This window comes from Salmonella sp. NW722, assembly GCF_051702785.1.
In the GTDB taxonomy this organism is placed as follows: Bacteria; Pseudomonadota; Gammaproteobacteria; order Enterobacterales; family Enterobacteriaceae; genus Salmonella; species Salmonella enterica.
This window is the reverse complement of sequence record NZ_JAMMIN010000010.1, coordinates 1-57,671: the sequence shown is the minus strand read 5'-3', so window position 1 is coordinate 57,671 and position 57,671 is coordinate 1. Positions and strand designations below refer to the sequence as shown.

Sequence of the window (57,671 nt, the reverse complement as noted above, 5' to 3'; positions counted from 1 at the left end):
GCCGCCATCCGGCAAGTTCAATTCTGCTCCGCTACCAGGATAGCCTGAGTATCCGGTTCCAGCGCTTTAAAGATATGCGCCTGGTCGCCGGGATAACAAATGTAATCGCCCTCCGCCAGCTCTTCCGGCGCCTCGGTTAAGCCGACGAGGGCTTTTCCCTGCGTAACAATAATATGTTCCACCGACCCCGGCGGATGCGGATGAGAGATCCGGTCGGCCCCCGGCTGCGTCAACAGCAGATAGATATCACGCCGCGCGCCGGGCGGACACGCCGCCAGTAATATCGCCTGATAATGCGCCTGCTCCGCCACCACTTTGGTGCCTTCTCCGCGGCGAATCACCTGCGTTTTTTGTACCTGCGGCTCCAGCAGCCTGGCAAAGGGAATGTCGAGCGCGACGCATAGCGACCATAACGTCTCCAGGCTGGGGTTGCCGTTTCCTGCTTCCAGTTGTGAAAGCGTAGATTTAGCGATGCCTGCGCGCCGCGCAATCTCCGCCAGCGACAGTCCGGTTCGCTGGCGTTCGCGTACCAGACTTCTGGCAATGACGCTAATAGGTTGTGTCATAAAGCATCCAACGTTCACTATAACGAACGAAATGTTCGTCTTGTAAAGCAAATCTGTTCCGTTCATTATAATGAAAATTCGTTCGATATGACTAAAGAAGATGAAACACTATTTTTCCTGTCTCAAGGGAGACACGATAAAAGCGATATTTTTAGTGTGCCTGGCCGTGGGCGTCGTCGGCATGTCTTATGGCTCACTGGCGATGGCCTACGGTTTCCCACTGTGGGTGCCGTTTGTCCTCTCTATTTTTGTGCTGGCGGGCGCGTCCGAATTTATGTTTATCGGCATTGTTGCCAGCGGCGGCAATCCGTTAGCGGCGGCGGCGGCAGGACTGCTGGTGAATGCGCGCCACGTGCCGTTTGGCGTAACGGTGCGCGATTTGGTTGGCACCCGCGCCGCCAGCTTTTTCGGCTGCCATATTATGAATGATGAGAGCGTGGTGTTCGGCCTGTCGCAAAAAACACCCGAACAACGTAAAGCCGCCTACTGGCTATGCGGTCTGGGCGTCGCCCTATTCTGGCCGATTGGCACACTGATTGGCGCTGGTGTCGGCAAACTGCTCCCGGCCCCAGAAACCATCGGTCTGGATGCCGTATTCCCGGCAATCTTACTGGCGCTGGTGATCCCGGCGTTTAAAAACCGCACCACATTGATTCGTGGTTGCAGCGGCGCCGCGCTGTCGCTTGCCGCCGTTCCCTTTGTGGCTGCCGGATTGCCGGTGTTGCTTTCGCTGCTTGGCCTACTGGCGAGGAAAAAATAATGGGCAATATGACGCTATTTATTATCGGTATTGCTCTTTTATCTGCGGGGACCTATTTGATGCGCCTCGGCGGCGCGAAACTTGGCAGCCGTCTGGCGCTGTCTGAGCGTTCACAGGCGCTGCTTTCGGATGCGGCAACGGTGCTGCTATTCTCCGTCGCGCTGGCGACCACCTTTTACGAAGGCGAACATTTTGCCGGAATGGCGCGCGTTCTTGGGGTTGGCTTCGCCGTATTTTTAGCCTGGCGTAAAATGCCGCTTATTGTGGTGATTATCGCTGCTGCGGTGGTGACCGCGTTATTACGAATGGCGGGTATTAATTAACGTCTTACAGAACAGTTGGACGTGACACCCTATAAGTGATGAAGGCTGGGCCGCCCTATGCTGAAGTGGCTCAGAATTTTCGCATCAGGCGGGATAAATGCTTTCCATATAAATGCCGATCCTCAATGACACTACCAGTACCTTCCAGCGTGACGTCAACATCTTGTGATAGCTTCAGATTACTGGTTTTTCTAATAGCTCTCTTTAGTTAATGTTTACGTCAGCTATTTTTACGGATATTGCCTGATGAAGAATACATAAACGAAAAAAGCGCCTGATCGGCGCTTTTTATTGGCGTTATAGCGTAATTTTATAGGCGCTTGCGCCAGCCTGCACGGAGTTAATGTGCCGTCACTCAACGCAGGCGGTTATAATCATCCACCATCTCGTTATAACTTCTCAACGACGCCGGATAAGAATCCGCAACCATCCATCCTGTTGCAGGGTCCTGCACCCGTTTCTTTTCAAAATCAGAATACTCAACATTGTCTCTGATGCGACGAATATATTTTTTAGCTTGTAGCTGATAATCAGCCGCAGAGCTGATGAAAGAAGAATTACGGCCATCAGTATTCACTTCTTTCAATTGCGTAATCATTGTTTCCAGTTCCGCGACTTTTTTCATCATCGCTTCGGCATCAAAGGTATCGGCAGAAATAACCTTGTTGATCTGCTTTGCCGAAATCATGACAGCCAGAGAATAATAGTTAAATGTTTTACCTTCCGCTTCTTCTATTCTCTTCAACTGTGTCAATTGCCGCCTGTCATTTATTTCCTGAATAGCCTCATGATATTTTTCCGAGACGGGTTTAAAATCCTCGATATTCTTCAGTAATGTCTGATGCAGCGCCTTACCTTTAGCAAAGGCATCATCTTTATAGTTTTCCTGGGTATAATATTTTTCCATTTCGTTAATGGTATTACCCAGCGCGGCGGCGCTATCAATATAGCTAACGGCAACGCCATCAATAGGCTCAAGTAATGGCGTTAAGGCGGCCACCTGTTTCATCTCTTTCTGGCAATTCGTTATGTAAGACTCCGTAATACCATAAATGCCATAAACCAGGCTCTCTTTCCCTGTCGGACCTTTTTTAAAGTCTTTCACCCAATCCGCGTAACGCGCCAGACTGCGCTGAACGGGCAATTGAAGTTTATTAAAACAATCGATATAGACATCCATTTTTTCACTATAAACTTCTTCAGCGTCAACCTCCGGCTGAGCTGGCGTTTCTGGCTTCGCCGCCGGGGGCTGAGTTGCCGTTTCTGGCTTCGCCGCCGGGGGCTGAGTTGCCGTTTCTGGCTTCGCTGCTGGTGGCTGCGCTGGACTTTCGCCAGATTGCGTTTCCGGCGTCTGAGAAGGCGCTGGCGTCGCAGGCTGACTGCTGGCGGCCGGCGTCGCCTCGGTTTTAACATTATTGTCATCACATCCTGTTGCGCCCAGGGTCATTAGCGCAATGATTATCGCTGAGGATAATAAATTCCTTTTCATTTAATTGCCTTTTGTATATTTACGTTGGGGTTCTCTTATTTTAACGAACACATTGATATTGATAATGTTAATTATAATGAAATATGCATTAAGTATTTTTCGTGTTGAATAAATCACATACCTATTTTCTTCATTAAAATGAATCTGTAAATTTCAATAATGTTATTTATAGGTTACTCTAATGAAAGAGAATTTGTTATCACCAATCTGGCCGGATCTCAAAAAATGCATAGAACTAAAACGGGTCTATTTACGGTAAGACTTGCCGAGACCCAACTCTCGCCCAGCGCCTACGGTGACGGATGTTGAATGTTGGGTTTCGCTTCGCGCCACCCAGTCTACAAAATCCGCAATATCAACATGTTGTAAAACGATCTCGCAAACCTTAAAGCTGCGCTCCATCAGGTACTGAGTTTGTCATCACAACAGACAGCGGGAGCATTTCCCGCTGTCTCAGATGATTGACAAGCCTTGCCTGAGTTTCGCCGGATGGCGGCGCTTGCGCCTTATCCGGCCTACAAACAACGCTAATTTCAACAAATTCCACTATTTCTGACAGTATTCGGCGGGAATATAGCCCCGCAGGTTACATCCCGTACCGTTCAGCAATGGCGCGGTGTTTCTCTTCATTTACGCCTGCGGCCTGCGCCAGCCGCCACCAGCATAGCGGATGCTCCCAGTCGGCGGTCAAACGCGTCAGCGTTTTATCGATATCCGCCTTCGTTACCGACTGCGGCGCGCTGATAACAAAGTAAAATCCTGGGAGGGGAGTCGCATCGTCGCCCTGATGGCTATCGGTTAAGGTGTAATCATCCGTGCTACTGCTCCAGTAATACCACCCCAGCTCCCTGATAGCCTCGCGAAAAGCGTTGTACTGCGCTTCCTCCGGCATGACGCCGTCGCAAAACCAGGATTCGCCGTACTCTGTTGGAATCACCGTTTTCAGGCTGGCATATAAAGGCATGAAGTTCTTCCGCTCTTCTTCGTCTTCCGGCGGCGTATTCAGTCGCTCGGCGTCAAAGACCACGATTTCACCGACATGCTGCGGGTAATCAGTACGATAAGTGGGTTCAACCACTCTTGCCGTCACCGGCCCAATGCGCTGGGCGAAATAGTATCGGTATTCGTAATCTTCGCGGAAACGCAGGTTTATTAGCCCCCAGTTTTCATCGATAAAACCTTCGCCTTCGGTGAGTTCAATCTCCAGCTCCGCCGCAAGCCTGCGCACGATATCCCATTTCTGCAAAATGCTGGCCGCCGCCATCATATCCCACTGGGTGTTGCGGGGATCTTCTTCGCGCCGTGTGAGCAGTGCCAGTAGCTGCTGTAAATATTCCAGTTGCCTGTCGTAGGCTTCCTGTTTTTGCGCCGCCCATGCGCACATCCGGTAAGCGCCAATCCACTCGCCGCCAATTTTAGTTTGCAGCAGTTTTTGCCCTGTCGCTTCCAGTTGCGCCCAGTCTTCCTGCGAGCCGAGAACCCGCGCACGGAACCACAGCGCCATATGCTCCTGCCCGGATGCGTCATACTGCCGGGCCAGTTGTTCAATCTCCTCCAGCTCGTCTTTCGCCAACAGCAGGTCCAGCAGATCAAAAGGAAGGCCGTTGTCCTCTTGCAGATGGTTTTCAACATAATGGCGCAAAAGCGCGATCGACTCGTCCCGCGCGTAACAGGCGTTCAGCGCATTGACCAGTCGGCCAAGTAACTCCGCATCCTCAGGTGACTGCATAAAGGCGCGGCGGAACTCTTCAACATCTTTTTCTGGATCGGCCTCTGCGTCTTCCGCCGTATTTTCAGTTTGTGGCATAGCGGGGCGCGCCGACAGTTCTGCTTCTTTGGCGGCAATTTTCTCGCTGAGTTCCAGATACTCCCGGTCAACGCCCAACAGGGCGCGCAGTTTTGGCATATGCCGCTGGGCAAGTTTAAACGCCTGCTTCGCGACCCAGACGGATTCACGATCCAGCGCCAGGTTAATCTGCATTTTCGCCAGATCCACCAGTTTACGGTGCGCCCCCACCTTAGAATAGTGTTCCAGCATGTGCTGGAAAATTCTCGCCAGCCGCCAGTGGTTACGTTCCGGATAACGGGGAAGCAACACAATCAAAATATCCAGCCACAGATCCCAGGAGTAAGGCGTAAGGTCCGACCAGGCGGGTAACGCTTCCCAGACCTCCTCATCCTGCCCGCCGCTCAGCGCCATGATGTACAGCTTTTTCAGCGGATAACCGATGCGATCGCGCCCCCAATAGTCATTTTCAGCGATCAAATGTTCAACCAGCTCACGCGCCTCTTCATAGCGTTGCAGCGCGATCAGGATATCGACTCGCGTCGAGAGCAATGCCTCAACGTATTCCTCTCCCGAATCCTTCACCGCCGCAATCTGTTTATCCAAATATGCTAACGCTTCTTCGTGCCGATGGGTGTCCATCAGGGCGCTGGCATATTCCGTGGACAAACACTGAAAACAGTTCCAGGTGGGGTCGATGCGCGCAATCGTCTCTTCGCAGACCGCCATTCGCTCTGCCGCCCAGCCAGGGCCATCTATGTTTTCATAGCAGGCGGATAAATCCTGGGTGACGCAGATGGATTGCGGACAATCTTTCGCTTCTTCCCGGTGCGCTTTTTCAAACAGGGCGACAACGTCAGGCAGGACCTTTTCGCCTTCGCTATAATTCGTCAGGCGGTGACGCATCTCCCAGTGCCCGATAAATATCTCCAGCCACGGATTTTTGGCGACCTGATTCAGGGCTTTCATTTCTGGCAACAGCGCATCACACTTTTCCAATTGTAAATTTAGCGCGCCTTCAGAAAAGTCATCAATTATCTGGGGAATATATCCCTGCCCGGCATCCCGCAACTCTTTACTGTAGTTGTTGTACCACTCCCATGTATCCATTCTTACATTCCTTGCTTAATTAATGAGGGGATAATCTGCGTGAAATCTTCCAGTGCCTGATGCAAATCCCATTGCTGTTCTTTATTCCCATTACTACATAAAATAACTTTCAGGGATTTTAATAACCGCAGCGCCGCCACCGGTTGCTGATGATTCTGCAATGCCGTAACTAATTGTTTGACGCAGGCGTTATTCAAATTGAGATATAAGCTGGAGGTTTTGGTTTGTTTAATCTGCGAAGTAAACTGGCGCGCCAGCATTAATGCGGCGGTACTCATTCGCTTGTCCGCATCGTCCTGTTCAAGGATTTGTTTTAATTCGGCTTCACGATCGAGGGTCACCACCAGCGGCAAAACATCCGGGTCAAAGCGGGAGATAATTAATTGCTCGCTGTCGCATAAATGCGCTTCCAGATAATCGACCTGTTCCGCCGGTAAATCGGCGAGCGTAAAGAGCTGCTCGTTGCCGCTTTGCGTGCCGACTTCAATAATCCGACAATGGTATAACAGCGCCCAGCGTCGTAAAAACGGGACCACAGCATAGCGATCGCCTCTGGCGACGGGCCGTTGCAGAATATGGAATAGCATCTCTTCAAAGCCGCCATCAGCGCCCAACAAAATATGGATGCTGTTATTAATGCGGAGTTCCTTCGCCAGCACCGCGCCTTTCGACGTGGGCACCTGCAACCGATCCTTCAGCAGATCAAAAAGACGATCATCACACAGCGCCGCGCCCAGCAGCGCTTCGTTATGACGCATTAAAACGCGTCGCCATATCTCCGGCTGGTTTTGCGCGAGATCCGACAAACCGGTAATCAGCGCTTCTTTCAATGCCTCCTGTACCGCAACCCAGGTTTCGTCCCGCTGCAAATCTTCCCGGCTTGCCGTCGGCGTGAGTTTCGACGATTCAATCACGCCGCCAATAAACCCCGCCCACGGCGGCAGGAGTTCACGCGCTTCGTCATCAAGCAGCATTCCGCGTAAAAAGAGGGATAGATTACGGTTGTCGCTGGTGCCGTAAGTCGCGCCGTCCTGAATCCACAGAATGCCCACGGCATCGCTGCCCCCCTGCGGAACCACCGGCAGGGTGCAGATAGGTTCGAAGGACGATTCGAACTGCGCCGCGAACGCGAGGTTTTTACGCTGGACCAACGCACGGTGCATCGTCACGCCTTCCGGCGTCGATTCGCGCCAGGGCGGCTGGAGTTTATTTACCGGTTCGGTCGCATCGCCGACAAAAACTGGCTCATGCAACAAAATGCAGTACCTTGAGAGTACGCGATTAAGCAGATTATTACTGGCAAGATGGCTGTATTCTTCTTTCAGCGTCAGGATCACCTGGGTTCCCGGCGCGACGGCGTCAGAAGGCGTAACGGTATAGCGCTGCCCATCAACAGAGTGATATTTCCAGCCTTGGTCCGGCGTTTGCCAGGACGTGGTCAGCACGGTGACATCTTTCGCCAGCACAAACGCCGACAAAAAGCCCAGCCCGAACATGCCGATTAACCCTGTGTCATCATCCTGCTGGCGCAGCATCCGGGTATAGCCCACCCCGACGGTCGCCAGAAAGCCATGAATTTCGCTTTCCGTCAGGCCCGCGCCGGTGTCAGATATCGTTATAGTCGATTTTGCCACATCCGCCACAACGCGGATGTGGTTATCCTGCGGGGCATCGGGCTGTTCGATTCGTCTGCGGACAATCGCATCGTGCCCGTTCTGCACCAGCTCCCTTATCGCAACAACGGGCGTTGAATAAAGATGCTTACTGAGAACTTCTATTAATCCATTTAAATTGACTTCAGTAGAAAAAGAACTGTCGGATAGCTGCAATGCACTCATTTTTCAACACTCATAATCCATCACCTGCTGTTGAAAAGTTTTATTTTTACAGTCGGTGCGTAATTTTCGGTTTAACACGCAATCATCGCATCCAGCTCATATTCATTATTGATACGATGATTGTTTCTTGGCTATACATTTCATCCTTCAAGCTGCCTCTGCGTTGGCTGCGCTCATTCACCCCAGTCACGTACTTATGTACGCTCCAGGGGATTCATTCCCTTGCTGCCTTGATGCAACTTGAATGATTTCGTGTATATGTAAAAATCGGACAAATAATTAATGTTACCGTCATGATGCTAAAGCATCATGACGAGGCGCAATGAGTATATACATAATCGGGAATAGTTACGATATTAACGATTGTATTAATAATGTAAAAATTATTGTAACTTATTCAACATAATTATATTTTCAAAAAAAATAAACAATATAAATCACATGAATATCATTAACAAATTTCAATAAAAAATAAAATCGTTCATTAACCAAGCCGTGCGGAAATGCTGACATTGTCACAATAACCAAATAATATTTAATATTTTTTAGTCGCTGGTACATTCCGTTCTATTTACGAGGTTAACGGACCATCAGACGTTTATCACGTTGCTTAAGTAATTCTTCCCAATAAAAACACTTTATCTGAAAGTTTAATCATTCAGTTCATTAAATTAAACCTTGTCACTAAATCATTATAACCTCTGATTACCTTATCAAAAGAACCCTCAGCCCATGCCGGATTCTCTTTATCGCTGTCGGTCAAAGGGATGTGATCTCGTTCACGACGAACTCGCGTTTTTACAGCCAGCACATATTTGTCTGCAGCCTCAAGAAACTGCTCGCGCTGAAAAGAACCACTTTTGGTGTCATTTTGTTTGGCTTTCAGTTGCGCAACATGCTCATTCAACGCCTGTACTTGCTTCATCGCGTCATCCACATTAAACCCGTCATTTTGCAAAAGCTGATTGGTTTTCTTACTAATTAACATCATTGACAGTGAATAGTAGTCAAACGACTTACCTTCTTTAGCTTCAATCTTCTTCAACTGTAACATCTGGCGTTGGTCATTCATTGTACGAATAGCATCTTCATAGGCCTCTGATGCCGGTTTGAATACCGATAATGTCTGCATAAACTGAGTATGCAGAGTTTTCGCTTTCGTGAAAGCATCATCCTTGTAGTCTTCCTGGGTATAGTAACTATCCATTTCACGTATTATTTTCTTCATGTCTATTGAAGAATTAATATAGTTTAGCGCCAGAGTATCGATGGGCTTTAGTTCAGGTTTCAATGATGAAACTTTTGTTATTTTTGCCAGACATCTATCTAAATCGACAGTAACATCTCCCATCCCTCTGATATACCGTTCTTTACCCGTTGGACCTTTATCCATGTCCACCCAATCGGCATAGCCTTTAACACTCGAAAGAATCATGGGATTAATATCATTATAGCATTCAACATAAACATTCATTTTTTGTGCCAATATTGCATCCGAATCATTCTGATTCACGGAGGTACTGGTGGCTGAAGAGTCTGTTGACGTACTCTTCTGGGATTTTTGGTCGTCGCATCCCGTTGTCCCTAACGCTATTAATGCAATGATTATCGCTGAGGATAATAAATTCCTTTTCATTTAATTGCCTTCTGTATATTTACGTTGAGGTTCTCTTATTTTAACGAACACATTGATATTGATGATGTTAATTATAATGAAATATGGATTAAGTATTTTTTGTGTTGAATAAATCACATACCTGTTTTTTTTCATTAAAATGAATCTGTAAATTTCAATGATATTATTTATAGGTTATTCTAATGAAAAAGGATTTGTTATCATCAATTATTATCGCTATGCTGATGACTGCCGGGCTAAGCGCTTGTGATGAAAAAAAAGCGGACGAACAACCTGTAGCTCAAAGTGCGGATTCATCAGCGAGCAATACACAATCCACATCAGCGGAAAGCGCAGATGCGAACGATGTTCTTAACCAAAAGCTGAATGTTTACATTGATTGTTATAATAATCTCCAGGCAGATATTTACCGTGCTGTAAATCGTTATGCTAACACATTCGACGATTTCCGCACCGGTCCTACCGGTAAGGAAGACGATCCCTCTCCGCTGGTTCCTGTGTATCCTGCATTTATCCAGGACTGCCGGAAAGACATCAAGGCGGCGGCTGAATTAAAGCCGGCGTTTGCCTCTCTGGATAGTGCTGCTCTGGCATTTATTAATGCGGCTGGGCCACTAGCTGAAACAATCAATAGTATGAATAAATACTATGATCAAGATAACTTCAAGGATGATGCCTTTGCTGGCGCTAAAGCGTTCCATAAAACGTTTATAAAACAGTTCGATGAGTTTGATCCCATTGCGAAAAAATATATCGCCGAGATTACCATTATGAGTGGGCAGCATGCGGCTAATGAAATTAAGGCGACCGAGAAGAAAGAAGGTAAATCCATTAAGTACTATACGCTTTTGACGATGCAGGAAGCCGAGACGCTTAATGACGCTGTAGCTGATGATTCTTTTGATGTGGCGGCAGTAAGCAAACAGCTCGCTGATTTTGAAGAGCATACTCAGAAGCTAAACGAGAAGATCAACGTTGATATAGATAAACATCGTAGCTTCCCTGGCTTTATTTCTGAGCTGGAAAAATTCCAGGGCAAGGTGAAAAAACGCATTCGGCGCGTGCGCGATAACGTGGCGTATACCTCGCATGAGCAGGACTACCTCAATAGCGGCAGCGGCGATATGGTAGATGGTTCTTATGAGGCTGTGGTTAAAGCTTATAACGAACTCATCGATACCTATAATGGCTATCATCTTGAGCGTGAGTTCTAAGCTTTTCACGCTGCAAATCGCGTGCATATAACCGCTAAACTGAGCAAATAAGTCGTTAGCGACTGTCGAAAGAGCGCCCCAGAGGCGCTTTTTTCGTTCGAAGTATTACCGGGTAGCAAGCGCCTCGTGAATGGCTGGAATAAGCTGCGGCCCAGCATAAAAACGATTAAAACCTGTATGGCCTCGCCACTATACGTGATTCCGTTATCAAGAGAGGCTGTAAAATTGAGAAAATATATATTTTACGCAAATGTAGAGGGTACTATTTTAGTCTGCGATTAACCGCTGCGGATGGGTATAAATCGTCGCCCGACCCGGCTTACAGAACCCCACCAGCGTAAGATTACACCGTTCAGCGACGTCAACCGCGAGCGTGGTGGCAGCAGAAACCGCAAACAAAATTTCCACACCGCACATCGCCGACTTCTGCACCATTTCGTAACTCGCACGACTGGAAACCAGCGCCGCGCCTTGCCGCCATTCCTCACCTTCCGTAGCGCGGCGGCCGAGCAGTTTATCCAGCGCAACGTGGCGTCCGACATCTTCATGGCCCCCCGCCAGTTCACCCGACGGCATGACCCACGCCGCAGCGTGCGTACAACCCGTCAGCTTACCCGTCGGTTGAAAATCATTCAGATGTTTTAACGCGCGATCAAGGTTACCGAGATTAAACGTTTGGCTAAACGGCAGCGGTTGCACCGGCTTACCGATGTCATTGAGCTGTTCCACGCCACACACGCCGCAACCGGTACGTCCGGCCAGCGCGCGACGACGCGCTTTCAGCCCCATAAATCGACGGCTGGAAAGATCAATCTGCACTTCAAGTCCGTTACAGGACGGTACAACGTCCATGCCATAGATTTCACGCGGGCTGTCAATGATCCCTTCCGACAGAGAAAACCCTATTGCGAAATGCGTCAGATCTTTCGGAGAGGCCATCATAACGACATGCGAAATGCCGTTATACACCAGTGCCACTGGCACTTCCTCGGCAACATCATCAAGTTGGGGGGACTGCAAATCCTCGCGTTTCCAGAGAGTCAACTGGCGTGAGGTTGTGAAATCAGTCACATTTAGGACTTCTTCAGACAGTATATTGTTCACTTTCTTTTAACCATATAAGAACACACACACCAACATTATGGTATTCTGTTACAACTCCTCCCGGATGGAGGAAAATTTATCCAATTCTGAACCTTTGCGGGCCCGTCCGCAAAGAAAAATAACAACCACTCCCTGAGCGTTTCAGATAGAGAAATGTGAAAGAGAAGTGACAATGTCGAAACAAGGAGCAAACCATGCAGGTCAGCAGAAGGCAGTTCTTTAAGATCTGCGCTGGCGGTATGGCAGGCACCACGGCGGCGGCACTGGGCTTCGCGCCCGGCGTAGCGCTAGCGGAAACACGGCAATATAAACTGCTGCGCACCCGCGAAACCCGTAACACCTGCACCTACTGTTCCGTTGGCTGCGGGCTGTTGATGTACAGCCTCGGCGACGGTGCGAAAAACGCCAAAGCATCTATTTTCCATATCGAAGGGGACCCGGATCATCCGGTAAGCCGTGGCGCGCTGTGCCCGAAAGGGGCCGGTCTGGTGGACTTTATCCACTCTGAAAGCCGCCTGAAATTCCCGCAATACCGCGCGCCGGGTTCAGATAAGTGGCAACAGATCAGTTGGGAAGAAGCGTTTGACCGCATCGCTAAACTGATGAAGGAAGATCGCGACGCCAACTATCAGGCGCAGAACGCCGAAGGCGTTACCGTTAACCGCTGGCTCACCACCGGGATGCTGTGCGCTTCCGCATCCAGTAACGAGACGGGTTATTTAACGCAAAAATTCTCCCGCGCGCTGGGTATGCTCGCGGTCGACAACCAGGCGCGTGTCTGACACGGACCAACGGTAGCAAGTCTTGCTCCAACATTTGGTCGCGGTGCGATGACCAACCACTGGGTCGACATCAAGAACGCCAACCTCGTCGTGGTGATGGGCGGTAACGCCGCAGAAGCTCACCCGGTCGGGTTCCGCTGGGCGATGGAAGCCAAAATTCACAACGGCGCGAAGCTGATTGTGATCGATCCGCGCTTTACGCGTACCGCGTCGGTGGCCGATTTCTATGCGCCAATACGCTCTGGTACTGACATTGCCTTCTTGTCAGGCGTGATGCTGTATCTGCTGACCAACGAAAAATACAACCGTGAATACACCGAGGCCTATACCAATGCCACCCTGATCGTGCGTGAAGATTTTGGCTTCGATGATGGTCTGTTCACCGGCTATGACGCAGACAAGCGGCAGTACGATAAAACCAGTTGGCACTATGAGCTGGACGAAAACGGTTTTGCCAAACGCGATACGACACTGCAACACCCGCGCTGTGTCTGGAATCTGTTGAAACAGCATGTCTCACGCTATACGCCGGACGTGGTAGAAAATATCTGCGGTACGCCGAAAGCGGACTTCCTGAAAGTGTGCGAGTACATTGCAGAAACCAGCGCAAAAGATAAAACCGCGTCGTTCCTGTACGCGCTGGGCTGGACGCAGCATTCCATCGGCGCGCAGAACATCCGTACTATGGCGATGATCCAGCTTCTGCTCGGTAACATGGGGATGGCGGGCGGCGGCGTTAACGCCCTGCGCGGTCACTCCAATATTCAGGGACTGACCGACTTAGGACTGCTGTCGCAAAGTCTGCCGGGCTACCTGACGCTGCCGAGCGAAAAACAGACCGACCTGCAAACCTATCTGGCTGCCAATACGCCGAAGCCATTGTTGAAGGATCAGGTCAACTACTGGGGCAACTATCCGAAATTCTTCGTCTCGATGATGAAGGCCTTCTTTGGTGATAAAGCGACAGCGGAAAATAGCTGGGGCTTTGACTGGCTACCGAAGTGGGACAAAGGGTACGATGTACTGCAGTACTTCGAGATGATGAAACAGGGCAAGGTCAACGGCTATATCTGCCAGGGCTTTAACCCGGTGGCCTCATTCCCGAACAAAAACAAAGTGGTCGCGTCGCTTTCCAAACTGAAGTACCTGGTGACTATCGATCCGCTCAACACCGAAACGTCCACCTTCTGGCAAAACCACGGTGAGTCGAACGACGTTGATCCCGCAAAAATCCAGACCGAAGTGTTCCGTCTGCCTTCCACCTGTTTTGCCGAGGAAAATGGTTCCATCGTTAACTCCGGTCGTTGGTTACAGTGGCACTGGAAGGGCGCGGACGCCCCGGGAATTGCCATGACCGACGGCGAAATCCTCGCCGGTATCTTCTTACGCCTGCGTAAGATGTACTCTGAACAGGGCGGCGCCAACCCGGAACAGGTGCTGAATATGACCTGGAACTACACCAAACCATACGAACCCGCCTCTGAAGAAGTGGCGATGGAAAGTAACGGTAAAGCGCTGGCCGATCTTATCGACCCGGCAACCGGCGCGGTGGTGGTGAAGAAAGGTCAACAGCTCAGTTCGTTCGCGCAACTGCGCGATGACGGTACGACGTCCAGCGGCTGCTGGATTTTCGCCGGTAGCTGGACGCCGGAAGGCAACATGATGGCGCGTCGTGATAACGCCGACCCGTCTGGTCTCGGCAACACGCTGGGCTGGGCATGGGCATGGCCGCTTAACCGCCGCATCCTCTATAACCGCGCCTCCGCCGATCCGCAGGGTAATCCCTGGGATCCGAAACGTCAGCTACTGAAATGGGAAGGCGGAAAATGGGCCGGATGGGATATTCCGGACTACAGCGCCGCCGCGCCCGGCAGCGACGTCGGACCGTTTATCATGCAGCCGGAAGGGATGGGGCGCCTGTTTGCTATCGATAAGATGGCGGAAGGGCCGTTCCCGGAACACTACGAGCCGTTTGAAACGCCGCTGGGCACTAACCCGCTGCACCCGAACGTTATCTCTAACCCTGCCGCCCGTATCTTTAAAGACGATGCCGACGCGCTGGGTAAAGCGGATAAGTTCCCGTATGTCGGAACCACTTACCGTCTGACCGAGCACTTCCACTACTGGACCAAGCACGCGTTGCTTAACGCTATCGCCCAGCCGGAACAGTTTGTGGAAATTGGCGAGAAGCTGGCGAATAAGCTCGGTATCGCGCATGGCGATACCGTGAAGGTCTCCTCGAACCGCGGCTATATCAAAGCCAAAGCGGTGGTGACCAAGCGTATTCGCACGCTGAAAGCGGACGGCAAGGATATCGATACCATCGGTATTCCTATTCACTGGGGCTACGAAGGCGTAGCGAAAAAAGGCTTTATCGCCAATACGTTAACGCCTTTCGTCGGCGATGCGAACACGCAAACGCCGGAGTTTAAATCCTTCCTTGTGAACGTGGAAAAGGTGTAACGGAGACGACCTATGGCTTATCAATCGCAAGACATCATTCGTCGTTCCGCCACTAACGGTTTCACCCCCGCGCCCCAGGCGCGGGACCACCAGGAAGAGGTGGCGAAACTCATCGACGTCACCACCTGTATCGGCTGTAAAGCGTGTCAGGTGGCGTGCTCCCAGTGGAACGACATCCGTGATGAAGTGGGCAATAACGTCGGGGTGTATGACAACCCGGCGGACTTAACCGCGAAATCCTGGACGGTGATGCGCTTCTCGGAAGTGGAACAGAACGACAAACTGGAGTGGCTGATCCGTAAGGATGGCTGTATGCACTGCGCCGATCCCGGCTGCCTGAAGGCCTGTCCGGCGGAAGGGGCGATCATTCAGTACGCTAACGGTATTGTCGACTTCCAGTCCGAGCAGTGTATCGGCTGCGGCTACTGTATCGCTGGCTGCCCGTTCAACGTCCCGCGCCTCAACCCGGAAGACAACCGCGTCTATAAATGTACGCTGTGCGTCGACCGCGTGACCGTGGGGCAAGAACCGGCCTGCGTGAAGACCTGTCCAACCGGCGCCATTCATTTTGGCTCGAAAGAGGATATGAAAACGCTGGCGGGCGAGCGGGTGGCCGAGCTGAAAACCCGTGGTTACGACAATGCAGGGCTGTACGATCCGGCCGGCGTAGGCGGTACGCATGTCATGTACGTGCTGCATCATGCCGACAAGCCGAATCTGTATCACGGTCTGCCGGAAAACCCGGAAATCAGCGAAACCGTTAAGTTCTGGAAAGGCGTCTGGAAACCGCTCGCCGCGTTCGGTTTTGCCGCGACCTTTGCCGCCAGCGTCTTCCACTATGTCGGCGTCGGCCCGAACCGCGCGGAAGAGGAAGATGACAACCTGCATGAAGAGAAAGACGAGGTGCGCAAATGAAACGACGTGACACCATCGTGCGCTATACGGCGCCGGAACGCATCAACCACTGGATCGTCGCCTTCTGCTTCGTGCTGGCGGCGGTGAGCGGGCTGGGCTTTTTATTCCCATCCTTCAACTGGTTGATGCATATCCTGGGCACCCCACAACTGGCGCGAATTCTGCACCCGTTTGTGGGCGTGGTTATGTTTGCCTCGTTCATCATCATGTTTTTCCGTTATTGGCACCACAATCTAATCAATCGGGATGATATCTTTTGGGCGAAGAATATTCGTAAGATCGTCGTCAACGAGGAAGTGGGTGACACCGGGCGTTATAACTTCGGTCAGAAATGCGTATTCTGGGCGGCGATTATCTTCCTGGTGCTGCTGCTGGTGAGCGGGGTAATTATCTGGCGTCCGTACTTTGCGCCTGCTTTCTCAATCCCGGTGATCCGATTCGCGTTAATGTTGCATTCTTTTGCCGCAGTAGCGTTAATTGTGGTTATCATGGTGCATATCTACGCCGCCCTTTGGGTGAAAGGCACCATTACCGCGATGGTGGAAGGCTGGGTAACCCGGTCGTGGGCGAAGAAACATCACCCGCGCTGGTACCGAGAAGTCCGCAAGACAACGGAAAAAGAAACTGAATGAGTATTCGCATAATCCCGCAAGATGAGCTGGGGTCGAGCGAGAAACGTACGGCGGATATGATTCCGCCGTTATTGTTCCCCCGACTCAAAAACGTCTACAACCGCCGCGCCGAACGTCTGCGCGAGCTGGCTGAAAATAACCCGCTGGGCGATTACCTGCGCTTTGCCGCGCTTATCGCGCACGCGCAGGAAGTGGTGCTGTACGACCATCCGCTGGAGATGGATCTGACCGCACGTATTAAAGAAGCGAACGACCAGGGCAAGCCGCCGCTGGATATCCACGTGTTGCCGCGTGATAAGCACTGGCAAAAACTGCTGCATTCGTTAATTGCCGAGCTAAAACCCGAGATGAGCGGCCCCGCGCTGGCGGTAATTGAGAACCTGGAGAAAGCCTCAGAGCAGGAGCTGGAGCAGATGGCCAGCGCGCTGTTTGCCTCGGATTTTGCCTCCGTCAGCAGCGATAAAGCCCCGTTTATCTGGGCCGCGCTCTCCCTTTACTGGGCGCAAATGGCCAGCTTGATTCCAGGCAAAGCCCGCGCGGAATACGGTGAAGCGCGCCAGTATTGCCCAGTGTGCGGTTCGATGCCGGTCTCCAGCATGGTGCAGATCGGCACCACGCAGGGGCTGCGTTATCTGCACTGTAACCTGTGCGAAACCGAATGGCATGTCGTGCGCGTAAAATGCAGTAACTGCGAACAGAGCCGCGACTTACACTACTGGTCACTGGAAAATGAGCAGGCTGCGGTGAAAGCCGAAAGTTGCGGCGATTGCGGGACTTACCTGAAGATTCTCTATCAGGAAAAAGACCCGAAAGTGGAAGCAGTGGCCGACGACCTCGCCTCGCTGGTGCTGGACGCGCGCATGGAACAGGAGGGCTTCGCCCGCAGTTCCATCAACCCGTTCCTGTTCCCGGGGGAAGGGGAATAAGTTCTCTGGTATACCGGCTAGCAATCTACGTTAGCCGGATCATTGCTCAATAACGCAATGCTTGTATAACGTTTCTCGGGTCGTTGGCAATGGCGCGAAGTAACGCTTTGGCTGGCCCTGTCGGTGAACGTCTTCCTTGCTCCCAGTTGCGCAGCGTATCCACGTTGACCGAAATCAGTTCTGCAAACTTAGATTGCGACAACCCAGATGCCTGCCGTATTTCTTTAATCTTCATTGCATCAATATGAAAGGTACGAGAAGGCTCACGGGTCCCTTCAATGATTTCATTCATTTGAGACATACTTTGAGTTAATCGCTCAAATAACACTTTATCCATCTACCACCTCTCATTCAGCATACGAAGCACCGCTTTTTCCTGCGGCGTGAGATCATCTTTAATGCCTTTTTGATAAATCAGAAGCAAGCGAATCTCATACCGTTGACTACGGTGAAAATAGATAATTCGCACGCCACTACGCTTTCCTTTGCCTCGCGATCCCCAGCGCATTTTTCTCAGGCCGCCCGTTTCCTGAATGACATCACCACAATCTGGATGCTGAGCCATAAAAACCTGAAGCTTATGGTATTCATCATCATCGAGCAGTTTTTTAACATCTTCAGTAAAGAGTTCCGTTTCTATAAATTGCATATTCCATACGCCATTGGCTTATAGTAGTGAAAATAATCTATACGTCAATGGCGTATAGCATCATCATTTCACAGTACAAAAATTAAAAACCCAGCGCCAACCGCATTCCATTTTTTGCGAACCTCTATCCAGAATCATTATCCCCTCGTTTCACCACTTTCCATCCCCAACGAACCAGGTTATAAACTGTACATACATACAGTCAAGGGAGCGTTATATGCCACTGGAAAAAGGAATTGCCGAACTGGTCGCTGGGTTTATCGCCGCGGGTCGCCCCTCTTCACGAGAGCAGAATATTGATGACCGGAGAGCGGGCTATATTGCCAGCACGACGCTGGCGGGTGAGAAAGAAATTCGGGTGAGTTCGGAAGATATCGTGCTGGAAGGGATGACATTTCGCGTCGTTTCGCCGCCAAACGCATCCGGTTCTCTACCCTGTATCCTCTACTATCACGGCGGCTGTTTTGTTAGCGGCGGCTTTCTGACTCATGACCCCCAGCTACGGCAACTGGCCTGGAAAAGCGGCTGTAAGGTGATTGCCATTCAGTATCGCCTTGCGCCAGAGCACACCTTCCCTGCGGCTCATGACGACGCTGAACGCGGGGCCAATATCGTCCATCAATACGCGGAGCAGTTAGGCATCGATCGTGAACGTATCACGCTTGCTGGCGATAGCGCAGGCGGGCATTTGGCATTGGTCAGCGCGCTACGCCTGAAATCCACCGCCCACTGGTCTCCGGCGAAGCTGCTGTTGATCTACCCGATGCTTGACGCTACCGCCAGTTTCCCCAGCTATGCCAGCAACGGGCAAGACTACATCATCACCCGCGACACACTACTATCAGGCTTCGAAATGTATCTCCACGGTACCGACCTCCGTCACCCGGAAGCCAGTCCGATATGGCGTGAAGATTTTGCCGGTTTACCGCCGGTGCATATCCTCACCGCAGAGTTCGACCCACTGCGTGATGAAGGCGAAGCGCTATATCACCGTCTGAACGACCAGGGCGTGGCGTGTACTTGCCAGCGCTATCTCGGCGTTATCCACGGGTTTTTCCAGCTCGGAGGCGTGAGCAAGACGGCGCGGGACGCAATACGCGACGTGGCCTGGCGCGCGGCCACTCGTGAATAAATAGCATCAGGAGCGCGGGCTCACACTACTCCTCCTCATTCCCGCCCTCTTCATACGGGCCGAACGGTTTCGCGGGTAGTACGATATAAATGCCTTCGAAAATTGCCCCGGCGGTCTCGCCGCCCAACAGTTCAACCTGCAACTGGACACGCGCTTTTTTACCCCGCGCCAGCCTGTCCAAATCACCGCTTAGCGACCCCAAATCAGCCACGGCGTTTGGCTTTCCGCTAATGGGTTTACTGTAGCGAATATGGGCGTCAGCAAGAATAATCGTCCCGCCAAGGTGGCGTTCACGGAGCATCAGCCAGATAAGTCCCCATCCGGTCAGCGTCGCCAGGGAGAACAGGCTGCCGGCAAACACCGTGTGATGCGGATTTTGATTACCGGTTTCCGGCATCGTGGTGATAAATTTTTGCCCGGTGTACTGCTGAATGCGCACCCCCATCTTTTCACTCAATGGAATGTGCTCATACCAGGCCTGCTGAAGCTGCCCGCACCAGTCGCCGCGATGCAGGATATCATCCAGCGATGCTACCGGTTTAATCATCAGAAAATGGCGGATTGGCGTGGTTGTGGGCGTAGTAATCTCCCCCTGATTGACAAATCCGAGTTTGGCAAAGAACTCAACCGCATCTTCGCGCGCGCTGCAGGTGACGCGCTTAACGCCTTCCTGGCGGGCGACAGACTCCAGGGTCATCGCCATTAATGTCCCCAGCCCTTTATCCTGTACCGAGGGATGTACAGCCATAAAACGGATAGACGCCTCGTTATCTGCATTGATATACAGGCGGCCCACTGCAACTAAGTTTCCTTCTTCGTCCACCACCATTTGATGGTGCGCCAACGCATCCCAGCCATCCCGTTCCGACCCTTTCGGCTGGTGCAGCGGTTTACGCAGCATCTCCCAGCGAAACTGGTAGTAACGTTCTAATTCTTCTTCTGTTTGCGGAACTCGAAGGTGATACATAGCCGTACTCTCTCTTGTTATCCGCGGCCACGCCGGAAGCTGACTCATACCTGGAGCCAGAATGTCACGGGACCGTCATTAACCAGCTCAACCTGCATATCGGCAGCGAAGCGTCCAGTTTGCGTGTTTATCGCCTGCTGGCGGCAGCGTTCGACAAAATATTCATAAAGCGCCTGCGCGCGATCCGGCGCAGCCCCGCCGGAAAAGCTTGGCCGCATACCGCGCTCGGTATCTGCCGCCAGCGTAAACTGCGACACCACCAGCACGCTGCCGCCAGCCTGTTGTACATTCAGATTCATCTTGCCGTCAGCATCGCTGAAGATACGGTATCCCAGCACGCGCTCGCACAGACGATTCGCTTTTTGTTCGTCATCTTCTTTTTCGACACCCAATAACACCAAAAGTCCTGGGCCGATTTCACCCGTCACCTCGTCCTCCACGGTGACGCTGGCACGGGTTACGCGTTGAATTAATGCAATCATGGTTGGTCAGCTTCTTCTTGTTCTGCGGCTTGTTTGAGTTTTCGGTATTCCCCGAGAGTGACAGTTATTTCTGCGCCAAGCAAGACTATACACCAGGTCCAGTATACCCAGACAAACAGGATAGGGATCACTGCCAGTACGCCATAAATGAGCTGATATGACGGGAACATGGTGATATAAAGCGCGAAACCTTTCTTTCCGGCCTCGAACAGCAACGCTGCGACAAACGCGCCGACAAGAGCGTCACGGTTCGGTACGCGAGTTGTTGGGACAATACTGTAAAGTAACCAGAATGAGATCCACGAAAGCAGCAGCGGAAGGATGCGCAATACATTGTCGATGACCGTATTCAGATCGCTGGCCCAGCGTAAAGAAAGCAGGTAGGAGCTGATCGCCAGGCTGGCGCCAGCGAGAAGCGGGCCGAGCGTGAGGATCATCCAGTACACCGCAAAAGAGTACACTTTTGGCCGTGTGCGTTTGCTGCGCCAGATAGTGTTTAAGGCGCTATCAATGGCGTACATCAACAGCAATGCCGTCACAATCAGTCCACAGGCGCCCACCGCCGTCATTTTGTTGGAGTTAGCGACAAACTGCTCAATATAGCGCTGAATCACGTCTCCGGTGGCTGGCATAAAGTTAGCAAAAATAAAATGGCGTAACTGAATGCTGACATCAGAAAACATTGGAAAAGCAGCGAAAAGGGCAAAAACGACGGCAATAAGCGGTACTAAGGAGAGTAATGAGACATAGGCGAGATTTCCCGCCAGAGTCGTCATATTATCCTCATCGATACGCTGCCATAATAGCTTGAGCCAGGCCCGAACAGGGCGCGTATGGCGTCCAGCTTTTTGGTGAACGGTTTTTAGCATAACAGCTTCGCGAAATAGTCAGGGATGGTGGCTTTATCCTTCACCAGAATGCTGGTGATCCCCAACTGGTTGGCCCCTTCTATATTATCGGCATTGTCGTCGAAAAAGACCGCATCGGCAGCGGAAAAACCTTCTTTCTGCAGGACGTGCTGATAAATACGCGCTTCCGGTTTACGCATTCCCAAATCCTGCGATAAATAGATATGGTCGGCGGCAGCGCGCACCTCCGGGTATTCCTCCGGCCAGAAGTGGGTATGCAGTCGGTTAGTATTGGATAGCACCACCACGCGATGCCCCTGCTCGCGCAGTTTATGCATGATAGCAATCACTTCGGGCCGTAATCCGACAAATACCGCCTGCCAGCCGTGCGCGAATTGTTCATAACTGAGCGATAACGCCATTTCATGACAGAAAGCTTCAGCAAACGCTTCGTCCGTTATCTCACCGCGTTCATGTTGGTGAAAAGTCTCGCCCATCGTAAATTTTTGCTTCAGCGAAGCCAGCGGTACTCGACTCAGATCGCTCCACACACCTAATACGCGGTTAAAGTCGATGTCGACAATCACATTACCTAAATCAAAGATGTAGAGCATGTCATTCTCCTTGCTAACCGGGGATGAATAACTGTAGCGGGAAAGGAGAAGTTTGACTATGTATCCCTTTATAAATCAATTAACAAAAAGACAATAGAAACGCAGACGATGCCCAATATCGCCTGCATCACAGCGCCGTTTTATTGGCCGGATAAAGCACTGACGCGACCATCCGGCGCAAGGACGCTTGTCACGCTGAAACGGCGTCGTCCAGCGAAGGACTCACCTGAACCACTTCGATTTGCTGGGATTGAAGTAAATTCTGTAATGCCGGACCGGGATACTCGTCCGTAAACAGAGCGGTAATCTGTGACACATTGCCGATCTCAACCGCCGCAGAAGCATGGTATTTCGTATGATCGGCGGCCAGCAAAATATGTCGCGAGTGGGCCATCATGGTTTTCACTACGCTGGCTTCGTTGACATCAAACTCCAGTAACGCGCCATCGCTCTCTATCGCGCCTACGCTGGTGACGAGATAGTCCGCCCTGAACCCCGCGACAAACGCCGCCGCGGATGGCCCGATAATGCCGCTATTATGCGGGCGCAGCGTGCCGCCAGGCACCATCACTTCAAAGCGAGGGTTATTATAAAGAATGTGCGCGACGCGCAGGCTATTGGTGATAATGCGCAGATGATTATGGTTGAGCAGCGCGCGCGCCACCTGCTCAACCGTCGTTCCAATCGTGATAAATATCGTGGAGCCATCCGGAATATAGTCAGCCACGGCTTCCGCAATGGCTTTTTTCTCTTGCGTCCAGGAGACCTCTCGCTGCTCAAAGGCGGTATTGACCACACTGGACGCTCTGCCAGCGCCGCCGTGATGACGCGTAATCAGCCCCTGCTCGCTTAATTTACGAATATCGCGGCGAACCGTCTGGGTAGAGACCTCCAACAAACTGGCTAACTCATCGATATTCATATAGCCGCGCTCATCAATAAGCATTAACAGCCGATCGTGTCGCGGATTACCGGTCAGTTCGGTAAGACTCATGAGCATTCCTCTAAAAGCTTCCTACTGCTCATATTATACAAAAAGTGACAAGAAAGATCGGGTTTGCTCACAATCAGGGATACCCGCCCGGCCACCTGGGCGCGTACACTTCAGCGCGGCAACGCCGCTGGCGAATCTGACAGCCTCTTCGATGGCGTATCCGCTTGCCAGGCCAAATGCCAGTGCGCCATGAAAAACATCGCCCGCGCCGGTAGTATCCACCACCTCCACGGTAAAACCCGGTTGGTGGCGTACCGCCGCTTTTTCCAACCAGTTGCAGCCTTCGCTGCCTCGCGTGACATAGACATGTCCATTTGTGAGCATTTGTGCTTTTTTTAGCGCATCAATGGCTTCGCTCATCCCCGTCAGGCGTGCCAGCCCTGGCTCGGAGAAGGCGGCGTGGTCGCTTAACGCCACCAGCTCGCTAATATCCTGCGGCGTAATATCGCCATCAAGAACAGTCATGACGCCAGCCTGACGCGCCAGCGTAAACGCCTGTTTTGCGCCGTCATGCCAGCGCACATCCGCCAACACCACATCCCACTGCGAAAAATCGATGTCGTTAAGCCAGTCGGCGTCAGGTAGTAAATCCGGGCTGGGATAATTAACGATAATCCGCTCTCCTTTGGCATCCACCATAATCGCTGACTGCGACGACATGGCCTGCGTGTAGCGGCGGGTATAACGGGTATTTACCCCCAGGGATTCCAGTTCCGCCAGCAGGCTGTTTCCGGTGTCGTCATCGCCCACACGGCCAATAAAGTCCACCTGCGCGCCCAATTTCGCCGCAGCCACGGCAGCGGTCGCCGCAGGCCCGCCGCCCACTTCCGTATAGCGCTTCGCCACATATTTACCCCCTTCTGTCGGTAATCCTTCCACGTAATAGATGCGATCCATCACGGTAATACCTACACAAGCAATACGAACCATGGTCATTCCTCAAGCATTTTCGATGTGCTCATTTTAATTTCACGAAATGTTTAAAAAGTGACGGCTGTCAATTTTTTGACTATAAATTACAAATACGATCACAAACAGACAGAAAAAGGCTCATTAATGACAAAAAATGACACCACCGTGTTCAGGAGAACGATATGGCAGTTATAGCATTTATCGGGTTGGGACAGATGGGCTCCCCTATGGCGAGCAATCTGCTAAAGCAGGGCCATCAACTCAGCGTCTTCGATGTTAATCACGATGCCGTACAGCGTCTGGTAGACAAAGGCGCGCAACCTGCAAGCAGCCCGGCTCAGGCAACCATCGGCGCTGAATTTGTTATCACCATGCTCCCGAACGGCGATCTGGTTCGTTCCGTTTTGTTTGGCGAGCAAGGCGTTTGTGAAACCCTTTCCCGTGAAGCGCTGGTCATTGATATGTCCACTATTCATCCGTTGCAAACCGATAAGCTGATTGCCGACATGCAGAGCAAAGGGTTCAGCATGATGGATGTGCCGGTAGGCCGGACATCCGACAACGCGATTACCGGCACATTGTTGCTGCTGGCAGGCGGTACGGCGGAGCAAGTAGAGCGTGCTACCCCTGTTCTGATGGCGATGGGTAATGAGCTGGTCAACACCGGCGGCCCGGGAATGGGTATTCGCGTAAAACTGATCAACAACTACATGAGTATTGCGCTAAATGCGCTCTCCGCCGAAGCCGCCGTGCTGTGTGAAGCGCTGGGGCTTTCCTTCGACGTGGCTTTAAAAGTGATGAGCGGCACTGCCGCAGGCAAAGGGCATTTCACCACCACCTGGCCGAATAAAGTGATGAAAGGAGATCTGTCTCCCGCCTTCATGATCGATCTGGCGCACAAAGATCTTGGCATCGCGTTGGATGTCGCCAATCAACTGCACGTACCGATGCCGCTCGGCGCCGCCTCCCGTGAAGTTTATAACCTGGCGCGGGCCGCAGGCCGCGGTCGGGAAGACTGGAGCGCCATCCTGGAACAGGTGCGCATCAGCGCCGGGCTGACCGCCAACGTAAAAAAGTAACGACTGTATAAAGGAAAATTGAATGAACAACTACACCATCAAAGACATTACGCGAGCGTCCGGCGGGTTTGCCATGCTGGCTGTCGATCAGCGCGAGGCGATGCGTTTAATGTTTGCTGCTGCTGGTGCGAAAACACCCGTTGCCGATAGCGTGCTGACGGATTTCAAAGTGAATGCGGCGAAAATTCTTTCCCCGTATGCCTCTGCCGTTCTGCTGGATCAGCAGTTCTGTTATCGCCAGGCCGTAGAACAAAACGCGGTCGCTAAAAGCTGCGCCATGATCGTCGCGGCGGATGATTTCATCCCGGGCAACGGTATTCCCGTTGATAACGTGGTCATTGATAAAAAAATTAATGCGCAGGCGGTAAAACGGGATGGCGCGAAAGCCTTAAAACTGTTGGTGCTGTGGCGCAGCGATGAAGACGCGCAGCAGCGTCTGGATATGGTCAAAGAATTCAATGAATTATGTCACTCCAATGGTTTGCTGAGCATTATCGAACCGGTTGTTCGTCCGCCGCGCTGCGGCGACAAGTTCGATCGCGAGCAGGCGATTATCGATGCGGCCAAAGAGCTGGGCGACAGCGGCGCCGATCTTTACAAAGTTGAAATGCCGCTCTACGGCAAAGGCGCGCGTTCCGATCTTCTTACCGCCTCACAACGCCTGAATGGGCATATCAATATGCCGTGGGTCATCCTCTCTTCCGGTGTGGACGAAAAACTGTTCCCTCGCGCGGTCAGGGTCGCCATGGAAGCTGGCGCATCCGGGTTCCTGGCGGGACGCGCGGTCTGGTCATCAGTGATTGGTTTACCGGATACCGAGCTGATGCTACGTGATGTTTCCGCGCCTAAGTTGCAACGTCTGGGCGAGATCGTCGATGAAATGATGGCGAAACGTCGTTAATACGAGGATGAAAGAATGAAATGGTTTAACACGTTGAGCCACAACCGCTGGCTGGAGCAGGAAACCGACCGCATCTTTAATTTCGGTAAAAACGCCGTGGTGCCGACAGGCTTCGGCTGGCTGGGAAATAAAGGGCAAATTAAAGAAGAGATGGGCACCCATCTTTGGATCACGGCGCGTATGTTGCACGTTTATTCCGTGGCGGCGTCGATGGGCCGACCGGGCGCTTATGATCTGGTCGATCATGGCATCAAAGCCATGAACGGCGCGCTGCGCGATAAAAAATACGGCGGCTGGTATGCCTGCGTTAACGATCAGGGCGTGGTAGATGCCTCTAAACAGGGTTATCAACACTTCTTCGCCTTGCTGGGCGCGGCCAGCGCCGTCACGACCGGGCACCCTGAAGCCAGGAAATTGCTGGATTACACCATAGAAGTGATTGAGAAATACTTCTGGAGTGAAGAAGAGCAGATGTGCCTGGAGTCCTGGGATGAAGCCTTCAGCAAAACCGAAGACTACCGTGGCGGCAACGCCAATATGCACGCCGTCGAAGCGTTCCTGATTGTTTATGACGTTACCCATGACAAAAAATGGCTGGATCGCGCGCTGCGTATCGCGTCGGTAATTATTCATGATGTGGCGCGCAACGGTGATTACCGCGTCAATGAACACTTCGATTCACAGTGGAACCCTATCCGCGACTACAACAAAGATAATCCTGCCCACCGTTTTCGCGCCTACGGCGGTACGCCAGGTCACTGGATTGAGTGGGGCCGTCTGATGCTCCATCTCCATGCTGCGCTGGAGGCCCGCTTCGAAACGCCGCCCGCCTGGCTGCTGGAAGACGCGAAAGGTCTGTTCCATGCCACTATCCGCGACGCCTGGGCGCCAGATGGCGCAGACGGCTTTGTCTACTCAGTCGACTGGGACGGTAAACCTATCGTACGTGAACGCGTGCGCTGGCCGATTGTGGAAGCGATGGGTACGGCCTACGCCCTCTACACCCTGACGGGCGATAGCCAGTATGAAGAGTGGTATCAGAAATGGTGGGACTACTGCATTAAGTACCTGATGGACTATGAAAATGGTTCCTGGTGGCAAGAGCTGGACGCCGATAACAAAGTGACCACCAAAGTGTGGGACGGTAAGCAAGATATTTACCATCTGCTGCACTGTCTGGTCATTCCTCGTCTGCCATTGGCGCCGGGCCTGGCTCCAGCGGTCGCGGCGGGTCTCCTGGATATCAACGCGAAATAGGTCATGAGGATGGCAGCCATGCACAGCGGTGGAAAAACTATTCAGCTTAATGCGGGCCATTACCAGGCGAAAATCGTCACGGTTGGCGCAGGTCTGGCGGAACTGACCCATCATGGACGCCATGTGGTCATCCCGCATAAACCGGAAGAAATACCCATGGCGCATCTGGGGAAAGTATTGATTCCCTGGCCCAATCGCGTGACAAATGGCTGCTACTCCTATAACGGTAAGGTTTTCCAGCTTGCCGTTAACGACCCGGTTTCGCAGACCGCCATTCACGGTCTGTTAGCCTGGCGAGACTGGCAGATTAATTATCAGTCGGCGACGGAAGCGTCGCTAACGATTTTTCTGCCGCCCTCTTACGGCTATCCCTTTGCGTTGATATCGGAAGTGATTTATCGGTTAGATGCCGCCAGTGGGCTGCACGTATTTATTCGTACGCAAAACATTGGCGATGAATCAGCCCCTTATGGCGCGGGCGCACATCCTTATTTGACTTGTAATCTGCAAAGCATCGATAGCTGTGTATTAACACTGCCTGCAAGCGAGGAATTGCCCGCAGGCAGGGATTTTTCCGCATCATGCCTGCTCGGCGAAACGCGCCTTGATCATGCGGTTAAGACCGAGACTACCCCAGCTGAGTGGGAGGTCAGACTTACCAGCCCAACGCAGAACATGTCTACATTTTTACGCAGCAATCAACCCTGGCTACAGATCTATACCGGCGAAAAACTCAGCCGAAAAGGTCTCGCGGTAGAGCCTATGAGCTGCCCGCCCGATGCATTTAATTCCGGGATCGCACTGATTCATCTTGCCCCAAAAGCGATCCATCAACTGCATTTTTCCATCGGCTGCGACTAGCCCAAATGGATTACCGAATTACCCTACATTCACGGAGATTACAATGAATTCTCTACCACAACGGTCAACCGATTTTGAACTGACAACATCACAGGATGGTTTTGCGCTTAGCTGGCAACAGCGCCTGATTTTACGTCACAGCACCGAAAATCCCTGTCTGTGGATTGGCGCGGGCGTTGCCGACATTGACATGTTTCGCGGCAACTTTAGCATCAAAGACAAACTTAACGAAAAGATTGCATTAACGGAGGCCACCGTCAGCGAGCTACCTGACGGCTGGCTGGTACAATTCAGCCGTGGCGCAACAATTAGCGCCACCCTTCGCATCTCCACCGATGAGGCGGGACGCCTGAAGCTGGATCTGCAAAACGACGACCTGCACCATAACCGTATCTGGTTACGCCTCGCAGCTAATCCAGACGACCATATCTACGGCTGCGGCGAACAGTTCTCTTATTTCGATTTGCGCGGCAAGCCGTTCCCGCTGTGGACCAGCGAACAGGGCGTTGGCCGTAATAAAACCAGCTATGTCACCTGGCAGGCAGACTGTAAAGAGAACGCCGGCGGCGACTATTACTGGACCTTCTTCCCGCAACCGACCTTTGTCAGCACGCAGAAGTATTACTGCCACGTCGATAATAGCTGCTATATGAATTTCGACTTCAGCGCGCCGGAGTATCACGAACTGGCGCTGTGGGAAGATAAAACTACGCTGCGTTTTGAGTGTGCCGATACCTACATCGCCCTGCTGGAAAAACTGACTGCGCTGTTAGGCCGCCAGCCGGAGCTGCCGGACTGGGTTTACAACGGCGTCACGCTAGGCATTCAGGGCGGTACGGAAGTTTGCCAGCAAAAACTGGATACCATGCGCAACGCAGGCGTAAAAGTGAACGGTATTTGGGCGCAGGACTGGTCCGGTATCCGCATGACCTCCTTTGGCAAGCGCGTGATGTGGAACTGGAAGTGGAATAGCGACAACTATCCACAGCTGGATAGCCGGATCAAACAGTGGAAAGAAGAAGGCGTACAGTTCCTCTCTTATATCAACCCATACGTCGCCAGTGATAAAGACCTCTGCGCTGAGGCGGCGAAACACGGCTATCTGGCGAAAGACGCCACGGGCGGCGACTATCTGGTCGAGTTTGGCGAATTCTATGGCGGCGTGGTCGATCTGACCAATCCTGAAGCTTACGACTGGTTCAAAGACGTCATCAAAAAGAACATGATCGCGCTCGGCTGCAGCGGCTGGATGGCGGATTTCGGCGAATATCTGCCGACCGACACGTATCTGCACAACGGCGTCAGCGCCGAGATCATGCATAACGCCTGGCCTGCGCTCTGGGCGAAATGTAACTACGAAGCGCTACAGGAGACCGGCAAGCTCGGCGAGATCCTGTTCTTTATGCGTGCGGGTTACACCGGCAGTCAGAAATATTCCACCATGATGTGGGCAGGCGACCAGAACGTTGACTGGAGCCTTGATGATGGTCTGGCCTCTGTAGTGCCTGCGGCATTGTCGCTGGCGATGACCGGCCATGGTCTGCATCACAGCGATATCGGCGGCTACACCACCCTGTTTGACATGAAACGCAGCAAAGAGTTGCTGCTGCGCTGGTGCGATTTCAGCGCCTTTACGCCAATGATGCGCACCCATGAAGGCAACCGCCCCGGCGATAACTGGCAGTTTGACGGCGACGCGGAAACTATTGCCCACTTTGCCCGCATGACCACCGTCTTTACCACGCTGAAACCGTATCTCAAGCAGGCGGTGGCGCAAAACGCGGCTACCGGTCTGCCGGTCATGCGTCCGCTATTCCTGCACTATGAGAACGATGCCGCAACCTACACCCTGAAATATCAATATCTGCTCGGTCAGGATCTGCTGGTCGCGCCGGTTCACGAGCAGGGGCGTTGCGACTGGACGCTGTACCTGCCGGAAGATCACTGGGTGAATATCTGGAACGGCGAAGCTCACCACGGCGGTGAAATTACCGTGGATGCGCCCATTGGCAAACCGCCGGTCTTCTATCGCGCGAAGAGCGAGTGGGCTTCACTTTTTGCTTCTTTACGGAATATCTAATACGGCTCGCCCGCAGGGAAACCTGCGGGCAGATGGAGAAGAATAATGAGTCAAACATCATCGAATCCGGCAACCCTACGCTTGCCGTTTAAAGAAAAACTTGCCTATGGACTGGGGGATTTAGGTTCCAATATCCTGTTAGATATCGGGACCCTCTATTTACTCAAATTTTATACCGATGTGCTGGGTTTACCAGGGACTTACGGCGGGATCATTTTCCTGATCGCCAAATTTTTTACCGCATTTACCGATATGGGTACCGGCATTATGCTCGACTCGCGGCGTAAAATTGGTCCGAAGGGCAAATTCCGCCCGTTCGTGCTTTACGCGGCATTTCCGGTAACGCTACTGGCGATTGCTAACTTTGTCGGCACACCGTTTGAGGTGACGGGAAAAACCGTCGTCGCAACGATGCTGTTTATGCTGTACGGGCTGGTTTTCAGCATGATGAACTGCTCGTATGGCGCGATGGTGCCCGCGATTACCAAGAACCCGGATGAACGCGCCTCGCTTGCCGCCTGGCGTCAGGGCGGCGCCACTCTCGGCCTGCTGCTGTGTACCGTTGGCTTTGTGCCGGTCATGAACCTGATCGAAGGCAATGCCCAACTCAGCTATATTTTCGCCGCCACGCTATTTTCATTGTTTGGCCTGCTATTTATGTGGCTGTGCTACGCCGGCGTTAAAGAGCGCTACGTCGAAGTGAAACCTGTCGATAACGCGCAAAAGCCCGGATTATTGCAGTCGTTCCGCGCCATCGCCGGTAACCGTCCGCTGTTTATTCTGTGTATCGCCAACCTTTGTACTCTCGGCGCCTTCAACGTCAAACTGGCGATTCAGGTTTATTACACACAGTACGTTCTTAACGACCCGATCCTCCTCTCCTGGATGGGCTTCTTTAGCATGGGCTGTATTTTTATCGGCGTCTTTTTGATGCCCGGCGCAGTCAGGCGTTTTGGCAAGAAGAAAGTCTATATCGGCGGGCTGTTAATATGGGTGGCGGGCGATCTGCTCAACTACTTCTTTGGCGGCGGCTCGGTCAGTTTTGTCGCCTTCTCCTGCCTGGCGTTCTTCGGTTCCGCCTTCGTCAACAGCCTGAACTGGGCGCTGGTTTCCGACACGGTGGAGTACGGTGAATGGCGCACCGGCGTCCGCTCGGAAGGGACGGTTTACACCGGCTTCACGTTCTTCCGTAAGGTCTCCCAAGCGCTGGCAGGGTTCTTCCCCGGCTGGATGCTGACGCAAATCGGTTATATCCCGAATGTGGTGCAATCGGCAGGCACCGTCGAAGGCCTACGCCAGTTGATCTTTATTTATCCTTGCGTGCTGGCGGTCATCACCATTATTGCGATGGGCTGTTTCTACAACCTCAACGAGAAGATGTACGTGCGAATTGTGGAAGAGATTGAGGCCCGGAAACATACGGTTTAACAACAATAAAATATAACGCCCTGCGGGGCGTTTTGAGAGGCGATTATGTCTAATCATGATCCGCTAACGCTAAAGTTGAGCCTGCGGGAAAAATGCGCCTATGGCGTGGGCGATTTCGGCTCAAATCTGATGCTGTGTATCGGTACGCTGTATCTACTGAAGTTTTATACCGATGAACTCGGGATGCCTGCATATTACGGTGGAATTATCTTTCTGGTGGCGAAATTCTTCACCGCTTTTACCGATATGCTCACCGGCGTATTGCTGGATTCACGCCGTAATATTGGCGCAAAAGGAAAGTTTCGGCCTTTTATTCTGTATGCGTCATTTCCAGTCGCTCTGGTTGCTACTGCGCAATTCTTTGCCACTCACTTTACTTTACCCGTTAAAACAGCCTTCGCGACGGTGCTGTTTATGTTGTTCGGTCTGTTCTACAGCCTGATGAACTGCTCATACGGCGCGATGGTACCCGCTATTACCAAAAATCCGCATGAGCGCGCCCAGCTCGCCGCATGGCGACAAGGCGGCGCTACCATTGGCCTTCTTCTTTGTACCGTAGGTTTTATGCCCATTCAGGCGCTGTTTACCCGTTCCCCTTCGCTGGGTTATCTGATTGCAGCAGTCATTTTTTCGGTCTGCGGGCTGTTCAGCATGTGGTGGTGCTTTAGCGGGGTGAAAGAACGGTATATCGAAACCGTACCTGACACGCATAAACCCAGCATATTGAAGTCCTTCTGCGCGATTTTTCGTAATCCGCCGCTGCTGGTGCTCTGCGTCGCCAATTTGTGCACGCTGGCCGCCTTTAATATTAAGCTGGCCATTCAGGTTTATTACACTCAGTACGTGCTGAACGATATTCATTTGTTGTCATGGATGGGTTTTTTCAGCATGGGCTGTATCCTGATTGGTGTTTTATTAGTACCTGCTGCGGTAAAACGCTTCGGGAAAAAACAGGTTTATCTTGGTGGTCTGATATTGTGGGCCGTTGGCGATATCCTGAATTTTATCTGGGGTGGAACGTCATTCCTGTTTGTTATTTTCTCTTGTATCGCCTTCTTCGGTACCGCTTTCGTCAACAGCCTGAACTGGGCGCTGGTTCCGGATACGGTTGACTATGGTGAATGGAAAACGGGTATTCGCGCTGAAGGCTCGGTGTATACGGGTTATACCTTTTCCCGAAAAATTTCCGCTGCGCTTGCTGGCTTTTTGCCAGGTATTATGCTGACGCAAATCGGTTATATCCCCAACATAGCTCAAAGTGACACCACGTTGCTTGGTTTGCGTCAGCTCATTTTTTTATGGCCTTGCGGTCTTGCCATTATCGCAGCACTAACGATGGGCTTTTTTTATAAGCTCAATGAACAACGTTTCGCTTTTATTATCGAGGAAATTGCCCAACGAAAGAAAACAGGTAATCAAATTGTCGCGACTAATAATAAACAAAGTATTTCTACTGTAAATAATTAAACGACGCTTGCCGCTTTATCCATCCCGATGGATGGCGGCTTCCCTATATTTGAAAAATGGATTTATTATGAAATCTCTGAATACTCTAGTGATATTAACTTCAGTAATATCCACCTCTGTTTTTGCTGGCGCTTATGTAGAAAACCGTGAGGCCTATAACCTGGCGTCTGACCAAATGGAGTTTATGCTGCGCGTCGGCTATAACTCCGATATGGGGGCCGGAATTATGTTGACCAATACCTATACGCTACAGCGTGATGATGAATTAAAGCACGGTTATAATGAGATTGAGGGCTGGTATCCGTTATTTAAACCTACAGATAAATTAACCATCCAGCCTGGGGGGTTAATAAACGACAAAAGCATTGGTTCCGGCGGCGCCGTCTATCTGGATGTTAACTATAAATTTACCCCGTGGTTTAATCTTACGGTACGTAACCGATATAATCACAATAATTATAGTTCAACCGATTTTAATGGCGAACTGGATAATAATGACAGCTATGAAATCGGTAACTATTGGAATTTTATCATTACCGATAAATTTTCTTATACCTTTGAACCACACTATTTTTATAACGTTAATGATTTTAATAGTAGTAATGGTACGAAGCATCATTGGGAAATCACTAATACCTTCCGTTATCGTATCAATGAACACTGGTTGCCCTACTTTGAATTACGCTGGTTAGATCGTAACGTGGGCCCCTACCATAGAGAGCAAAACCAGATTCGTATCGGGGCGAAGTATTTCTTCTGATATTATCGCCTCTATTTTCCGAATCTGCATCACAGCGGGTAGTTGTTCTGCCCGCTCATTCATCCTGAATCAGACTCCCGATATCCCGCCCCTAAGCGCCATGATAATATTCGCAAAGCGTTTTACCATATTCATGCTTATAGAGAAGGGAAACAAATGAATAAGCGATTTAATATTGATTGGGACAATGAATTAACCCAGGAACAGCTCATTAATTTGATTTTAACCGATGAAGATCTGCCAAAGCTTCGCTCACTGACCATTGGTAACTGGGGTGATTGTTGGGAAGACGAAACCTGCCAGCCTATTATTGATATGATTGTGGAGAACGCCCCCCGCTTTGCTCACCTGGAATCACTGTTTATCGGTGATATGGAGAGCGAAGACTGCGAGATCTCCTGGATTAAACAAGGTGACTATTCCAGGCTCTATGCGGCGTTACCCAATCTGAAAGAACTGATTATTAAAGGCGCGTCGGATCTGCGACTGGGCGCTATACATCATGAGAAACTGGAGCACCTGGAAATCATTTCCGGCGGCATCCCTTCTAACGTACTTGCCGAACTACAAAATGCGCAGCTCCCTGCATTAAAAACGCTGAAGCTCTTCCTGGGCGTAGAGGAATACGGTTTTGACGGTTCGCTGGATGACGTGATGGCGCTGGCATCGAAAGATCTTTTCCCTCAGCTCACCCATCTGGGGTTGATGAACAGCGAAGAGCAGGATGATATCGCCCGCCGGGTGCTGGAAAGTAATATCCTGCCGCAGCTTGAAGTGCTGGAACTCTCATGCGGTACCTTAACGGACAACGGCGCAGAGGCGCTGCTGGAGCATAAAGACCGAATTGCGCATCTGGAAACACTCGATCTCCACCACCACTATTTGACGCCGGAGATGCAGGAAAAGCTAAAAGCCACACTGCCGATAAACCTGAATCTTTCAGAAGCTCTGGAGCCTGATGATTACGATGGCGATATTTATATGAATGCGATGTACACCGAGTGATTGTGTTGGGGAATGTGCACATTCCCCTACTCAACGATAAAGGGATTTATTGTGATTACGCTCATTGGCCCCCGTCAGAGCAAGCGCACGCATTATTTTATGCAGGCTGCCGCCGTACTTGGGGAACCCGTCACGGCGCTGACTCATCCGCAAGCGCTGGACGCTTCGCTGACCTCTGGCATCGTTAAAATCGACCCGCCAGTACACAGTGAAACAGACATCCGCAAAATAAACGCGATCGGTCTGGACTATATCCATTTTTTGCAGAACATGGCGGCGCGTCCTGGCGTCACCTGGCTTAACCATCCGGCGGGCCTCATTCACCTGTTGGATAAAAAACGCTGCAAGCGGCGCTTACTGGAACACGGCATCCCCACGCCGCCGTTGGTAGCGGAAGACGTAAAAAGTTTTGCACAGCTCACCGCCATCATGGAGGAAAAAAGGGTCGCCAGCGTGTTCATTAAGCCCTCGCTGGGTTCTGGCGCGGCGGGCGTTATCGCTTTGCGCCGCCACCCCGATGGCATAAAGCAGGTGCTTTACAGCGCGATTGCCATATCAGGGCAACAGCTATTTAACAGCAAAAAAATCCAACAGTATCGTCAGAAAGAAGATATCCAGCTCATTATTGATGGCGTTCTTCAGCAGGAAAACCTCGTCGAACAGTGGCTGCCCAAAGCCAGCGTAAAGCATAAAACCTATGATTTACGCATCGTCTGCCTGGATGGCGAAATTATCTGGCGAGTGGTCAGAACCTCCTCGCAGCCCATTACTAACTTACATCTGCAAAACCAGGCTTACTGCTTCGAAAGTCTGGAGTTATCTGCCGCAAAAGTGACTGAGATCGATACGCTCTGTCAAAATGCCATGCGACTTTTCCCTGGCATTCGCTTAGCGGGTATTGATGTTTTACTTACCACCAGCCTGACGCCGTATATTATTGAAATTAATGGCCAGGGTGATTTGATTTATCAGGATGCGCAGCAGAATAATCTAATTTATCAGGCGCAAATCCGGGCCATGAGGAAGCAAAATGTATAATTCAATGGATGAAGTCCCCGTCTCGCTGCACGCGTCGATTGACACAGGCGATGGCGAATTCGATATGAATGCGCTAATTAGTAATAACGCTCATATTCTTTTTATTGTGCTGGACTCGTTACGCTACGACATTGCGCTTCAGGAACAAACCGCCGGAAATACGCCCAACCTTAATCATTATGGACAATGGACGAAATGCGAAGCGGCCGGTAATTTTACCTGGCCTTCGCATCACGCCATGTTTTCAGGTTTTATGCCAAAACCTATTGATGATACCGTTAATCAGACCATGCTGTTTTTCCCAAAAGATATCGGACTTGGTCGTAAAGGGCCGAAAAATGCATTTGCCTTTGATGACGCAACATGGATAAAAAGTCTGGAAAATAAAGGCTACCAGACCATCTGTATTGGCGGCGTCTCTTTCTTTAATAACCGCTCCGGCATGGGAAAAGTGTTCCCGTCGATGTTTAAAGAGAGTTACTGGCATCCACGCTTTGCCTGTACGGTTAAAGAAAGTATGGATAACCAGATCCATTATATCCAGAAAATCATGGCCGAACGTGCTGGCAGCCAACCGGTCATGATGTATATCAATATCGACACGATTCATTACCCTAACCATTTTTACGTGGAGGGCGCGGCCCCTGGCGATACCGTTGAGACTCATGCCGCCGCGCTACGCTATATCGACGCCCGCATCGACGGATTACTAAACATTTTCCGCCAAACCGGCGGCGAAACGTTCGTTATTGTCTGTTCCGATCACGGTACCTGCTATGGCGAAGACGGGAAATATTTCCATAGTTTTAATCATCCGATCGTTAATACCGTTCCCTATATGCATTTCTTGCTGAGCTGTAATCATTAATATGAATAACAATGATATTTATCGTCAGTATATGTACAGTTATCCGCATAAGACGGCTTATCGGGAGCTGGAGAACGTCAGCTTTAGCGAAGTAAAACCGCGCATTTACGAGCACGACACACATCTGTATGTTCATATGCCCTTTTGTCAAAGTCGCTGCGGGTTCTGTAATTTATTTACCTGCACAGGCGCAGATAATACGTTCATTGATAGCTATATCGATGCGATTATTACCCAGGGCCGACAAATGGCGCTGGCGCCCGCCCACTGGGCAAGCTTTACCGTAGGCGGCGGCACACCTCTGCTATTAAATATTGCGCAATTAGAGAAGTTATTTTTTTCCGTCTTTGATGTGCTCAATGTTGACTGGAATATTTATAAAACGATTGAAACTTCCCCTACGGATACCACGGCAGAAAAAGTAGCGCTATTAAACGCCTTTTCCGTTAATCGCGTCAGTATTGGCGTACAAAGTTTTCATGATAGCGAGTTACATACGCTGCATCGCCGCCACAATGCCGCCAGCGCGCACCAGGCGCTGGAATGGCTAAAGGCGGGTCATTTTCCATCACTCAATATTGATATTATTTATGGCATTCCCGGCCAGACTCACGCAAGCCTGACGGAATCGTTACATCAGGCGCTCGTTTATCAACCGGAAGAGCTGTTCCTTTATCCGCTTTATAATATGCCTCGCCAGGAAAATATGCATAGCTACTACGTTTTAGCCCGCGATCTTTTACGCAACGCGGGCTACACCCAAACGTCCATGCGCCGTTTCGTCCTTAATCCAGCGCCATCCGCCGCGGCGGAAAGCTGCGGATTTGAAAACTCACTGGCGCTCGGCGCGGGCGGCAGAAGTTATCTTGGCAATCTGCATTACTGTTCACCGTGGTCGTCGAACCTGCAAACATCACGAAAAATCATTCAGGCGTTTATCGACAGCCCGGATAAAACCGTCATTAATCACGGTTATCTGCTTCCCCCTGATGAAATGAAACGCCGCTTTATCATTAAAAATCTATTTTTCTGGCAGGGACTTTCTCTTAGCGATTATCAGCAATATTTTGCCAGCGATGCGCTAAGGGATTTCCCCGACCTTGAACGCTTCATACGGCAGGGTTACTGCTATCAGAATGGCAGTCGCCTCCGGCTAACGGAGACCGGTATGGCATTATCCGATTGCCTTGCTCCTGTGTTCGTTTCGCCTGAGGTGATGCTACGGGAGAATCGGCAGAGATGAGCGCCCCCGCCCTGCGCGATATTCACACGCTGTTTTATCGCGGCTATCTTAAATCGTGTAATTATCATTGCGGCTATTGCCCGTTCCATAAACACGCCCGCAACGATAAAAAACGCGACGAAGCCGCGCTATGGCGCATGGTTGACCATTTGCCTCTTTTAGGTACGCCGTTGAATGTGATGATTACGCCTTATGGCGAGGCGCTACGCTTGCGTTATTACATGGCGGCGTTGGCAGAAATTAGCCGCTATCCTCATGTTCAGGCGGTCGGCATACAAACTAACGCCTCTTTTTCGTTAATGTCATTGCTGGAATCATTTCGTGCCGGCGGCGGAGATATCTCAAAGCTTCGGTTATGGTGTTCTTTTCATCCCTCACAAATTACCGCTGAGCGCTTTCTCCAGCAGTGTTTAGCGCTCTCTGCCGCCGGAATAACCTGGTGCGCGGGGGCTGTCGCCAGTATGAAAGATATCGCCCAGTTTCGTTGGCTACGCCAGCAGTTGCCTGACCAGAATTATTTTTGGTTTAACGCCAACGAGTGTGCCAATACCCGGCATACCGTGGAGGAAACCATCGCCTTCAGCGAACTCGATCCGCTGTATGTGGTTGAAACGCAGCAGTGGCTAGCGCAGCTGGATATCTGTACCGCAGGAAGAAAAAGTATTTTTATGAATGCAGAAGGCGATCTTTTTGCTTGTCATATCAGCAAAATTAAAATGGGTAATTTATATCAGCAACGGCTTAATTCTCCCGCCTGCCAGGCAAAACAATGCCACTGTTTTCTCGCTTATCAGCACCGTCTCGATATTCCATTGCTGAATCACCTGGATGCCTCACGCTGTTTTAGGATCGGACGCTCATGCGATATCGTTTAATCGCTTTTGATCTTGATGGAACGCTGCTAAACCGTAATAAGCAAATTCTGCCAGAGTCGCTAACCGCTATCCGTCAGATTCAGGACATGGGCTGCCGAATAATGCTTGTCACCGGTCGCTCTCATCGTGAAGCCTATGCGTATTATCAAACGCTGGCGCTCACCGAACCGATGATCTGTTGTAACGGAAGCTATATTTATCAACCGGCTCAACAGCAGATCCTTGATCCGCTGCCGCTGACGCACTTACAAACGGAAAAAATACTGGCGCGGGTATATCCGCTTAAACCGACAATTCGTGCTGATGATAAAATAATCTTTCAGGCTGATGAGCTAAGCAGTAGGGAGAATATTTGGCAAATCAGCATCGTTCATCGGCACATAAAACAACTACAAAATATTGCTGAGTTTATACAGCATGAATTACAGCTAAGCTGTACCTGGTCCTGGCATCATCAACTGGATATTCTCCAGAAGGGGTGTAGCAAAGGGCAAAGCCTCGCCAGATATGCACAGCAACAGCATATCGCAATGCGCGAAGTGATGGCGTTTGGCGATAATGATAACGATGCGGAAATGCTACGTTTAGCCGGATTGGGCGTCGCGATGGGGAATGCCAGCGCCCGGGCAAAGGTTTATGCGGACAGCGTCATTGGTCGGCATAATACGCCAGCGATTGCTGATTTTTTGGCAACCTTATCCCTTTCTCAACGTGAATAAAAAAACCCCGCCGAGCTTTCATTTCGACAGGGTTTTTATCCGTAAGAACGTTAATTACTCTTCTTTCTGACCACGGTTCGCACGGCGGCGATCGTTTTCCGTCAGGTGACGTTTACGGATACGGATAGAGGTTGGGGTGACTTCTACCAGTTCGTCGTCATCAATGAACTCCAGCGCTTGCTCAAGGCTCATTTTAATTGGCGGAACCAGAATCACCGCTTCATCCGTACCAGACGCACGCATGTTGGTCAGTTTCTTACCGGTCAGGCAGTTTACCGTCAGGTCGTTGGAGCGACTGTGAATACCAATAATCTGGCCTTCATAAACTTCCGCGCCGTGACCCAGGAACAGCTTACCGCGATCCTGCAAACCGAACAGCGCAAACGCCACCGCTTTACCCTGACCGTTGGAGATCAGTACGCCGTTCTGACGCTGGCCCACTTCACCCGGACGAATATCGTCGTAATGGCTGAAGGTGGAGTACAGCAGACCCGTACCGGAAGTCATGGTCATGAATTCTGAACGGAAACCAATCAGCCCACGGCTTGGGATCACGTAGTCGAGACGTACGCGGCCTTTACCGTCCGGATTCATGTTTTTCAGGTCGCCTTTACGCTCGCCCAGCGCCTGCATGACAGACCCCTGGTGCTGCTCTTCGACGTCCAGCGTCACGTTTTCGTACGGCTCTTGTTTACGACCGTCGATTTCACGGAAGATAACTTTCGGACGGGAAACCGCCAGTTCGAAACCTTCACGACGCATATTTTCAATCAGCACGGACAGGTGCAGTTCGCCACGACCGGATACACGGAACGCATCCGCATCTTCAGTTTCTTCAACGCGCAGCGCCACGTTATGCACCAGCTCTTTGTTCAGACGGTCAAGAATCTGACGAGAAGTCACAAACTTACCTTCTTTACCGCAGAACGGCGAGGTGTTAACGCAGAAGAACATAGACACGGTCGGCTCATCAACGGACAGCGCCGGCAGCGCTTCAACGTTCTGCGGGTCGCAGATGGTGTCGGAGATGTTCAGCTCGCCCAGACCGGTGATCGCAATGATATCGCCCGCTTCGGCGATATCGCTGTCGATACGCTCCAGACCCAGATGCGTCAGCACTTTACCTACTTTCGCGTTACGGGTTTTCCCTTCACTATCGATGATAGTGACCTGCTGGTTCGGCTTCACTTTGCCGCGTTTGATACGGCCGATGCCGATAACGCCAACGTAGTTGTTGTAGTCCAGCTGGGAGATCTGCATCTGCAACGGACCATCGAGGTCAACGTCCGGCGCCGGAACATGATCAATGATCGCCTGATACAGCGGGGTCATGTCTTCCGCCATATCTTCGTGGTCCAGACCCGCGATACCGTTCAGCGCCGAAGCGTAGATGATCGGGAAGTCCAGCTGTTCGTCGGTCGCGTCGAGGTTAACAAACAGGTCGAATACCTGGTCAACAACCCAGTCAGGGCGCGCGCCAGGACGGTCAACTTTGTTGATAACCACAATGGGTTTCAGGCCATGAGCAAAGGCTTTTTTGGTCACGAAGCGCGTTTGCGGCATCGGGCCGTCAAATGCGTCAACCACCAGCAGCACAGAGTCAACCATGGACATGACGCGCTCTACTTCACCACCGAAGTCAGCGTGCCCGGGAGTATCAACGATGTTGATACGGTAATCATTCCATTTAATAGCGGTGTTTTTAGCGAGGATAGTAATACCACGCTCTTTCTCCAAATCGTTGGAGTCCATCACTCGCTCTTGAGTTTCGGCACGCGCGTCGAACGTACCGGATTGCTGGAGCAGCTTATCAACCAGGGTAGTTTTACCATGGTCAACGTGCGCGATGATGGCGATGTTACGCAAATTTTCGATCACAACTTTGCCTCAGGCATTAGAAATAGCGCGTTATTGTACACGGATTAATCGCACTACAAAACAGGATCACAAACATCCTCCGCAAACAAGTATTGCAGAGTCTCTTTGTGATCGCTTTCACGGAGCGTTAAAAGGGTGGCTTGCGTTCTATTGCACCAATGTGGTGCTTAATGTTCACATTAAAGCACTATTTTGGTGCAACATAGTCACCGTGGTGCAGCCCTTTTGCACGATGGTGCGCATGATAACGCCTTTTGGGGGCAATGTGAAAGTTGGCACAGATTTCGCTTTATATTTTTACGGCGACACGGCCAGCAGAATTGAAGATCTCGTTACCACGACGACCGACCATGACCAATCCGGGAGAGTACAAGTATGTCCGCTGAACACGTTTTGACGATGCTGAACGAGCACGAAGTGAAGTTTGTCGATCTGCGCTTCACCGATACCAAAGGCAAAGAACAGCACGTCACGATTCCTGCTCATCAGGTAAATGCCGAATTCTTTGAAGAAGGCAAAATGTTTGACGGCTCCTCTATCGGCGGCTGGAAAGGCATTAACGAATCCGACATGGTGCTGATGCCAGACGCATCCACCGCAGTGATTGACCCGTTCTTCGCGGACTCTACCCTGATTATCCGTTGCGACATCCTGGAGCCTGGCACTCTGCAAGGTTATGACCGTGACCCACGTTCCATCGCAAAACGTGCGGAAGACTACCTGCGCGCGACCGGTATCGCCGATACCGTCCTGTTTGGGCCGGAACCTGAATTCTTCCTGTTCGACGACATCCGCTTCGGCGCATCTATCTCCGGCTCACATGTTGCGATTGACGATATTGAAGGCGCCTGGAACTCCTCTACCAAGTACGAAGGCGGCAACAAAGGCCATCGTCCGGGCGTGAAAGGCGGTTATTTCCCGGTTCCGCCAGTCGACTCCGCGCAGGATATCCGTTCTGAAATGTGTCTGGTCATGGAGCAGATGGGCTTGGTCGTTGAAGCGCACCACCACGAAGTAGCGACCGCAGGTCAGAACGAAGTGGCGACCCGCTTTAACACCATGACCAAAAAAGCCGACGAAATTCAGATTTACAAATATGTCGTGCATAACGTGGCTCACCGCTTCGGTAAGACCGCGACCTTTATGCCAAAACCGATGTTCGGCGATAACGGTTCCGGTATGCACTGCCACATGTCGCTGGCGAAGAACGGCACCAACCTGTTCTCTGGCGACAAATATGCCGGTCTGTCTGAGCAGGCGCTGTACTACATCGGCGGCGTCATCAAACACGCCAAAGCCATCAACGCCCTGGCGAACCCGACCACCAACTCCTACAAGCGTCTGGTCCCGGGTTACGAAGCGCCGGTGATGCTGGCCTACTCCGCCCGTAACCGTTCCGCCTCCATCCGTATTCCGGTGGTGGCGTCTCCGAAAGCGCGCCGTATCGAAGTGCGTTTCCCGGACCCGGCGGCTAACCCGTATCTGTGCTTTGCCGCCCTGCTGATGGCCGGTCTGGACGGGATTAAGAATAAGATTCACCCGGGCGAAGCCATGGACAAAAACCTGTATGACCTGCCGCCGGAAGAAGCGAAAGAGATCCCACAGGTAGCGGGTTCTCTGGAAGAAGCGCTGAACGCGCTGGACCTGGACCGCGAGTTCCTGAAAGCAGGCGGCGTGTTCACTGATGAAGCGATCGATGCGTATATTGCGCTGCGTCGCGAAGAAGATGACCGCGTGCGTATGACCCCGCACCCGGTAGAGTTTGAGCTGTACTACAGCGTTTAATCGTATATTAAAAATCCGACGAATTTCGCGTTGCTGCAAGGCGGCAACTGAGCACATCCCCAGGAGCATAGATAGCGATGAGACTGGGGTAAGCGAAGGCAGCCAACGCAGCAGCAGCGTGAAAGGCGTCAGGAGTTTTTGAGTTGCCGTGGAAACTTTCAGCCCATCCCAGGATGGGCTTTTTTCTCCACCAACAATCTGATCTCACGCGCTTTTTAGTGGTAAAAAGCTATAATGCACTAAAATGGTGCAACCTTTTCCAGGAGACTGCTGAATGGCAAGCGGCATACAGCCCGATGCTGGGCAGATCCTCAATTCGTTAATCAACAGCGTGCTGGTGGTCGACGACGCGCTGGCAATCCATTACGCCAATCCTGCCGCGCAGCAGTTGCTCGCGCAAAGCTCACGCAAACTGTTCGGGACGCCGTTACCTGAACTGTTGAGCTATTTTTCGTTAAACATTGACCTGATGCGCGAAAGTTTAGCGGCAGGACAAGGTTTTACCGATAACGAAGTAACGCTGGTGATTGATAGTCGCTCGCATATTCTCTCTTTGACCGCCCAACGTCTGCCCGACGATTTTATACTGCTCGAAATGGCGCCGATGGATAACCAGCGTCGTCTGAGTCAGGAGCAGTTGCAGCACGCGCAGCAAATCGCCGCCCGCGATCTGGTGCGCGGTCTGGCGCACGAAATCAAAAATCCGCTCGGCGGCCTGCGCGGCGCGGCGCAGCTACTCAGCAAGGCGCTGCCCGACCCGGCGCTAACGGAATATACCAAAGTCATCATTGAACAGGCCGACAGGCTACGCAACCTTGTCGATCGTTTGCTGGGGCCGCAGCACCCGGGAATGCACATTACCGAGAGCATACATAAAGTCGCGGAGCGCGTGGTGGCGCTGGTGTCGATGGAACTGCCGGATAATGTCCGGCTTATCCGCGATTATGACCCCAGTCTGCCAGAACTGCCGCACGACCCGGAACAAATTGAGCAAGTACTGCTGAATATTGTCCGCAATGCCTTGCAGGCGCTGGGGCCGGATGGCGGCGAAATTACGCTGCGTACCCGTACCGCCTTCCAGTTAACGCTGCATGGCGAACGCTATCGCCTGGCGGCGCGTATAGACGTTGAAGACAATGGGCCGGGCATTCCTCCCCATTTACAGGATACGCTGTTCTACCCGATGGTCAGCGGTCGCGAAGGCGGCACCGGGCTTGGGTTATCTATCGCCCGCAATCTTATCGATCAACACGCCGGCAAAATTGAATTTACCAGTTGGCCGGGGCATACCGAGTTTTCGGTTTACCTGCCGATTCGGAAATAGAGGTGTTTATGCAACGAGGAATAGTCTGGGTCGTCGATGATGATAGTTCCATCCGTTGGGTGCTTGAACGTGCTCTCGCCGGGGCAGGGTTGACCTGTACCACTTTTGAGAATGGTAATGAAGTACTGGCTGCGCTGGCCAGTAAAACGCCGGACGTCTTGCTGTCGGATATCCGAATGCCGGGAATGGACGGGCTGGCGCTATTAAAGCAGATTAAACAGCGTCACCCGATGCTTCCGGTCATCATTATGACCGCGCATTCCGATTTAGATGCCGCCGTGAGCGCCTATCAGCAGGGGGCGTTTGATTATCTGCCTAAACCGTTTGATATTGATGAAGCCGTCGCTCTGGTCGAGCGCGCGATTAGCCACTATCAGGAGCAGCAGCAGCCGCGTAATATCGAGGTTAACGGCCCGACAACAGACATGATAGGCGAAGCGCCCGCCATGCAGGATGTGTTTCGCATTATTGGTCGGCTGTCGCGTTCTTCGATTAGCGTGCTGATTAACGGCGAATCAGGAACCGGTAAAGAACTGGTCGCCCATGCGCTACATCGCCATAGCCCACGCGCCAAAGCGCCGTTTATCGCGCTCAATATGGCGGCCATCCCGAAAGATTTGATTGAATCCGAACTGTTTGGCCATGAGAAAGGCGCTTTTACCGGGGCGAATACCATCCGGCAGGGCCGTTTCGAGCAGGCTGACGGCGGCACGCTGTTTCTGGACGAAATTGGCGATATGCCGCTGGATGTCCAGACTCGTCTGTTACGCGTGCTGGCTGACGGACAGTTCTACCGTGTGGGCGGGTACGCGCCGGTAAAAGTGGATGTACGCATTATCGCCGCCACCCACCAGAACCTCGAACGACGCGTTCAGGAAGGGAAATTCCGCGAAGACCTGTTCCACCGCCTGAACGTGATTCGTATCCATCTTCCGCCGTTGCGTGAACGCCGTGAGGATATTCCGCGCCTGGCGCGCCATTTTTTGCAGGTCGCCGCCCGTGAATTAGGCGTGGAAGCCAAATTATTACATCCAGAAACCGAAACGGCGTTAACACGCCTGGCATGGCCTGGTAACGTGCGTCAGTTAGAAAATACCTGCCGCTGGCTCACCGTCATGGCCGCCGGACAGGAGGTATTGATCCAGGATTTACCAAGCGAACTGTTTGAAGCCTCGGCGCCGGATAGCCCGTCCCACCTGCCGCCGGATAGCTGGGCTACATTACTGGCGCAATGGGCGGACCGCGCCTTGCGATCCGGTCATCAAAACCTGCTTTCTGAAGCGCAGCCAGAACTGGAAAGAACGCTACTGACCACGGCGTTACGCCATACGCAGGGTCATAAACAGGAAGCCGCCAGGCTGCTCGGTTGGGGGCGAAACACCCTAACGCGGAAGTTGAAAGAGCTGGGAATGGAGTAAACATTACCCGCGAGTGTAAAGATTAATAATTGAGCGCAAAACGCTGCTATTTTGCGCTTTACTGTTCCGATGAGTTCAGTATGATCATGCCCGGCAAACGGGGGGATTCATTATGTTAGAATCTATTATTAATCTGGTATCGAGTGGAGCGGTCGACAGCCACACGCCACAAACTGCGCTAGCCGCCGTGTTGTGTGCCGCGCTGGTAGGACTGTTCAGCTGACAATGTGCCGGATGGCGCTAATGCTTATCCGGCCTACAGGTTGTCGCAACGTGTAGGCCCGGTAAGCGCAGCGCCACCGGGCAACCCGGCTAAATGACGCGTGAGAACTGCTGCATCCGCGCTTTCTGGCGCAGATACGCGTCAAAGCACATGCAGATATTGCGGATCAGCAAACGACCTTTCGCCGTCACCTGAATTCCCTTCTCGCTAATATCCACCAGCCCATCTTTCGCCAGCGGCGACAGTAACTGCAAATCTTCGGCAAAATACTCAGCGAAATGCAAACCCCACTGCTGTTCGACAGCGTTAAAATCCAGGCGGAAGTTACAAATCAGCGCCTTGATAACATCGCGACGAATGCAATCATCACGGGTCAGCGTAATACCACGCCATAGCGCATTGCCCCGCTCATCCACTTGCTGGTAATAACGCTTCAGCTCTTTCTGGTTCTGCATGTAGCCATCGCCAATCATGCTGATAGCAGAAACCCCCATCCCCAGCAGATCGGTATCGCCCTGGGTCGTATAGCCCTGAAAATTACGGTGCAGCACGCCTTCGCGCTGCGCGACGGCCAGTTCGTCGTCCGGACGGGCAAAATGGTCCATCCCGATAAACTGATAACCGGCCTGAGTAAGCGATACGATCGTCTCCTGCAAAATATCCAGTTTCTGCTGCGCGCTGGGTAAATCGGCATCTTTAATTTTACGCTGGGCGGCAAAAAGCGTTGGCAGATGCGCATAGTTAAAGACGCTCAAACGATCGGGGTTCAGCTCCGTCACACGCTTCAGCGTGAAAGCGAAGCTTTCCGGCGTCTGTTTCGGTAGACCGTAGATCAAATCGATATTGGTCGAGGTAAAGCCGATATCGCGGGCGTGATTAAGCAACGCAAAGATGAATTCTTCATCCTGCTCGCGGTTAACCAGGCGCTGCACCTCTTTATTAAAGTCCTGCACCCCCATACTCAGGCGGTTAAAACCTTCCGCACGTAAATGATCGAGCACATCCAGCTCAATTTCACGGGGATCGACTTCGATCGAGATTTCCGCGTCGGTATTAAAGTGGAAATTTTCACGCAACAGCGTCATTAAGCGGCTGATTTGCGCTTTATTCAGGTAAGTAGGCGTACCGCCGCCCCAGTGAAGCTGGCTGACATGACGGTCTGCAAACAGCGGCGCGCGATGACGAATTTCCTGCTCAAGCGCGTCAAGATACTGGTCAGCTTTATGCTGTTGGCGGGTGACAATCTTGTTGCAGCCGCAGAAATAACACAACTTGTGACAAAACGGGATATGCACATACAGCGAGAGCGGACGTTCAGGATAACGCGCCACAGCCTGCAAGAATGCGGCGTCCTCGAAGTCTTCAGAAAACTCCAGCGCGGTTGGGTACGAGGTATATCGTGGCCCGGAATAGTTATATTTCTGGATCAGGGCCAGATCCCAGTCTATTTGCTGTTCAGACATGCTCACTCCTTCCGATGGCGTCTCTGGCGGGTACGGCGTACCGGCTTCACGCCATGACGGGCGGCAAGCCGGCTGCGCAGCCATTTCTGTCGCCGCGACAATCGCTGTAGTTTAACGAATAACCACACCAGATAACATATAACCGGAAGGGTTATAAGCAGGACGGGCAAGCCCACGGTGTAAACCCGTTAGTTGCCGCCTCTTAGCAGGCGCATCATATCTTCCTGCTTCTCGTCCTCTTCGTCGTCTTCTTCGTCGTCATCGTAAGACAGACCAAGCTTCTGCATCAGTTCATCAATACGATCCAGTTTGGCATCTACCCAGGCTTGATCTTCCGCACTCAGGGTTTCGCCCGCTTCCAGACGTTCTAACAGCGCATCCAGGCGCTCATCCGTTTCCAGTAAATCCAACTCCGCCTGCGGTGAAAGCATAGGTTTCTCACTTTTCGGTTTATGCTGTTGGGTCACTTTTTCAGTCACGCCCAATGGAACAGGTGTTTTACTGCCAATACGTGGATCTTTTGGTTGATTCTGATTGCCGCCGCCCGAAGCGGAATTGCCGCCCGCCGCGCGACTTCCCGGCGCATGACCGCGATGTTTTTTCAGGCGTTTACGGTCGCGCGCCTCCTGGTTTAACTCTTCACGCGTTTTACGACGCTGTTTGCCAAAGGCTTTACTGCGCGGTGCAGAGGTTGGTTTTTTCATGATGTCAGATCTTTAAGCCGTTTTATTCAGTATAGAATTGAGGCGGAATCTAGCAGAAAGCAAGCAAAGAAAAAAGGCGACAGAGTAATCTGCCGCCTTTTTTCTTGACTCACGACCCTTAACGGGTTCCACCATCCCTGTTGGCTATCAACACGCCCTGTTTTTCCCTTAGCCTGGAACATTCCATGTTGTTTCCATTTCCTTTTACTAACGTCTCCGGACGTTTGTCTTCCTGACAATCCTGTGTCTTCGCCTCCTGGCGCTCCTGACCCTCATCCTGAGTCGTTGATCCTGTTAGCGTCCTCGCTATGTGCATTACTTTACTCTTTTGGGGTAAACTCACAAGATACCGACACGGCAAATCCCTTTTTTTCAGACAATTACCTTTCTATAAATTCATGATTTAACTATATTAACTGGCGTTGAGCCTGACAACGACTCTGTCATGTCGCATAAGTGCAATGGTCAATGTCTCACAAAGCGTATGGCTTTTACTTACAGCACCGCCGCGCCGAAAAATCCGTCTTTTGCTGGCGTTCAGGTATAATCGCCACAATGCTTTGACTGACGGAGACGACCGCTTTGACTAACCTGAATTATCAACAGACGCATTTTGTGATGAGTGCGCCTGATATTCGCCATTTACCTTCCGATTGCGGAATTGAAGTGGCTTTTGCTGGCCGTTCCAATGCAGGCAAATCCAGCGCCCTGAACACGTTGACCAACCAAAAAAGCCTGGCGCGCACCTCTAAAACGCCGGGCCGTACCCAATTGATTAACCTGTTTGAAGTCGTAGATGGCAAACGGTTGGTCGACCTGCCGGGCTATGGCTATGCGGAAGTCCCGGAAGAGATGAAACGCAAGTGGCAACGCGCGCTGGGGGAATATCTGGAGAAACGTCAAAGCCTACAGGGATTAGTCGTTTTAATGGATATCCGCCATCCGTTGAAAGACCTCGACCAACAGATGATCCAGTGGGCTGTAGAGAGCAATATCCAGGTTCTGGTTCTGCTGACCAAAGCGGACAAACTGGCCAGCGGCGCGCGCAAGGCGCAGTTGAATATGGTACGTGAAGCCGTGCTGGCTTTTAATGGCGATGTGCAGGTAGAAGCGTTTTCCTCGCTGAAAAAGCAGGGCGTGGATAAGTTACGTCAGAAGCTGGATAGCTGGTTTAGTGAACTGGCACCGGTCGAAGAGATTCAGGACGGGGAATAATCACCCGCTATGCCGGATGGCGCCGCTGCGCGTCTTATCCGGCCTACGGTGTGAGCGAAACTTTTCTTGCGCACAATAAAAAACGCCCCAGTCATAAACTGACTGGGGCGGCTAAAATATTCAGCCAAATCCGATTACGTGAAGTAAAAGGTCTGAAAGATAGAACATCTTACCTCTGTACCCTACGTGAATAACTTTACTCTTTTTTGAGCAACACAGAAAGACCTTTTCGTAATTTTTTTTCATTCTTTACATAGGGAATTCTAATACCCATCACAAAACCCCCGTGCTTATGTTGCTTAATTACGAAAAAAGCGCGTTATTCCTTAAATGCTTAGTGCGCTTGATCCCAATTTTCTCCGCTACCGACTTCCACCAGCAACGGCACATCAATACGCGTGCAGTTTTCCATCAACTGATGGATACGTTTTGCTACCGCATCTAAGTCGTCTTTATGCACCTCGAACACTAATTCATCGTGTACCTGCATAATCATCCGCACGCGTGGCTGCTCGGCCTGTAGCCAGGCATCGACGGCAATCATGGCGCGCTTGATGATATCGGCAGCCGTTCCTTGCATGGGAGCATTGATCGCCGCGCGTTCCGCCCCCGCGCGCCGCGCCGCGTTGCTGGATTTAATATCCGGCAGGTAAAGGCGGCGTCCCTCCAGCGTTTCCACATAGCCTTGTTCTTTTGCCTGAGCGCGGGTGCGCTCCATATATTCCAGCACGCCAGGGTAGCGTTCGAAGTAGAGATCCATATACTTCTGCGCCTCTTTACGCGGAATATTAAGCTGGCGAGAAAGACCGAAGGCGCTCATCCCGTAAATCAGGCCAAAGTTAATGGCTTTCGCACTTCGGCGCTGTTCCCCGGTCACGCTATCCAGCGGCAAGCCAAAGACTTCCGCCGCCGTTGCGCGGTGAATATCCTTCCCTTCGGCGAACGCCGTGAGCAGTCCTTTATCACGGGAAAGATGCGCCATAATACGCAGCTCAATCTGTGAATAGTCCGCAGACACGATGAGATAATCCTCAGGCGCAATAAATGCCTGACGAATGCGGCGGCCTTCTTCATTGCGCACCGGAATATTTTGCAGGTTCGGATCGGTGGACGATAAACGTCCCGTCGCCGTTACCGCCTGATGATAGGACGTATGGACGCGCCCGGTTTTCGGGTTAATCATCAGCGGCAGCTTATCGGTATAGGTGGATTTTAGCTTCGCCAGACCACGATACTCCAGAATCACTTTCGGCAGCGGATAGTCCAGCGCCAGCTCTTCCAGCACCTCTTCCGACGTTGACGGCGCGCCGCCAGGCGTTTTCTTCAACGGCTTAATACCCTGCTTTTCAAACAGGATAGTCTGCAACTGCTTCGTCGAGGACAGGTTGAACGCCTCGCCCGCAATGTCATGCGCTTTCTTTTCCAGTTCCGCCAGACGTAGTGTGATTTCTTCCGAATGTTTGTGCAGGACGGCAGGATCGATTTTTACGCCATTGCGCTCAACGCGTGACAGTACCGGCACCAACGGCATTTCGATGTTTTCGAAAACATTCAGCGGGCCTTTGTGCTGCTGGAGCTCAGGCCACATTTTGAGATGCAACTGTAACGTGACATCCGCATCTTCTGCCGCATAGCGCCCCGCTTCCTCCAGTGCGATCTGGTTAAAGGTGAGCTGGTTTTTACCTTTACCGGCAATGTCTTCAAAGGTGATAGTTTTGTGCTTCAGCCAACGATCGGACAAACTGTCCATATCATGGCGTCCGGCGACGCTGTTCAGAATGTAAGACTCAAGCATGGTATCGAAGGCGATACCGCGCAGCTCAATACCGTAATTTTGCAAGACGCCGCGATCGTACTTGAGGTTTTGCCCCACTTTGCGCACTTTTTCATCTTCCAGCAGCGGCTTCAGCAGTTCCAGAGCACGCTGGCGGGAAATTTGATCCGGAGCGTCCAGATAATCATGCGCGACAGGTACATACGCGGCAACGCCAGGTTCGATGGCAAACGAGAGGCCCACCAGGTTGGCGGCGATATTATCCAGGCTGTCGGTCTCCGTGTCGAAAGCAAAAACTGGCGCTTTTTTCAGCTTTTCAATCCAGCTTTCCAGCGTAACGTCGTCCAGAATCGTGACATAATTTTCATAAGAGAGCGCCGCTGCCGGTTCGCTGGGCGATTCATCAATAACGACCGTTTCCTGCGGTTTGGCCGCCGGTTTCGCGCCCTTTGCCTGTAGCCACTTGCCTGACTCAACGTCCGCCGTCCAGCGCTTAAACTCATATTTTTTAAACAGGCCCAGCAGTTCATCCGCAATCGGCTGCTGCACTTCAAGCTGTTCGCAGGTCAGCTCCAGCTCAACATCCGTTTTAATGGTGGCGAGTTTATAAGACAGGTACGCTACGTCTTTATTCTGCGCTAATTTACCGGCCATCGTTTTGGCGCCGCGGAAAGTGAGACCGGCAATTTTTTCCGGCTCGGCGTACAGCGTATCCAGGCCGCCCAATCCCTGAAGCAAGGCTTGCGCCGTCTTCTCACCCACGCCTGGCACGCCCGGAATATTATCCGAGGAGTCCCCCATCAGCGCCAGAAAGTCGATAATCAGCTCAGGCGGCACGCCGTACTTATTAACGACTTCATCCGGGCCGAGGATGGTGTTAGTCATGGTGTTGATCAGCGTAATATTCGGCGTCACCAACTGTGCCATATCTTTATCGCCGGTGCTGATTAATACCGGACGCCCCACCTTCTCCGCTTCTCGCGCCAGTGTACCGATAACGTCATCCGCTTCTACGCCAGAGACCGCCAGCAGAGGTAACCCCATGGCTTTAACCATGGCATGTAACGGCTCTATTTGCGCACGCAGATCATCCGGCATCGGAGGACGATGCGATTTGTAATGTTCAAAGAGCTCATCACGGAAGGTTTTTCCTTTGGCGTCAAACACCACCGCAGCATGCGTCGGCTGATACTGCATGATCAGGCTGCGCAACATGTTGAGGACACCATACATTGCGCCCGTAGGTTCTCCCGCGCTGTTGGTTAACGGCGGAAACGCATGATAGGCGCGATAGAGATAGGATGAGCCATCTACGAGAATAAGTGGGTTTTCTGGGATCTGAACCATAATGTCCGTGCCTGTTTAACAGATTATGGTTAAAGGATGCCACATACAGGAGGAAAACTTGAGTTTTTCGCCGCATTTGCGGAAAAGTTTTGTCGATCTTCAGGATCGCTCGCAAAACAACCTGTGGATAACTTTGTGTGTAAATTCTTACCATTACTTTAAAATCAGCGCGATAGCCTTCTCGTCTTAATAATTACCCATTATTTTCAATGAGTTGTTAACTTCACGTTTTTCTGATTATCTGATTCATGCCGTTATCATAATGTGGATAGTTGTTACGAGTGTTTCTATTTCACTCAGCGCCATCATTAGCATCGTTTTCTGATAGAATCAGCCTCTTGCGCCCTTTTCGCGCACCGTTTATGGCTAACTTTTGAATAATTTATTATGACGAGAATACTCGCGGCTATCACGCTCCCATTGAGTATCGTATTGACCATCCTGGTCACTATTGTTTGCTCAGTACCGATCATCGTTGCCGGTATGGTAAAGCTTCTTTTGCCTGTTCCCGGTATCTGGCGCAAGGTCTCCATTTTCTGCAATTTCATGATGTATTGCTGGTGTGCTGGTCTTGCAGCGCTGTTACGCCTTAATCCGCACTTGCAATGGGATGTAGAAGGGTTAGAAGGGCTGAGCAAGAAAAATTGGTATTTACTGATTTGTAATCATCGCAGCTGGGCCGATATCGTTGTGCTTTGCGTTCTGTTCCGCAAGCATATCCCAATGAATAAGTACTTTCTTAAACAGCAATTGGCCTGGGTGCCGTTCATCGGCCTGGCGTGCTGGGCATTAGATATGCCGTTTATGAAGCGCTACTCCCGTAGCTACCTGCTCCGACACCCCGATCGACGCGGCAAAGATGTTGAAACAACTCGTCGCTCTTGCGAAAAGTTTCGTCGGTATCCCACCACTATCGTTAACTTTGTTGAAGGCTCGCGATTTACGCATGAGAAACGTCAGCAAACGCATTCACCTTATCAACATCTGTTGCCGCCAAAAGCAGCCGGTATTGCAATGGCGATTAATGTTTTAGGCTCACAGTTCGATAAGCTGCTTAATATTACGTTGTGTTACCCAAACAACGATCGTCACCCCTTCTACGATATGCTAAGCGGTAGGCTGACGCGTATTGTTGTTCGGGTGCAACTGGAACCCATAAATGAAGAACTGCACGGCGATTACGTGAACGACAAAACATTCAAACGCCGTTTTCAACGTTGGCTTAATACGCTGTGGGATAAGAAAGATATACAGATAGAAGAGATTAAAACATCTTATAAAAACGCCGGTCAGTGACCGGCGTTCTTTTTATTTTTTATCAACCAAATATTTCACAGTATCAGCATACTGCTGAACAAAAACATCCATGCTGCTGGTATCCATGCCTTGTGGGTTAATCTGGTATTTGCCATTGACGAACATCGCCGGAACGCCCTGCAGTTGCAGGTCAGCCGCGGCTTTCTCCTGTTGCGCAACCAGTGATTTCACCACGAAGCTGTTCCATGCCGCATCGTAATCTTCGCCCTTGACGCCCGCATCAACGAACACTTTACGGATATCCGCGGCAGATTGTACTGTCTGGGTTTTCTGTACGGCTTCAAACAGCGGGACCGTGACTTTATCTTCTACACCCAACGCCATCGCCACCGCCCATGCCTGGGTGAGCTCCTTGCCCAACGGCCCCAGGAACTCAACGTGGTACTTGGTCATTTTGGTGCCTTCCGGCAGCTTTTTCTTCACATTGTCAGACACATGAAGCACTTCTTCAAACTGATAACAATGTGGGCAGTAGAAGGAGAAAAACTCCAGTACCTGGGGTTCGCCAGCGACCGGTTTATCCAGCGTGATATACTGTTTACCGTCGCTGATCTGTGCTGCCGAGGCGCTAAAAGCTAAAACCATACCAGCCAGCGCCAGCCAAATCTTTTTCATGATCAACTCTCTCCGATTAATACATTGGCGTTAATTGTAAAGGGGGTTCGTGCAAAATTTTAGTCTGCTCAATAAAAGTCGTTGTCTGTCGCTGCCAGTAATCTTCCCCTGTTAACCAGGGAAAGTTTTTTGGAAACGCAGGATCGCCCCAACGACGAATCAACCAGGCAAGATAATAAACTAAACGCATGGCGCGTAAAGGTTCAATGAGACCAATTTCAGCCGTATCGAACTCACTAACTTCTTCATAAGCTTCAATAATGGTTTCAAGCTGCATTCGCTGTTCGGCTTTGTTGCCGTTCAGCAGCATCCATAAATCCTGTATCGCCGGGCCGTTACGGGCATCATCTAAATCGACAAACAGCGGTCCATCACGCCATAGAATGTTGCCGGCATGACAATCGCCGTGCAATCGCAGCGTGGCGAAATCGGGGCGCCAGCATTCGGTAACTGCAGACAGTAGAGTATCAGTGGCTTTCAGGAAAGCCGCTTTTTGCCCGGAGGGAATCAGTGCAGCATCTTCGAATACCTGGCGAGGTTCAAAAAGATACTCTGCAAGCCCAATGTCAGGCCGGAAAGTGAAAGGACGCTTTCGCCCCGTCTGATGCAATCGACCAAGATAACGCCCTACCGCCTCCATCTGATCGATATTATCTGCTTCAAACTGACGACCGCCTACGCTGGGGAAAATGGCATAATGATAGCCCTGATGCGCTAACAGCGTCTGGCCATTAAACGCGAGCGGAGCAGCAACCGGAACCTCATCCTTCACCAGTTCAAGCGCGAATTGGTGTTCTTCCCGAATTTGATCAACAGACCAGCGTTCAGGACGATAAAACTTAACGACAAAACGTCGACGGTCTTCATCCTGAAACTGATAGACGCGGTTTTCATAACTGTTTAGTGGAGTCAGCCCGGAATCCACCCTGATCCCCTGTTCAAACAGCGCATCCATGATGGCTTCCGGGTGTAGCGTCTGGAAAGTAAAAGCGTTGTCGTTCATCCCATCATCCGGAAAATACTACGAATGATTCAGGATATCATTTCGTGGCGATTTCGGTGGCGCCGCTTACAAGGTTTTACTCTTTAATAACGCCGCGGGCGCGTAAAAGCGCCGTTTTAAAGTCCTCTTCATAGTCTTTTTGAATCCCTGGAATGGCGGCGTCTTTGGCGGAATCGCGCATTTTCAGATGGTAGATCAGGATATCATCAGTTAAATCTTCCAGTTTGCCGTCAAAACCTGACTCTTTCGCCAGTTTCTGCAAAAATTGCGTCAGATTAAGATCAGGCTCTTTCTGCCAGGCTGGCTGGAGGAGTTCAATGACTTCATTCAGGCGTTTACATTTCATAGCTGTGCTCCTTATTCTTGATACAGACACGGTAGCAGGGTCAATCCCACAATAAAAGAGGCGATATCGGTGAATCTGGATGAAGTAATAACCGGCGTGGTGCTGGCAGGCGGTAAAGCCAGGCGGATGGGAGGTGCGGATAAAGGTCTGCTTGAACTGGACGGGAAACCGCTCTGGCGGCACGTTGCCGATGCGCTCGCGCCACAGCTTGCTACGGTCGTCATTAGTGCTAATCGCCATCTGGATATCTACCAGGCCAGCGGCCTGAAAGTCATTCCGGATTCAATCGCTGACTTTCCCGGTCCGCTGGCGGGTATGCTTTCCGTTTTTCAGCAGGTAGCAGGCGACTGGTTTCTGTTTTGTCCCTGTGACAATCCCTGTATCCCCCACAACCTGGTCGATCGTTTAGCAGCGCAGCGTCATGGCGCACCCGTGGTTTGGGTTCATGATGGAGAGCGCGATCATCCAACGATCGCGTTGATTAATCGTGCCGTTGAGCCCCAGTTGACAGCTTATTTGCAAGCAGGCGAGCGGCGGGTAATGATTTTTATGCGCCAGGTAGGCGGACACGCCGTTGATTTCAGCGATTGTAAAGAGGCATTTGTGAACGTCAACACGCCGGAGGAACTCGCGCAATGGCAAAAGAGACCATGATACCGCTACTCGCCATTGCCGCGTGGAGCGGCACGGGAAAAACAACACTGCTGAAAAAACTGATCCCAGCACTTTGTGCGCACGGTATTCGGCCAGGGCTGATTAAGCATACCCATCATGATATGGATGTTGATAAACCGGGTAAAGATAGCTACGAATTACGTAAGGCCGGGGCGGCACAAACGCTGGTTGCCAGTCAGCAGCGCTGGGCGTTAATGACTGAAACGCCGGGGCAAGAAGAGTTGGATCTGGCATGGCTGGTGAGCCGGATGGATGCATCAAAGCTGGATATGGTGCTGGTAGAAGGGTTTAAACACGAGGCAGTTGCGAAGATCTTACTTTTTCGTCAGGGATGTGGGCACAGCGAGGAGGAATTGATTCTTGATGAGCATGTTATTGCGGTTGCCAGTGATATTCCACTTGCCGTAGCGGTACCCGTTTTGGATCTTAATGATGTATCGCAGATTTCTGCCTTCATTTTGCGGTGGTTAGAGAAAGCACGCACCTTGTAGGCCGGATAAGGCGGAGCCGCCATCCGCCGGTGCAGGTTGCCTGATGGCGCTGCGCTTATCAGGCCTACATTTTTACAGTTACCGCACACGCAAAAAAGCCCATCCGTCAGGATGGGCTTCTTCACTTGTCTGATGCCTGGCAGTTTATGGCGGGCGTCCTGCCCGCCACCCTCCGGGCCGTTGCTGCGCAACGTTCAAATCCGCTCCCGGCGGATTTGTCCTCCTCAGGAGAGTGCTCACCGGCAGACCACAGATAAAACAAAAGGCCCAGTCTTTCGACTGAGCCTTTTGCTTAATTTGATGCCTGGCAGTTCCCTACTCTCGCATGGGGAGACCCCACACTACCATCGGCGCTACGGCGTTTCACTTC

General features: G+C 51.5%; 53 protein-coding genes. 30 read left to right on the top strand and 23 right to left on the bottom strand.

Annotated elements, in window-relative coordinates:
• Positions 1 to 17: 17 nt before the first annotated feature.
• Positions 18 to 566: a helix-turn-helix domain-containing protein gene (locus NA330_RS20680; protein ID WP_001517951.1), complete on the bottom strand. Its 549-nt coding sequence runs from the start codon at positions 564 to 566 to the stop codon at positions 18 to 20.
• A gap of 100 nt (positions 567 to 666) precedes the next feature.
• Between NA330_RS20680 and NA330_RS20675 the strand changes: the two genes are divergently transcribed.
• Both NA330_RS20675 and NA330_RS20670 read left to right on the top strand, forming a co-directional pair.
• Entirely contained in the window at positions 667 to 1,326 is a 660-nt protein-coding gene (locus NA330_RS20675) for an AzlC family ABC transporter permease (protein WP_000683586.1), read from the top strand.
• The gene (locus NA330_RS20670; RefSeq protein ID WP_000527677.1) at positions 1,326 to 1,649 is read left to right on the top strand and encodes an AzlD domain-containing protein; all 324 of its coding nucleotides are present in this window, start codon (positions 1,326 to 1,328) and stop codon (positions 1,647 to 1,649) included. The genes NA330_RS20675 and NA330_RS20670 overlap by 1 nt, the downstream gene beginning before the upstream one ends.
• Before the next feature lie 355 nt (positions 1,650 to 2,004).
• Here NA330_RS20670 and NA330_RS20665 read toward each other — a convergent pair whose 3' ends face one another.
• From NA330_RS20665 to NA330_RS20650, 4 genes are all read right to left on the bottom strand, one after another.
• On the bottom strand, positions 2,005 to 3,138 hold the full coding sequence (locus NA330_RS20665; protein ID WP_023242408.1) for a YiiG family protein: 1,134 nt from the start codon (positions 3,136 to 3,138) through the stop codon (positions 2,005 to 2,007).
• A gap of 586 nt (positions 3,139 to 3,724) precedes the next feature.
• The gene (locus tag NA330_RS20660; RefSeq protein ID WP_052894820.1) at positions 3,725 to 6,034 is read right to left on the bottom strand and encodes a hypothetical protein; all 2,310 of its coding nucleotides are present in this window, start codon (positions 6,032 to 6,034) and stop codon (positions 3,725 to 3,727) included.
• 2 nt (positions 6,035 to 6,036) lie between these two features.
• Positions 6,037 to 7,872 (bottom strand): ATP-binding protein, encoded by a 1,836-nt coding sequence (locus NA330_RS20655; protein WP_049828074.1) that lies wholly within the window; start codon positions 7,870 to 7,872, stop codon positions 6,037 to 6,039.
• A 658-nt stretch (positions 7,873 to 8,530) separates the two neighbouring features.
• Complete coding sequence (locus NA330_RS20650) at positions 8,531 to 9,508, bottom strand: YiiG family protein (RefSeq protein ID WP_023242406.1); 978 nt, start codon at positions 9,506 to 9,508, stop codon at positions 8,531 to 8,533.
• A 182-nt stretch (positions 9,509 to 9,690) separates the two neighbouring features.
• Here NA330_RS20650 and NA330_RS20645 point away from each other — a divergent pair, with 182 nt between their 5' ends.
• Complete coding sequence (locus tag NA330_RS20645; RefSeq protein ID WP_000710967.1) at positions 9,691 to 10,722, top strand: YiiG family protein; 1,032 nt, start codon at positions 9,691 to 9,693, stop codon at positions 10,720 to 10,722.
• Positions 10,723 to 10,989: 267 nt separating this feature from the next.
• On the opposite strand, the gene fdhD is transcribed toward NA330_RS20645, so the two are convergent.
• Positions 10,990 to 11,826, bottom strand: a complete 837-nt coding sequence (fdhD, locus tag NA330_RS20640) for a formate dehydrogenase accessory sulfurtransferase FdhD (protein WP_001059739.1) — start codon at positions 11,824 to 11,826, stop codon at positions 10,990 to 10,992.
• A 194-nt stretch (positions 11,827 to 12,020) separates the two neighbouring features.
• On the opposite strand from fdhD, the gene fdnG reads away from it, so the two are divergent.
• The 4 genes from fdnG to fdhE are packed head-to-tail and all read left to right on the top strand — an operon-like array spanning position 12,021 to position 17,544.
• Positions 12,021 to 15,071, top strand: a complete 3,051-nt coding sequence (gene fdnG / locus NA330_RS20635) for a formate dehydrogenase-N subunit alpha (RefSeq protein WP_077943964.1) — start codon at positions 12,021 to 12,023, stop codon at positions 15,069 to 15,071.
• A gap of 12 nt (positions 15,072 to 15,083) precedes the next feature.
• Positions 15,084 to 15,986 (top strand): formate dehydrogenase subunit beta, encoded by a 903-nt coding sequence (fdxH, locus tag NA330_RS20630; protein WP_023242404.1) that lies wholly within the window; start codon positions 15,084 to 15,086, stop codon positions 15,984 to 15,986.
• Complete coding sequence (gene fdoI / locus NA330_RS20625; RefSeq protein WP_000829025.1) at positions 15,983 to 16,618, top strand: formate dehydrogenase cytochrome b556 subunit; 636 nt, start codon at positions 15,983 to 15,985, stop codon at positions 16,616 to 16,618. Before fdxH ends, fdoI begins: the two co-directional genes overlap by 4 nt.
• A complete protein-coding gene (gene fdhE, locus NA330_RS20620; protein WP_000027730.1) occupies positions 16,615 to 17,544 on the top strand; it encodes a formate dehydrogenase accessory protein FdhE in 930 nt (309 codons plus the stop codon). Before fdoI ends, fdhE begins: the two co-directional genes overlap by 4 nt.
• 46 nt (positions 17,545 to 17,590) lie before the next feature.
• On the opposite strand, the gene NA330_RS20615 is transcribed toward fdhE, so the two are convergent.
• Positions 17,591 to 17,881, bottom strand: a complete 291-nt coding sequence (locus tag NA330_RS20615; RefSeq protein WP_000362050.1) for a helix-turn-helix domain-containing protein — start codon at positions 17,879 to 17,881, stop codon at positions 17,591 to 17,593.
• Positions 17,882 to 18,193 (bottom strand): cytotoxic translational repressor of toxin-antitoxin stability system, encoded by a 312-nt coding sequence (locus NA330_RS20610; RefSeq protein ID WP_001159632.1) that lies wholly within the window; start codon positions 18,191 to 18,193, stop codon positions 17,882 to 17,884.
• Between the two features lie 217 nt (positions 18,194 to 18,410).
• Here NA330_RS20610 and NA330_RS20605 point away from each other — a divergent pair, with 217 nt between their 5' ends.
• Positions 18,411 to 19,325, top strand: coding sequence for an alpha/beta hydrolase (locus NA330_RS20605; protein WP_023242403.1), 915 nt, complete (start codon positions 18,411 to 18,413; stop codon positions 19,323 to 19,325).
• A gap of 25 nt (positions 19,326 to 19,350) precedes the next feature.
• Here NA330_RS20605 and fabY read toward each other — a convergent pair whose 3' ends face one another.
• From fabY to NA330_RS20575, 6 genes are all read right to left on the bottom strand, one after another.
• On the bottom strand, positions 19,351 to 20,292 hold the full coding sequence (fabY, locus tag NA330_RS20600; protein WP_001518251.1) for a fatty acid biosynthesis protein FabY: 942 nt from the start codon (positions 20,290 to 20,292) through the stop codon (positions 19,351 to 19,353).
• A 44-nt stretch (positions 20,293 to 20,336) separates the two neighbouring features.
• Positions 20,337 to 20,774: a D-aminoacyl-tRNA deacylase gene (gene dtd, locus NA330_RS20595; protein ID WP_000560969.1), complete on the bottom strand. Its 438-nt coding sequence runs from the start codon at positions 20,772 to 20,774 to the stop codon at positions 20,337 to 20,339.
• Positions 20,771 to 21,643 (bottom strand): virulence factor BrkB family protein, encoded by an 873-nt coding sequence (locus tag NA330_RS20590; RefSeq protein ID WP_000921423.1) that lies wholly within the window; start codon positions 21,641 to 21,643, stop codon positions 20,771 to 20,773. Before NA330_RS20590 ends, dtd begins: the two co-directional genes overlap by 4 nt.
• Positions 21,637 to 22,236, bottom strand: a complete 600-nt coding sequence (yihX, locus tag NA330_RS20585; RefSeq protein ID WP_000965695.1) for a glucose-1-phosphatase — start codon at positions 22,234 to 22,236, stop codon at positions 21,637 to 21,639. Before yihX ends, NA330_RS20590 begins: the two co-directional genes overlap by 7 nt.
• Positions 22,237 to 22,426: 190 nt before the next feature.
• The gene (locus NA330_RS20580) at positions 22,427 to 23,230 is read right to left on the bottom strand and encodes a DeoR/GlpR family DNA-binding transcription regulator (RefSeq protein ID WP_000059693.1); all 804 of its coding nucleotides are present in this window, start codon (positions 23,228 to 23,230) and stop codon (positions 22,427 to 22,429) included.
• Positions 23,231 to 23,263: 33 nt separating this feature from the next.
• The gene (locus tag NA330_RS20575) at positions 23,264 to 24,160 is read right to left on the bottom strand and encodes a sugar kinase (RefSeq protein ID WP_001520529.1); all 897 of its coding nucleotides are present in this window, start codon (positions 24,158 to 24,160) and stop codon (positions 23,264 to 23,266) included.
• A 164-nt stretch (positions 24,161 to 24,324) separates the two neighbouring features.
• Between NA330_RS20575 and yihU the strand changes: the two genes are divergently transcribed.
• The 14 genes from yihU to NA330_RS20505 all read left to right on the top strand — a co-directional run bounded on the left by yihU (position 24,325) and on the right by NA330_RS20505 (position 39,723).
• Positions 24,325 to 25,221, top strand: a complete 897-nt coding sequence (yihU, locus tag NA330_RS20570) for a sulfolactaldehyde 3-reductase (RefSeq protein WP_023242402.1) — start codon at positions 24,325 to 24,327, stop codon at positions 25,219 to 25,221.
• 22 nt (positions 25,222 to 25,243) lie between these two features.
• A complete protein-coding gene (yihT, locus tag NA330_RS20565) occupies positions 25,244 to 26,122 on the top strand; it encodes a sulfofructosephosphate aldolase (protein WP_001067413.1) in 879 nt (292 codons plus the stop codon).
• A 15-nt stretch (positions 26,123 to 26,137) separates the two neighbouring features.
• Positions 26,138 to 27,379 (top strand): sulfoquinovose isomerase, encoded by a 1,242-nt coding sequence (yihS, locus tag NA330_RS20560; protein WP_000870942.1) that lies wholly within the window; start codon positions 26,138 to 26,140, stop codon positions 27,377 to 27,379.
• A gap of 3 nt (positions 27,380 to 27,382) precedes the next feature.
• Complete coding sequence (locus NA330_RS20555) at positions 27,383 to 28,240, top strand: aldose-1-epimerase (RefSeq protein ID WP_023166960.1); 858 nt, start codon at positions 27,383 to 27,385, stop codon at positions 28,238 to 28,240.
• Between the two features lie 43 nt (positions 28,241 to 28,283).
• Complete coding sequence (locus tag NA330_RS20550; RefSeq protein WP_023242401.1) at positions 28,284 to 30,320, top strand: alpha-glucosidase; 2,037 nt, start codon at positions 28,284 to 28,286, stop codon at positions 30,318 to 30,320.
• A gap of 45 nt (positions 30,321 to 30,365) precedes the next feature.
• The gene (locus NA330_RS20545; protein WP_000084250.1) at positions 30,366 to 31,748 is read left to right on the top strand and encodes an MFS transporter; all 1,383 of its coding nucleotides are present in this window, start codon (positions 30,366 to 30,368) and stop codon (positions 31,746 to 31,748) included.
• A gap of 45 nt (positions 31,749 to 31,793) precedes the next feature.
• Positions 31,794 to 33,215, top strand: coding sequence for an MFS transporter (locus tag NA330_RS20540; protein WP_000064888.1), 1,422 nt, complete (start codon positions 31,794 to 31,796; stop codon positions 33,213 to 33,215).
• Between the two features lie 67 nt (positions 33,216 to 33,282).
• Positions 33,283 to 33,975, top strand: coding sequence for a porin OmpL (ompL, locus tag NA330_RS20535; protein ID WP_023242400.1), 693 nt, complete (start codon positions 33,283 to 33,285; stop codon positions 33,973 to 33,975).
• A 156-nt stretch (positions 33,976 to 34,131) separates the two neighbouring features.
• Positions 34,132 to 34,980 (top strand): STM4015 family protein, encoded by an 849-nt coding sequence (locus NA330_RS20530; protein ID WP_001651161.1) that lies wholly within the window; start codon positions 34,132 to 34,134, stop codon positions 34,978 to 34,980.
• A 12-nt stretch (positions 34,981 to 34,992) separates the two neighbouring features.
• Positions 34,993 to 36,018, top strand: a complete 1,026-nt coding sequence (locus tag NA330_RS20525) for an STM4014 family protein (RefSeq protein ID WP_077943752.1) — start codon at positions 34,993 to 34,995, stop codon at positions 36,016 to 36,018.
• Positions 36,011 to 36,886: an STM4013/SEN3800 family hydrolase gene (locus tag NA330_RS20520; protein WP_000282794.1), complete on the top strand. Its 876-nt coding sequence runs from the start codon at positions 36,011 to 36,013 to the stop codon at positions 36,884 to 36,886. Before NA330_RS20525 ends, NA330_RS20520 begins: the two co-directional genes overlap by 8 nt.
• 1 nt (position 36,887) lies before the next feature.
• The gene (locus tag NA330_RS20515; RefSeq protein WP_001062055.1) at positions 36,888 to 38,129 is read left to right on the top strand and encodes an STM4012 family radical SAM protein; all 1,242 of its coding nucleotides are present in this window, start codon (positions 36,888 to 36,890) and stop codon (positions 38,127 to 38,129) included.
• On the top strand, positions 38,126 to 39,004 hold the full coding sequence (locus tag NA330_RS20510) for an STM4011 family radical SAM protein (RefSeq protein ID WP_052894816.1): 879 nt from the start codon (positions 38,126 to 38,128) through the stop codon (positions 39,002 to 39,004). Before NA330_RS20515 ends, NA330_RS20510 begins: the two co-directional genes overlap by 4 nt.
• Positions 38,989 to 39,723 carry a Cof-type HAD-IIB family hydrolase gene (locus NA330_RS20505; protein ID WP_001270582.1) on the top strand — a complete coding sequence of 245 codons (735 nt, stop codon included), beginning with the start codon at positions 38,989 to 38,991 and terminating at the stop codon, positions 39,721 to 39,723. The genes NA330_RS20510 and NA330_RS20505 overlap by 16 nt, the downstream gene beginning before the upstream one ends.
• A gap of 54 nt (positions 39,724 to 39,777) precedes the next feature.
• Here NA330_RS20505 and typA read toward each other — a convergent pair whose 3' ends face one another.
• Positions 39,778 to 41,601: a ribosome-dependent GTPase TypA gene (typA, locus tag NA330_RS20500; RefSeq protein ID WP_000572060.1), complete on the bottom strand. Its 1,824-nt coding sequence runs from the start codon at positions 41,599 to 41,601 to the stop codon at positions 39,778 to 39,780.
• A 375-nt stretch (positions 41,602 to 41,976) separates the two neighbouring features.
• Between typA and glnA the strand changes: the two genes are divergently transcribed.
• The 4 genes from glnA to NA330_RS20480 all read left to right on the top strand — a co-directional run bounded on the left by glnA (position 41,977) and on the right by NA330_RS20480 (position 46,351).
• Positions 41,977 to 43,386, top strand: a complete 1,410-nt coding sequence (glnA, locus tag NA330_RS20495; protein ID WP_001271699.1) for a glutamate--ammonia ligase — start codon at positions 41,977 to 41,979, stop codon at positions 43,384 to 43,386.
• Positions 43,387 to 43,660: 274 nt separating this feature from the next.
• Positions 43,661 to 44,710, top strand: a complete 1,050-nt coding sequence (glnL, locus tag NA330_RS20490) for a nitrogen regulation protein NR(II) (RefSeq protein WP_000146192.1) — start codon at positions 43,661 to 43,663, stop codon at positions 44,708 to 44,710.
• Positions 44,711 to 44,718: 8 nt separating this feature from the next.
• Positions 44,719 to 46,128, top strand: a complete 1,410-nt coding sequence (gene glnG, locus NA330_RS20485) for a nitrogen regulation protein NR(I) (protein WP_052894814.1) — start codon at positions 44,719 to 44,721, stop codon at positions 46,126 to 46,128.
• Positions 46,129 to 46,240: 112 nt separating this feature from the next.
• Positions 46,241 to 46,351: a YshB family small membrane protein gene (locus NA330_RS20480; RefSeq protein ID WP_001578131.1), complete on the top strand. Its 111-nt coding sequence runs from the start codon at positions 46,241 to 46,243 to the stop codon at positions 46,349 to 46,351.
• Between the two features lie 89 nt (positions 46,352 to 46,440).
• Here NA330_RS20480 and hemN read toward each other — a convergent pair whose 3' ends face one another.
• The 3 genes from hemN to NA330_RS20465 form a co-directional block, all read right to left on the bottom strand.
• Positions 46,441 to 47,814: an oxygen-independent coproporphyrinogen III oxidase gene (hemN, locus tag NA330_RS20475; RefSeq protein ID WP_000003520.1), complete on the bottom strand. Its 1,374-nt coding sequence runs from the start codon at positions 47,812 to 47,814 to the stop codon at positions 46,441 to 46,443.
• A gap of 188 nt (positions 47,815 to 48,002) precedes the next feature.
• A complete protein-coding gene (gene yihI / locus NA330_RS20470; protein WP_052894811.1) occupies positions 48,003 to 48,518 on the bottom strand; it encodes a Der GTPase-activating protein YihI in 516 nt (171 codons plus the stop codon).
• Positions 48,519 to 48,636: 118 nt separating this feature from the next.
• Entirely contained in the window at positions 48,637 to 48,861 is a 225-nt protein-coding gene (locus NA330_RS20465; protein WP_001541209.1) for a hypothetical protein, read from the bottom strand.
• 239 nt (positions 48,862 to 49,100) lie between these two features.
• On the opposite strand from NA330_RS20465, the gene yihA reads away from it, so the two are divergent.
• Positions 49,101 to 49,733: a ribosome biogenesis GTP-binding protein YihA/YsxC gene (gene yihA, locus NA330_RS20460; protein ID WP_000183327.1), complete on the top strand. Its 633-nt coding sequence runs from the start codon at positions 49,101 to 49,103 to the stop codon at positions 49,731 to 49,733.
• Positions 49,734 to 49,853: 120 nt separating this feature from the next.
• On the opposite strand, the gene NA330_RS20455 is transcribed toward yihA, so the two are convergent.
• Positions 49,854 to 49,901: a spot 42 RNA, inhibition of DNA synthesis gene (locus tag NA330_RS20455; RefSeq protein ID WP_071892919.1), complete on the bottom strand. Its 48-nt coding sequence runs from the start codon at positions 49,899 to 49,901 to the stop codon at positions 49,854 to 49,856.
• 166 nt (positions 49,902 to 50,067) lie between these two features.
• Positions 50,068 to 52,854, bottom strand: coding sequence for a DNA polymerase I (gene polA, locus NA330_RS20450; RefSeq protein ID WP_000249972.1), 2,787 nt, complete (start codon positions 52,852 to 52,854; stop codon positions 50,068 to 50,070).
• Positions 52,855 to 53,241: 387 nt separating this feature from the next.
• On the opposite strand from polA, the gene NA330_RS20445 reads away from it, so the two are divergent.
• Positions 53,242 to 54,150, top strand: coding sequence for an acyltransferase (locus tag NA330_RS20445; RefSeq protein ID WP_000196902.1), 909 nt, complete (start codon positions 53,242 to 53,244; stop codon positions 54,148 to 54,150).
• 12 nt (positions 54,151 to 54,162) lie between these two features.
• Here NA330_RS20445 and dsbA read toward each other — a convergent pair whose 3' ends face one another.
• From dsbA to NA330_RS20430, 3 genes are all read right to left on the bottom strand, one after another.
• Positions 54,163 to 54,786, bottom strand: coding sequence for a thiol:disulfide interchange protein DsbA (gene dsbA / locus NA330_RS20440; protein ID WP_000725364.1), 624 nt, complete (start codon positions 54,784 to 54,786; stop codon positions 54,163 to 54,165).
• 16 nt (positions 54,787 to 54,802) lie between these two features.
• Positions 54,803 to 55,789 carry a serine/threonine protein kinase gene (locus tag NA330_RS20435; protein WP_001651145.1) on the bottom strand — a complete coding sequence of 329 codons (987 nt, stop codon included), beginning with the start codon at positions 55,787 to 55,789 and terminating at the stop codon, positions 54,803 to 54,805.
• Between the two features lie 76 nt (positions 55,790 to 55,865).
• On the bottom strand, positions 55,866 to 56,135 hold the full coding sequence (locus tag NA330_RS20430; RefSeq protein WP_000649858.1) for a YihD family protein: 270 nt from the start codon (positions 56,133 to 56,135) through the stop codon (positions 55,866 to 55,868).
• Positions 56,136 to 56,204: 69 nt separating this feature from the next.
• On the opposite strand from NA330_RS20430, the gene mobA reads away from it, so the two are divergent.
• On the top strand, positions 56,205 to 56,789 hold the full coding sequence (mobA, locus tag NA330_RS20425) for a molybdenum cofactor guanylyltransferase MobA (RefSeq protein ID WP_001046879.1): 585 nt from the start codon (positions 56,205 to 56,207) through the stop codon (positions 56,787 to 56,789).
• A complete protein-coding gene (mobB, locus tag NA330_RS20420) occupies positions 56,786 to 57,301 on the top strand; it encodes a molybdopterin-guanine dinucleotide biosynthesis protein MobB (protein ID WP_072103234.1) in 516 nt (171 codons plus the stop codon). The genes mobA and mobB overlap by 4 nt, the downstream gene beginning before the upstream one ends.
• Positions 57,302 to 57,671: the final 370 nt, after the last annotated feature.

What these genes read in the sequence shown, in the direction of transcription:
- NA330_RS20680 (WP_001517951.1), bottom strand. Translation starts at nt 566, where the DNA reads ATGACACAACCTATTAGCGTCATTGCCAGAAGTCTGGTACGCGAACGC.
- NA330_RS20675 (WP_000683586.1), top strand. Translation starts at nt 667, where the DNA reads ATGAAACACTATTTTTCCTGTCTCAAGGGAGACACGATAAAAGCGATA.
- NA330_RS20670 (WP_000527677.1), top strand. Translation starts at nt 1,326, where the DNA reads ATGGGCAATATGACGCTATTTATTATCGGTATTGCTCTTTTATCTGCG.
- NA330_RS20665 (WP_023242408.1), bottom strand. Translation starts at nt 3,138, where the DNA reads ATGAAAAGGAATTTATTATCCTCAGCGATAATCATTGCGCTAATGACC.
- NA330_RS20660 (WP_052894820.1), bottom strand. Translation starts at nt 6,034, where the DNA reads ATGGATACATGGGAGTGGTACAACAACTACAGTAAAGAGTTGCGGGAT.
- NA330_RS20655 (WP_049828074.1), bottom strand. Translation starts at nt 7,872, where the DNA reads ATGAGTGCATTGCAGCTATCCGACAGTTCTTTTTCTACTGAAGTCAAT.
- NA330_RS20650 (WP_023242406.1), bottom strand. Translation starts at nt 9,508, where the DNA reads ATGAAAAGGAATTTATTATCCTCAGCGATAATCATTGCATTAATAGCG.
- NA330_RS20645 (WP_000710967.1), top strand. Translation starts at nt 9,691, where the DNA reads ATGAAAAAGGATTTGTTATCATCAATTATTATCGCTATGCTGATGACT.
- fdxH (WP_023242404.1), top strand. Translation starts at nt 15,084, where the DNA reads ATGGCTTATCAATCGCAAGACATCATTCGTCGTTCCGCCACTAACGGT.
- fdoI (WP_000829025.1), top strand. Translation starts at nt 15,983, where the DNA reads ATGAAACGACGTGACACCATCGTGCGCTATACGGCGCCGGAACGCATC.
- fdhE (WP_000027730.1), top strand. Translation starts at nt 16,615, where the DNA reads ATGAGTATTCGCATAATCCCGCAAGATGAGCTGGGGTCGAGCGAGAAA.
- NA330_RS20615 (WP_000362050.1), bottom strand. Translation starts at nt 17,881, where the DNA reads ATGGATAAAGTGTTATTTGAGCGATTAACTCAAAGTATGTCTCAAATG.
- NA330_RS20610 (WP_001159632.1), bottom strand. Translation starts at nt 18,193, where the DNA reads ATGCAATTTATAGAAACGGAACTCTTTACTGAAGATGTTAAAAAACTG.
- NA330_RS20605 (WP_023242403.1), top strand. Translation starts at nt 18,411, where the DNA reads ATGCCACTGGAAAAAGGAATTGCCGAACTGGTCGCTGGGTTTATCGCC.
- fabY (WP_001518251.1), bottom strand. Translation starts at nt 20,292, where the DNA reads ATGTATCACCTTCGAGTTCCGCAAACAGAAGAAGAATTAGAACGTTAC.
- dtd (WP_000560969.1), bottom strand. Translation starts at nt 20,774, where the DNA reads ATGATTGCATTAATTCAACGCGTAACCCGTGCCAGCGTCACCGTGGAG.
- NA330_RS20590 (WP_000921423.1), bottom strand. Translation starts at nt 21,643, where the DNA reads ATGCTAAAAACCGTTCACCAAAAAGCTGGACGCCATACGCGCCCTGTT.
- yihX (WP_000965695.1), bottom strand. Translation starts at nt 22,236, where the DNA reads ATGCTCTACATCTTTGATTTAGGTAATGTGATTGTCGACATCGACTTT.
- NA330_RS20580 (WP_000059693.1), bottom strand. Translation starts at nt 23,230, where the DNA reads ATGAGTCTTACCGAACTGACCGGTAATCCGCGACACGATCGGCTGTTA.
- NA330_RS20575 (WP_001520529.1), bottom strand. Translation starts at nt 24,160, where the DNA reads ATGGTTCGTATTGCTTGTGTAGGTATTACCGTGATGGATCGCATCTAT.
- yihU (WP_023242402.1), top strand. Translation starts at nt 24,325, where the DNA reads ATGGCAGTTATAGCATTTATCGGGTTGGGACAGATGGGCTCCCCTATG.
- yihT (WP_001067413.1), top strand. Translation starts at nt 25,244, where the DNA reads ATGAACAACTACACCATCAAAGACATTACGCGAGCGTCCGGCGGGTTT.
- yihS (WP_000870942.1), top strand. Translation starts at nt 26,138, where the DNA reads ATGAAATGGTTTAACACGTTGAGCCACAACCGCTGGCTGGAGCAGGAA.
- NA330_RS20555 (WP_023166960.1), top strand. Translation starts at nt 27,383, where the DNA reads ATGAGGATGGCAGCCATGCACAGCGGTGGAAAAACTATTCAGCTTAAT.
- NA330_RS20550 (WP_023242401.1), top strand. Translation starts at nt 28,284, where the DNA reads ATGAATTCTCTACCACAACGGTCAACCGATTTTGAACTGACAACATCA.
- NA330_RS20545 (WP_000084250.1), top strand. Translation starts at nt 30,366, where the DNA reads ATGAGTCAAACATCATCGAATCCGGCAACCCTACGCTTGCCGTTTAAA.
- NA330_RS20540 (WP_000064888.1), top strand. Translation starts at nt 31,794, where the DNA reads ATGTCTAATCATGATCCGCTAACGCTAAAGTTGAGCCTGCGGGAAAAA.
- ompL (WP_023242400.1), top strand. Translation starts at nt 33,283, where the DNA reads ATGAAATCTCTGAATACTCTAGTGATATTAACTTCAGTAATATCCACC.
- NA330_RS20530 (WP_001651161.1), top strand. Translation starts at nt 34,132, where the DNA reads ATGAATAAGCGATTTAATATTGATTGGGACAATGAATTAACCCAGGAA.
- NA330_RS20525 (WP_077943752.1), top strand. Translation starts at nt 34,993, where the DNA reads ATGTGCACATTCCCCTACTCAACGATAAAGGGATTTATTGTGATTACG.
- NA330_RS20520 (WP_000282794.1), top strand. Translation starts at nt 36,011, where the DNA reads ATGTATAATTCAATGGATGAAGTCCCCGTCTCGCTGCACGCGTCGATT.
- NA330_RS20515 (WP_001062055.1), top strand. Translation starts at nt 36,888, where the DNA reads ATGAATAACAATGATATTTATCGTCAGTATATGTACAGTTATCCGCAT.
- NA330_RS20510 (WP_052894816.1), top strand. Translation starts at nt 38,126, where the DNA reads ATGAGCGCCCCCGCCCTGCGCGATATTCACACGCTGTTTTATCGCGGC.
- NA330_RS20505 (WP_001270582.1), top strand. Translation starts at nt 38,989, where the DNA reads ATGCGATATCGTTTAATCGCTTTTGATCTTGATGGAACGCTGCTAAAC.
- glnA (WP_001271699.1), top strand. Translation starts at nt 41,977, where the DNA reads ATGTCCGCTGAACACGTTTTGACGATGCTGAACGAGCACGAAGTGAAG.
- glnL (WP_000146192.1), top strand. Translation starts at nt 43,661, where the DNA reads ATGGCAAGCGGCATACAGCCCGATGCTGGGCAGATCCTCAATTCGTTA.
- glnG (WP_052894814.1), top strand. Translation starts at nt 44,719, where the DNA reads ATGCAACGAGGAATAGTCTGGGTCGTCGATGATGATAGTTCCATCCGT.
- NA330_RS20480 (WP_001578131.1), top strand. Translation starts at nt 46,241, where the DNA reads ATGTTAGAATCTATTATTAATCTGGTATCGAGTGGAGCGGTCGACAGC.
- hemN (WP_000003520.1), bottom strand. Translation starts at nt 47,814, where the DNA reads ATGTCTGAACAGCAAATAGACTGGGATCTGGCCCTGATCCAGAAATAT.
- yihI (WP_052894811.1), bottom strand. Translation starts at nt 48,518, where the DNA reads ATGAAAAAACCAACCTCTGCACCGCGCAGTAAAGCCTTTGGCAAACAG.
- polA (WP_000249972.1), bottom strand. Translation starts at nt 52,854, where the DNA reads ATGGTTCAGATCCCAGAAAACCCACTTATTCTCGTAGATGGCTCATCC.
- NA330_RS20445 (WP_000196902.1), top strand. Translation starts at nt 53,242, where the DNA reads ATGACGAGAATACTCGCGGCTATCACGCTCCCATTGAGTATCGTATTG.
- dsbA (WP_000725364.1), bottom strand. Translation starts at nt 54,786, where the DNA reads ATGAAAAAGATTTGGCTGGCGCTGGCTGGTATGGTTTTAGCTTTTAGC.
- NA330_RS20435 (WP_001651145.1), bottom strand. Translation starts at nt 55,789, where the DNA reads ATGAACGACAACGCTTTTACTTTCCAGACGCTACACCCGGAAGCCATC.
- NA330_RS20430 (WP_000649858.1), bottom strand. Translation starts at nt 56,135, where the DNA reads ATGAAATGTAAACGCCTGAATGAAGTCATTGAACTCCTCCAGCCAGCC.
- mobB (WP_072103234.1), top strand. Translation starts at nt 56,786, where the DNA reads ATGATACCGCTACTCGCCATTGCCGCGTGGAGCGGCACGGGAAAAACA.